We start from the raw sequence: 54,601 nt of genomic DNA on the forward strand, positions 1-54,601 counted from the left end.
GAGCGCCTCGACCGTGAGGGGGAACCCTTCCTGGTCGAGGTGGCTCGCGAACTGGGCCTGGACGCCGAGGAGTTCGACACCGCCCTGATCGACGGCCGGCACATCCTCATCGTCGACGCCGACCAGGCCGAGGGCAAGGCCATCGGCGTCACCGGCACGCCGACGTACGTGATCGGCGGCGAGCGCCTCGACGGCGGCAAGAGCCAGGAAGGGCTGCGCGAGCGCATCGAGGAGATCGCCGACCGGCTGCTGTCCGAGCGGGAGTCCTGACCCGGCACCGGACAGGACCTAGAGCAGGTTCTTGTACAGGTGGTGGAGTGTCGTCTCGTAGCCGAGCGTCTCGTAGAGCCGCTCGGCCGGGGTGTTGCCCGCGAAGACGTTGAGGCCGATGGCGCGCTTGCCGGCAGCCACCGCCTGCTCCTCGGCCAGCAGCATCAGCGTACGGCCGTGCCCCCTGCCCCGATGGGCGGCGTCGGCCTCGACTTCGAAGACGAAAGCGCGCTCGTCCTGCAGGGCGAGCCAGAGGGTGCCGACCGGCGTTCCCTCGTGCTCCAGCACGCTGAACAGCATGTTCTCGGTGTCGATCCCGCGCGGCAGCAGCTGGTCGTGGTCCCGCTGCGACTTCGCGTGCGCCTCGTCCTCGGGCACGCCGCGCTCGATCCACGTCCGGGCATAGCTCTCCCTGCCCCGCGCTTCCCAAGGGCCGTACTCCGCCTCGGTCATGGGGCGGCCCCGGCTTCCCGCGGACAGCTGCGGCGCGGTGGTGCCGAGCGGCTTCTCCATGGCGCGGTTGCGGGGGACGTAACCGAGCGCCCGGGTCAGTCTGAGCGCGGCCTCGGCGTCGGCGGGAACCGACACCTCGATCCGTCCGCACCCCCAGCCGCGCACCACTTCCTCGGCGGCGAGCGCGGCCACCGTCCCGCGGCCGCGCCCCCGGTCCGCGTCCTCGATGCGCAGGTCCTCCAGCCGGGCGACGGCCGGGCCGAAGACGGGGTGCGTACTGAGGCTTATCGCGCCGACGGGACGGCTGTTCACACACACCTGGTAGTGGCGCGAACGCGTTCCGTCGGTGTGGTGCTGAAGCGGCTCGGTCGGCCGCAGGGTCGTGGTCATCAGGGGTGTTGTACCCGCCCGACGACCCGACGTCATCCGGATTTCCGCACTGCCCGCGGTCTACGGGTCGAGGTCGTCCCCGGCGCGCTCCTCGAAGATCCGCATCGCCTTGGCGGTCACCGGGCCCGGCGCGCCCGGCAGTTCACGTCCGTCGGCCCGGTGCACGCCCTGCACATCGCGCAGCGTGGACGTCAGGAAGACCTCGTCGGCGCGCTCCAGGACGTCCAGCGGGAGGTCGGTCTCCCTGGCACCGGTCCACTCGACGGTGAGGGCACGGGTGATGCCGGCGAGACAGCCGGAGGCGAGGGGCGGGGTGTGGATCTCGCCGTCGAGGACGACGAAGACGTTGGACCCCGTGCCCTCGCAGAGCCGGCCGACCGTGTTGGCGAACAGGGCCTCCGTGGCGCCCTGTTCACGCGCGCGGGCGAGAGCGACGACGTTCTCCGCGTACGAGGTGGTCTTGAGGCCGGTGAGGGCGCCGCGTTCGTTGCGGGTCCAGGGGACCGTGATGACGGCGGTGGAGTCGGGACGCCGGGCGGACTCGCCGAGGGCGACGACCAGGGTCGGCCCGTGCTCACCGCGGTCGGAGCCGAGCGGGCCGTGGCCGCCGGTGTACGTGATCCGCAGCCGGCCCAGCGGTATCGGGTTGGCGTCGATGACGGCGGCGCACGCGCGGCGCACCTCGTCGAGGTCGGGCTCGGGCAGACCGAGGCCGTGTGCCGAGCGGGCCAGCCGGTCGAGGTGCCGGGTCAGTGCGAACGGCCGCCCGTCGACCGCCTTCACCGTCTCGAAGATGCCGTCGCCCACGGTCAGCCCGTGGTCGAAGACGGAGACGCGGGCGGACTCGATGTCCTGCAACCCGCCGTCGAGCCAGATCTTCATGTGAGAGTTCCTCCACTCGCCTCGTACGCCCCCGACGCTACCGCGAGCAGGCGCGAGGCCTTCAGCTCGGTCTCCCGCCACTCCCCCTCGGGGTCAGAACCCCAGGTGATCCCGGCCCCGGTGCCGAACCGCAGGACACCCTCGGCGCGGTCGATCCAGAAGGTGCGTATGCCGACGGCCAGCTCTCCGGTGCCGCGGTCGGCGTCGACCCAGCCGATGCCACCGCAGTACGGGCCGCGGGGCGCGGTCTCCAGCGCGTCGATGATCCGCAGCGCGCTGGACTTGGGAGCGCCGGTGACGGAACCGGGCGGGAAGGCGGCCGCGAGGAGTTCCGGCCAGCCGGCGTCCTCGCGCAGTTCGCCGCGGACCGTGGAGACGAGATGGACCAGACCGGGATGCTTCTCGACGACGCACAGGTCGGGCACGGAGACACTCCCCGTCGCGCAGACCCGGCCGATGTCGTTGCGGACCAGGTCGACGATCATCACGTTCTCGGCGTAGTCCTTCTCCAGCAGGTCCGCCTCCGTGCGTCCGGTGCCCTTGATCGGGCCCGACTCGACGGTGCGGCCGGCCCGCCGCAGGAAGAGTTCGGGGGACGCGGTGGCCGTCTCGACTCCGTGCCGGGGCAGGCGGATCGTTCCGGCATACGGCGCCGGGTTGCCGCGCGCCAGCAGCGAGGTCAGTGCGTCCACGTCGGCGTCGGCCGCCACGGGCGCGGACAGCACGCGGCAGAGGTTCGCCTGATAGACCTCGCCGGCCGCTATGTGCTCCCGGATGCGGCGCACACCCTTGGTGTACGCGTCGTGGTCGAGCGACGACGTCCAGTCACCCGTGGCCGGTCCGTGCCACGCGCCCGCCACCGGCGCGGGTACCGGCTCCGCCCGTACGTCGCTGAAGCGGGCACAGACCAGACGGCCCTCGAAGTCCGCGGAGACGGCCCAGAAGCCGGTGGACTCCAGGGCCGCGGGATCGCTGGTCACGTCACGGAGGCCGGTCGCGACGAGGTCACCGAAGCGGGCGAGAGGAGGGAGGTCGTGCACGCAGTCGAGTCTAGGGCGGGTGACCTGCGGGTGGACCCGGCCGCGTCCTGGCGCGGAACGCACCGCAGCACGCTGCACAAACGCGTTTTTGTACTGGCCCGGGAATCCGCTAGAGTTCAACACGTCGCCGGGACGCGTGAGCCGACCGGAAACGGCACGCGGACGTAGCTCAGTTGGTAGAGCGCAACCTTGCCAAGGTTGAGGTCGCCAGTTCGAACCTGGTCGTCCGCTCGCAGGAAACGGGGGATCTTCCCGAACCCCCGCACTCCTGGTGGAGTGGCCGAGAGGCGAGGCAACGGCCTGCAAAGCCGTCTACACGGGTTCAAATCCCGTCTCCACCTCCAAGGACGATTAGCTCAGCGGGAGAGCGCTTCCCTGACACGGAAGAGGTCACTGGTTCAATCCCAGTATCGTCCACTGGTCCGCAAGGATCCCCGCGCGATTAGCTCAGCGGGAGAGCGCTTCCCTGACACGGAAGAGGTCACTGGTTCAATCCCAGTATCGCGCACGCAAGCCCAGCAGTGAGCGTGGCGGAAGCCGCGTGACCTGCGCGATTAGCTCAGCGGGAGAGCGCTTCCCTGACACGGAAGAGGTCACTGGTTCAATCCCAGTATCGCGCACATCCGAAGCCCCCGGCCCTCTGCGGCCGGGGGCTTCGTCGTGCTGCCCTCGCTCCGGCGTCCCCCCGCGGAGCTCCGGACACGACGAGGGGCCCTCCACCGGGGAGGGCCCCGTCGGTCAGGACGAGAAGAGCATGTGGCCGAAGCTCTTGTGGCGCTGGTGGCCGCCGTAGTGACCGCCGTGGCCGCCATGGCCTCCCTGCGGGGCGCCCCAGGCCGGCGCCGGAGCGGAGGGGTACGCCTGCGGGGCGCCCGGCGGCGGAGCCGGCTGGGACCACTGGGACTCCACGCGGGTCAGCGACTCCAGCTCGCCGTAGTCGAGGAATATCCCGCGGCAGCCGCTGCACTGCTCGATCTGGACGCCATTGCGGTTGTACGTGTGCATGGGCGCATGGCACTTCGGACACTGCATGCTCGGCTCAACTCCTCGCCGTCGGTGCTGCTTCGCGTTACGCCAGGACAGACACCGTCCGGCGGCCGTCGGTTGCACCTTACTTCGCGAAACCTCGTGCCAACTCGGGCGGGACGGCGGCCATTCGGTCGCAGGCGTCGACGACGGCCTGCTGGACCTCGTCCAGGGGGCGGTCCGCAGTCACGGACTTGGCGATCGCCAGAGCCGCGGTCTGCACGGTGAGGGCGCGGGCCGGGACGTCCAGGGCGGGCCACGGGTCGCCGTCGGCGGGGACGGCCGGGCCGCCCGCACGCTGGTAGGCGGTCAGGAAGCGGGTCCACTCGTCGGGCGGGAGGAGACCGCAGGCGTACCAGGCGGCCGGGCGGGCCAGATCCCAGGCGGGGACGCCGAGGCCCAGGTCGTCGACGTCGATGAGCAGCCACGGCCCGGTCGCCGCCGGGTGGCGCACCAGCTGGCCGAGGTGGAGGTCACCGTGGCAGAGGGCGCCGGGTTCCGCCGGCATCGGGGCTTCGGCGCGGGCCCAGGGCGGGAGGCCGGCCCAGGCCCGCAGCACCGGGTCCGCGGCGGGGTGCGGTCCGGCTGCCCGGAGGCGCGCGATCGCGCGAGCGGCTTTGACGGGGCCGCGCATGGGCGGCAGCCCGTCCGGTGCCGGCGCCCGGTGCAGCCGGGCCAGCAGCGTGGCGGCCGCCTCCCAGGGCGCCGCCTCCGGGATCTCCGGGTCGACGGGGCTGCCGTACGGCCAGAAGGTCACCAGGCGGCCGTGCAGGTCGGCGGGGGCCGGGCGGAGCGGGGGCAGCAGGACGTCCGCGAGGGCGGGGTTCCCGGCGACGGCCACGCGGGAGGCGAGCTCCCCTGGGTCCGTGCCGGGGGCGTGGGCCTTGGCCACGGTGTCGCCGTGCCGGACGACGGTGCCGTCCTGCCGGTCGGCGAGTACGGCGTCGGAGTGCGCGCACGTGGTGTCCGCGGGGTGGGCCGCGCCCCGCGCCCTCGCGGTCAGCGCGGGCAGCACGTCTGCGGTCACCGGTCCCCCTGGAGATACGTCGTCGGCTCCCCGTGAGCGTACGCAGGCGGCGCCGCGCCGACGAACTCCCCCGTACCCCGGCCGGCTCCGGAGCGATCACGGCGACGACCGGACGTATCCGTGCGGAAGCGCCGACGGCGTCTGCGGGCAGACGTAAATGCCCGCGCAGCTCCCCAGCTGCGCGGGCATTCGTGCCGTCCGCCGCACCCCCGTCCCCACGGGGTTTCATGGCCGGATGTCCCCGCCCGGACCGCTCTTCCGGGCCCGGGGCGCCGCTCAGCGCCCCAGCATCACGCCCACGGACGACGCTTGTGTGACCACTGCTTCCCAGCCGCCGAAGACGACTACGAGCAGGGCCGCCAGGGGGAGGACCATCGCGGTCGCCACCAGTGGGTGGCGACGGCCCGTGCGGCGGGTGCCGAACGCGGCGGCGTATGCCCTGCGTCCCTGCGTGCGGATCATCGTCCGCTGTGCCGTGTGGGCCATGGTCCCTCTCCTGACCGAGCTTCTGTTGTGGTTGGCAGCGGCGAGTGTCTGACCTCGGGGGACGAGTGCTGCACCCGCCGCTTGACCTCAAATCTATGGGGGCGGCGGCGGTGGGTCGTCATGCCCTCGTACCGATTGGCGGGCCTCCCGGAGGATGAGCCGTGACCTGCGCCGTACTCCCCTGGGTGGAGACGAGGACCCGGGTCTCAGGGTCTTCCCGGAGGGGACGGCCGGTGTGCTCCTACTGTTCCGAGCTGTCCTCCCTCGGGATCGGCTGCTCGACCAGGGCGAGCACCCGGTTCGCCATGAAGCGGGCGGTGCGCACCACTGATCCGCTACGGGTGACTTCGCTCACTTCCACGACCCCTCGGCGCACCGCCGTCTCCACCCGGCGGCCCGCCCTGCTGGCCACCACCTCGTACGTACGCGTCGTGTCCCCGGCGTCCACGACTATCTCCACTCGGTCACCCTTCATGGGCCCAATCCCCCTTCTGCGACGGATGGTTGGGATCACAGACCGCTCAAAGCAGGCCTGGTCGCACGCTCCCTGACCACCTTTCAAGTTTCTCACCCGGCACTGACAATCGATCGGGTCGCGAGGGCGCGGCCTATGCGCGCACCCGGCCGCGGAAACGTAAGCTGTGGCTCGTCAAACGGACCGGGCAGCGGGGATGGACATGGCGATGATGCGCCTGAGGCGCGAGGACCCGCGTGTCGTCGGCTCGTTCAGGCTTCACCGACGGCTCGGCGCGGGCGGGATGGGCGTTGTCTATCTGGGCTCCGACCGGCGTGGCCAGCGGGTCGCGCTGAAGGTGATCCGGCCCGACCTGGCGGAGGATCAGGAGTTCAGGTCGCGGTTCGCGCGGGAGGTCTCGGCGGCGCGACGGATCAGGGGCGGTTGTACGGCGCGGCTCGTCGCGGCCGACCTGGAGGCGGACCGTCCGTGGTTCGCCACGCAGTACGTCCCCGGTCCCTCGCTGCACGACAAGGTCGCCGAGGAAGGACCGCTGAGCGCCGCCGACGTGGCCGCCGTCGGTGCCGCCCTCTCCGAGGGGCTCGTCGCGGTGCACGAGGCCGGTGTCGTCCACCGGGACCTGAAGCCGTCCAACATCCTGCTGTCCCCCAAGGGCCCCCGGATCATCGACTTCGGGATCGCCTGGGCGACCGGGGCCTCCACGCTCACCCACGTCGGCACGGCGGTCGGTTCGCCCGGCTTCCTGGCGCCCGAGCAGGTGCGGGGCGCGGCCGTCACCCCGGCCACCGACGTGTTCTCCCTGGGCGCCACGCTCGCCTACGCGGCGACATCCGACTCGCCCTTCGGACACGGCAGTTCCGAAGTGATGCTGTACCGGGTGGTGCACGAGGAGGCGCAGCTGCACGGGGTCCCCGACGCGCTGGCTCCCCTCGTACGGGCCTGTCTGGCGAAGGATCCCGAGGAGCGGCCCAGCACGCTGCAACTGTCGCTGCGGCTCAAGGAGATCGCGGCCCGTGAGGCGCAGGGCCTGGCCGACGTCCGGCCGCCTGCCCCGCGCGGTGATCCGGACCGGCCGACCGGACGGCTCGCCGAGCAGTACGCCGACCAGCGCACCCAGCGGCGGCCGGGTGGCACCCAGGGATCGCAGGGCACTCCCCCGCCACGCACGGGTGGCGGCTCGCGGTCGGGCGCGCGTCCGGCGCCCGCGCGCAACACCACCCGCTCGGGCAACCGGCCCGGACCGCGCTCGGGCACACGTCCGGGGCCTCGCACCACCGGGACCGGCCGGCGGCCGGCCAACCCGCGGCTGCTGCGCCAGCGGCTCTTCGTCTTCGTGGTGGTGACCCTGCTGGTGGCCCTGGGCATCGCGGCGGCGCAGGGATGCCAGGGGCCGGCGCGGGGGCTCGGCGGCGGGCGCGAGGGCGTCCGCCAGGAGCAGCCGTACGCGCCGCTGCCCGCCGGGGAGCGGGCCGGCCAACAGCACCGGAGTGACGTCCAGCAGGACGGTTAGGCCTGCGGGCGGCCTCCGCCGGGTGTGCGGGTGATCCGTCGCGGTCAGGCCTGTGATGTGTTGCCGTCAGCCCTGCGGGTGTCGCCCCCTGGCGGCCGGCCCTGTGATCAGTTGCCGTCAGCCCTGCGGGCGCCGCCGCTTCGCGGTCAGCCCTGCGGGTGCGGGTGATCCGCCGCCGTCAGCCCTGCGGGCGGCCCTTCGTCGTCAGCCGTGCGGGTGGCTCAGCGTTGTCAGCCCTGCGGGTGGCTCAGCGTTGTCAGCCCTGCGGGGGGCTCAGCGCTGTCAGGCCTGCGGGCGGCCCGTCGCCACCGCGTAGAAGGCGACCGCGGCCGCCGCGCCGACGTTGAGCGAGTCGACGCCGTGGGCCATCGGGATGCGGACCCATTCGTCCGCGGCCACCAGGGCCTGGGTGGACAGGCCGTCGCCCTCCGCGCCGAGCATCAGGGCGACCCGGTCCATCTTGTGGGGCGCGGCCTCGTCCAGGGTCTTGGCCTTCTCGTCGGGGGTGAGCGCGAGAAGGGTGAAGCCGGCCTCGCGGACCGACTCCAGGCCCTTGGGCCAGGTCTCCAGACGGGCGTACGGCACGGAGAAGACCGCCCCCATGGAGACCTTCACGCTGCGGCGGTACAGGGGGTCGGCGCAGTCCGGGGAGAGCAGGACGGCGTCCATGCCGAGGGCGGCGGCGGAGCGGAAGATCGCGCCGATGTTGGTGTGGTCGTTGACCGACTCCATGACGACCACCCGGCGGGCGGACTGCAGGAGTTCGTCCGCCGTCGGCAGCGGTTTGCGCTGCATGGAGGCGAGGGCGCCGCGGTGCACGTGGTAGCCGGTGACCTGTTCGGCGAGCTCCGGGCTGACCGCGTACACCGGGGCCGGGAGTTCGTCGATGACGTCGCGCATGACGTCGACCCACTTGGCGGAGAGCAGCATCGAGCGCATCTCGTAGCCGGTGTCCTTGGCCCGTCTGATGACCTTCTCGCCCTCGGCGATGAACAGGCCCTCGGCGGGTTCGCGCTTGCGGCGCAGCTCCACGTCGGTCAGGCCCGTGTAGTCACGCAGACGCGGGTCGTCGGGGTCCTCAACGGTGATGAGATCGGCCACAGGGTGATACTGCCTTGTCCTGGGTGTGGTGCCAACGGCTGGGAACGGGTTGGTTACCCGGGGTTACTCGGCGTGCTTCCCCAGGGGCGGCACGCCCACGTTCACGACCTCGCCGACGACGATGACGGCGGGGGGCTTCACGTCCTGGGTGCGGACGGTGTCGGCGACCGTATCGAGGGTGGCGTCCACGCGGCGCTGGGCGGCGGTCGTGCCTTCCTGGACCAGGGCGACGGGGGTATCGGGCGCCTTGCCGTGGTCCATGAGCGTCCGGGCGATGGCGCCGATCTTGTCGACCCCCATGAGGATCACCAGCGTGCCGGTGAGCTTCGCGAGGGACGGCCAGTCGACCAGCGAGCGCTCGTCGTCGGGGGCGACATGACCGCTGACCACCGTGAACTCGTGGGCGACTCCGCGATGCGTGACGGGGATGCCGGCGGCGCCCGGGACAGAGATCGAGCTGGAGATGCCGGGGACGACCGTGCAGGCGATGCCCACTTCGGCGAGTGCCTGGGCCTCCTCCATGCCGCGGCCGAAGACGAAGGGGTCCCCGCCCTTCAGCCGGACGACCGACTTGCCCTGCCTGGCGTGCTCGATGAGCGCGTTGTTGATGGCCTCCTGGGCCATGTAGCGGCCGTAGGGGATCTTGGCCGCGTCGATCACCTCGACGTGCGCGGGGAGTTCGGCGAGCAGGTCGCGCGGGCCCAGGCGGTCCGCGATGACCACGTCGGCCTCCGCGAGCAGACGGCGGCCGCGGACCGTGATCAGGTCCGGGTCGCCGGGGCCGCCGCCGACCAGGGCGACGCCGGGGGTGCGGGTGCGGAAGTGGGGCGCCACCAGGGTGCCGTCGCGCAGCCCCTCGACCACGGCGTCGCGGACCGCGGCGGTGTGGCGGGGGTCGCGGCCGCGGGCGTCGGTGGTGAGCACGGCGACGGTCACGCCCTCGCTGTGTCCGGTGGCCGGGGTCCAGGCGGTGGCCGCGTCGGCGTCGTCGGAGCGGACGCACCAGACGCGGTGCCGCTCGGCCTCCGCGGAGGCCGCGGTGTTCGCCGCGGGGTCGCGGGTGGCGATCAGCGCGTACCAGGCGTCGGCGAGGTCGCCGTCCTCGTACGGCCGCCTCGTCCAGGCGATCTCGCCCGCGTCCGCCATCGCCTCGACGGAGGGTGTGGCCTCGGGCGAGACGAGGCGGATGTCCGCGCCGGCCGCGATGAGCGCCGGAAGGCGGCGCTGGGCCACCTGGCCGCCGCCGAGGACGACTACGCGGCGGCCGGCGAGGCGGAGGCCTACGGGGTAGGCGGGGTGTTCGGCCATGGGGTGCGGCTCCCTCGTACGGGGTGGTGCGAGACGGGGCTCTGCGTTCTGGGTGAGCCCCTGACGTGCGGATTTTAGGGTGCGGGTGCGGGGCGTGGTCGCGGCGGGTCGGGGGTTTCCCTCCCCGGGCACACCCCTGCCCGAAACCGGTGCCCCGCCCCGGACCCGTGACCACCGCCGCGAACGCCTACTTCTCGGTGACCCCCGCGGAATCGAACGTCGCCACCTCGTGCATGGCGCGTGCCGTGCTCTGGACCATCGGCAGGGCCAGCAGAGCGCCCGTGCCCTCGCCCAGCCGCAGGTCGAGGTCGACCAGCGGGCGCAGGCCCAGCTTGTTGAGGGCGGCGACATGGCCGGGCTCCGCGCTGCGATGACCCGCGATGCAGGCGGCCAGGACCTCGGGGGCGATCGCGCGCGCCACCAGGGCGGCGGCGCCGGCGCTGACGCCGTCCAGGATCACCGGGGTGCGCAGCGACGCGCCGCCGAGCAACAGGCCGACCATCGCGGCGTGTTCGAAGCCGCCGACCGCGGCGAGGACGCCGATGGGATCGGCCGGATCCGGCTGGTGGACCTCGAGGGCGCGGCGCACGACCTCGGTCTTACGGGCCAGGGTCTCGTCGTTGATTCCCGTGCCCCGGCCGGTCACCTCGCTGGGGTCGGTCCCCGTGAAGACCGAGATCAGGGCCGCCGACGCGGTGGTGTTGGCGATGCCCATCTCGCCCGTGAGCAGGGCCCTGTTGCCGGCCGCCACGAGGTCGCGGGCCGTCTCGATGCCCACCTCGATGGCCGCCTTGGCCTCCTCGCGGGTCATCGCGGGGCCGGTGGTCATGTCGGACGTGCCCGCACGGATCTTGCGCGGCAGCAGACCCGGGGTCGCGGGCAGCTCCGAGGCGACACCCACGTCGATGACGCAGACCTCGGCGCCCACCTGGTTCGCGAACGCGTTGCAGACCGCTCCGCCGCCCAGGAAGTTGGCCACCATCTGGGCGGTGACCTCCTGCGGCCAGGGGGTGACGCCCTGGGCGTGCACACCGTGGTCACCGGCGAAGATCGCGACCGCCGCGGGCTCCGGGATCGGCGGCGGGCACTGGCGGGACAGACCGGACAGCTGGGCGGAGATGATCTCCAGCATGCCGAGCGCGCCCGCCGGCTTCGTCATCCGCTTCTGCCGGTCCCAGGCCTCACCAAGTGCCTTGGCGTCGAGCGGGCGGATGTTGGAGACAGTCTCGGCGAGCAGGTCGTGCGGCTCCTCACCGGGCAGCGCGCGACGGCCGTACGTCTCCTCGTGGACGACCCAGGACAGCGGGCGGCGCTTGGACCAGCCGGCCTGCATCAGTTCGGGCTCGTCCGGGAACTCGTCGACGTATCCGACACAGAGGTACGCCACGACCTCCAGATGGTCGGGCAGGCCCAGGGCGCGGACCATCTCCCGCTCGTCGAAGAAGCTGACCCAGCCGACACCGAGGCCCTCGGCGCGCGCGGCGAGCCAGAGGTTCTCGACTGCGAGCGCGGAGGAGTACGGGGCCATCTGCGGCTGGGTGTGGCGGCCCAGCGTGTGCCGGCCGCCGCGGGTCGGGTCGGCGGTGACCACGATGTTCACCGGGGTGTCGAGGATGGCCTCGATCTTCAGTTCCTTGAACTGCTTCGCGCGGCCCTTGGGGAGCGACTTGGCGTACGCCTCGCGCTGGCGGGCCGCCAGTTCGTGCATCGACCGCCGGGTGTCGGCGGAGCGGATCACCACGAAGTCCCAGGGCTGGGAGTGGCCGACGGACGGCGCGGTGTGGGCCGCCTCCAGGACGCGGAGCAGGACGTCGTGCGGGATCGGGTCGCTGCGGAAGCCGTTGCGGATGTCGCGGCGCTCGCGCATCACCCGCAGCACGGCCTCGCGCTCTGCCTCGTCGTACCCGGGCGCGGCGGGGCCGGTGGACTCTCGTACGTCTTCCACTGCGGCCGTGCTCTCTTCCTGGTCGGCGCCCTGAGTGTCCAGGTCGTCCGCCTGCTGTGCGACTACGGATTCCGGGTCCGCCACGGGCGGCTCCGGTACGAGGGCGGCGTCGGCCTCGCGGGGGGCGGGCACGGCGGCCACGGAGTCCTCGGGGACCGGGAACTCCGCCGGGGCCGGGGGCTCCGGGGTCTCTTCGAACGCCGGGGGCTCGGTGGCGGCCGGGGTGAGCCCGGGCGCCGGCTGCTCGTCCGGTGCGGAGTCCTCCTCCGCCGGAAGAGGCGGCACGGTCATGGCGTGCGGCGGCGTCGGGGCCAGGTGCGGCGTGGTCGGCACCGAGCCCTCGACGGGCACGAACTGGCCGATGGTGTGGTCCCCCTGACCCTCCAGGGGTGCGCCGGGCAGCCCTGCGGAGTCGGGTACGGACGCGCGGTGCGCCCTGCCCTCGGAGTCGGTCTCCTGCCCTGCGGCCGCGTGGGCGGGCGCCGCGTACGCGCCGACCCCGACGGGGACGCCGTACGAGGTCTCGGCGACGGACTCGGTGAACTGCTGGGCGTGCGGTGCCTGCGAGGCGGCCACGGCACGGCCCTGCGAGGGGTTCGCCGGCGCGTGGGCGGTGTGGGCCGCGCCGGCCGCCTGGGACACCTCGGCCGCGAGCGGCTGCGGGGCGGCGACGGCGTGGTCGGGTTCCGCGTAGGCCTCCGTGTCCGCGAACTGGACGGCAGGTTCCGGGATGTGGGCGCCGGTGTCGGCCGGATCGGTGAACGGGACCACAGCGTCGGGCGTCCCGTTCTCGGCGGCGGGCAGGGGAGCCGGGGCGGGATCGGGGACCGGCGACTGGGGGCCGTACGGGTCCTGCTCGGGTGCGTGGAACTCGCCCTCCGGGGAGGCCGGTTCCGGCGCGGCGACGTGTGCGGGCGCGTGGGGTGCGGCGAGCGCGGGCGGCTGGGTGCCGTCCGGGAGCGGGGAGTCGCCCGCCGACTGCGCTGCGTCGTGACCGGTCACGAAGTCGTCGTGCTGGGGCTCGGGCTGGGGTGCGACCTGCTGGTCCGGCGCGCCGTCCGCGGTGTGGATGCTCGTCTCGGTGACCGGGACGGCGTCCGGAGCCTGCATCTCCTGCGGGCCCCCGGCGACGGGATGGGCGTCCGGCGTCAGCGGACCGTGAGCCGCGTCCGAGCCGTCGGGGGCCGTGGGCGCGGCCTCCGGAGACCCGGCGATGCCCGCGGCGGGCGCGATCTCCGCGAGCTGTCCGGCCGGGGCGCGCTCCGGATCCGGCTGCGCTTCCGTGACCTGCGCCGATTCGTCGCCCGTACCGGCGTCGGCACTCGTGGCGTGCTCCGGGACGACCGTTTCTGCAGCCTGGCCCTCGGGACCCGGCTCGGCGATCATCGGCGTCATCGAGGGCACCGACTGCGGTGCGGCTCCCCAGGGCGCCCCCTGGGGCGGAACGTCCGCGAGCTGCGGGACGTCGAGGTATTCGGGGCCCATGGTCGGCGGCCCGGACTGCCGTACGGGCGCGGGGCCGGCCGGTGCGCCCGCGGGACCGCGGTCCGCGAGAGAGCGGACCGGGCTCGACGAGCCGTCCGGGGTCGGCGGGCCGAGGTGCAGCGGGCGGCGGGGCGGAGCCGGCTGCGGGGCGGGCGCCGCGGCCGGCATCCGGACACCGCTGAGATCGACCGAACCGCTGTCCCGGCCGGCCGTCTCGTGCGGACCCGGCTCGTCGCCGAGCTGCGGACCGGGGTCGGGGTCGGGCTGAGGGCCGGACTCGGCGGCAAGCTGCGGACCCGGCTCGGCGGCGAGCTGCGGGGCGAAGTCCTGACCGGACTCCTGACCGGGCTCCTGACCGAGCTGCGGACCCGGCTCGGGGGCCGACTGCGGGCCGGGTTCGGAGGCGAACTGCGGGTCCGGCTCGGGCGCGAACTGAGCGACCGGCTCCTGACCGAGCTGCGGGCCGGGCCCAGGGGTGAACTGCGGGGCGGACTCGTGGGTGTACTGCGAGGCGGGCTCGTGGGTGTACTGCGGGCCCGGCTCGTGGGCGAGGGGCAGCGGCGCCGGCGGCGGCACCTCGTTGCCCCAGGCGCCCTGCGCGCCCGGCATGAGGAGCAGGTCGTCGTCCTCGGCGGGGGTCTCGGAGGGGTCGAGGAAGGTGTACGCACCGGGCGAGGAGACGCCCGGCTGCTCCACCATGCCTGCGTTCTCCGGCAGTCCCTCGCCCGGGACCTGGCCGGTGTCGGTCATGCGTACCCCTCGCCCATCGGTTGATGCTCCTACGACCAGCCCGCCCGGAACGGCGCACCGACCGCTCCCCCGTCATGAAGAACGAGCGTGCGTGCCCGGCGGCACGAACGACCCGCCTGGAAAGCAGACAAAGCCACTAACTGGCATTGTCGCGGTCGTCCCGCCATCGCGACAGCTTGATCCGCAACGGCCCGCTGTGGACTGCGCCACGTTGCGCGTCCCCCGGTTGTCGCCGTACCACACCCACCCCAAAAGAGGCGCGTTTTCGGGACATTGACCGACGAAGCGCCGGGCAGCCGAGAGCGGTACAACGATCGGCCAGCCTACCGCGCGCAGTACGACAAACCGATCACGGGGCACGATCGGGGAGAAGTCCGGTGAGCAGGAACGCAACGCTCCGTTCCGTCTCCGTCCAGGCTTTCGTGTCGAGTTCGACGGACTGCAGGAGAGCGCACTCGACCTGGTAGCCGTGCTCCGTCAGTTCCCGGCCGACGAGTTCGGCCGCGTCGCGGGTCGCCGCGTGCGTCACGATGCGCTGCGGGCGGCGGTCGACGACGGCCGAGACCACCGCGGATCCCCCGCCGCCGATGCGTACGACGTCGGGTTCGGGGAGGTTCTCCAGGATGTGCGGGGCGGCGCCGTGCACGATGTGCATCTGGACGCCGAAGCGGCGGGCGGCCTCCTCGGTGCGGGCGCAGGCCCCCTGGTTCCGGTCGACCGCGATGACCGCGGCGCCGGTCCTGGCGGCCTCGGTGGCGAAGGCGCCGCTGCCCGAGCCGATGTCCCAGACGAGGTCACCGACGCGCGGGCCCAGCCGGGCGAGTTGGGCGGCCCGCAGCAGCTCGGTCTCGCCTTCGCCGAGCGCACCGCCGTACGCCTGCGCGGGCAGCGCCCAGCCGCGCGGACCCACCGCCGGTTCACGGCCGGCGATCCAGCCGCCGCCCTCGGCCGCGGCCACGAAGCCGCCGATGACGATGACGACGCTGGGGTCGCGCCAGGTGTGGTCGGCGACCTTGTCGGAGGTGAGGATCGTGACCCGCTCGCGTACGGTGCCGAGTTCCTCGCAGATGACGAAGGTGCGGTGGACCCCTTCCAGGAGCAGACCTAGTTCAGCGGGTCCGGCGCCCGGCGAGGTGAGGACGGCGACCTTGGTGTGGGCGCGGCATACATTCACCGCCCGTCGCAGGGTGCGGGGGTGTGCGACGACCACCTCTGCGTCGTCCCAGGGCATGCCGGCGCGGGCGAAGGCGGCGGCCACCGAGGAGACCGCGGGGACGACCTCGACCTCCAGGCCGAATTCGGGGGCGCGCAGGGTGCGGACGACGCCGAAGAAGCCGGGGTCCCCGTCGGCGAGCACGACGGCGGTGCCGCGATGGCCCGCGACCCGGCGGGCGGCGAGGGCGACGCTGCCGAGGCGAATGCGTTCGGCGGTCGCGGGCACCTCGGGGAGTTCGAGGTGGTGGGCCGCGCCTGCCACCAGCGTGGCGGCGCCGAGAGCGGAGCGCGCCGCGGCGGTCAGCGGCGAGCCGTCGCAGCCGATCACCGTGACCCGGTCGGCCATCGTCGTCAGTCTCCAGAGGGTTTTCGCGGCTCGTCAGGGGGACAGTTCGTGGGCGGGGGCTCCGTGAGGGTACCTGGTGAAGCTGGGTGGCGCCGCCACGGGCCGGACGGGTGTGGGAGCGATCCCACGGCTACGGTTCCGGTCGGTCGGCTGCGGGAGCCGGCCGCGGGTGTCGGCCTCCGGCGGCCGCAGGGGCCCGCGTGGTGTCAGTTCCAGTCCGAGTACGACGTGAAACCACCGGTGTCGGCCAGTTCTTCGGCGACACCGTCGAGGTCCTCCGGGAGCAGGCTCCACACGATGAAGTCGGTGCGCAGGTCGGCCCAGGTGCCGTCCTCGGTGCGGGTACGGGCTATGCAGGCGTTGCGCAGGACGCCCTCGCTGATGCAGCCGATCTTCTGGGCGACCTGCTGGGAGGCCGTGTTGTCGGCCGCCGTGCGCAGTTCGATGCGCTCGAACTTCTGGTCGCGGAAGAGCCATTGGGCGGTGGCGAGCGCCGCTTCGGAGGCGTAGCCCTCGCCGCGGGCCCAGGGGGCGATGATGTACGAGAGTTCGGTGGACCGGACGTGCCAGTTCGTCTTGCCGAGCTGGATGACGCCGACCAGGCGCTGGGTGAGGAACTCCGCGACGGCGAAGTCGAGTCCACGGCCCGCCGTGCGTTCGGCGGGCGCGTAGTCGTGGATCCAGCCGCGGGCGCCGTCCTCCGTGAAGGGCTGCGGGACCGATGTCCAGGCCGCGACCATCTCGTCGTTCATCATCTCGGCCAGGGCAGGCGCGTCGTCGTCCTCAAGCGGGCGCAGCACCAACCGCTCCGTGCTGATGGAGATGCCGGGGAAGGTGCTCGTCATGCGCCGCTCCGTAACCTTCGGAAACCTACGGGCCGTCGGAAATCGTCGGGCCTGCTGAACTGCCCAGCATGCAGCATGCAAGCCCCGGCCCGCACCACGGGGTCCACCCCCGGTGAAGAGTGGACCCCGTGCGGTGACCGGTGCGTCAGCCGGAGGTGACCGGCAGGACCGAGCCCTTGTACTTGTCCTCGATGAACTTCTTCACCTCGGGAGAAGTGAGGAGCTTCGCGAGCTTCTTCACCCGCGGGTCGTCCTCGTTGCCCTTCTTGACGGCCAGGAGGTTCGCGTAGGGGTTGTCCTTCGCGGACTCCAGGAGGACGGCGTCCTTGGTGGGGCTGAGCCCCGCGTCCTGGGCGTAGTTGTTGTTGATGACCGCGGCGCCCACGTCGTCGAGGGAGCGCGGCAGCTGGGCCGGTTCGAGCTCCTTGAACATCAGGTGCTTCGGGTTGGCCGCGATGTCCGCGGGGGACGCGTCCGTTCCGGCGCCCTTCTTGAGCGTGATGACACCCTTGGAGGCGAGGAGTTTGAGCGCGCGGCCCTCGTTGGTGGTGTCGTTGGGCACGGCGACGGTGGCTCCGTCGGCGAGCCCGGTGACGTCCTTCACCTTCTTCGAGTACACGCCCATGGGCGGCAGGTACGCCTTCACGACCGACACCAGGTCCGTGCCCTTGGACTTGTTGAACTCGTCCAGGTAGGGCTGGTTCTGGTACAGGTTCGCGTCGAGCGAGCCTTCCTGGAGCGCGGTGTTCGGCAGGACGTAGTCCGTGAACTCCTTGATCTCCAGGTCGAGCCCCGCCTTCGCGGCGAGGTCCTTCTTGATGTACGCGAGGACCTCGCCGGCCGGGACGGCGGTGGCGCCGACGACCAGGGCGTCGTCACCACCGCTGCCCGAACCGGAGTCCGAGCCCGAGCCGCAGGCGGTCAGGCCCAGGCCGAGGGCGAGTGCGGCGGACACCGCGGATATGACGTGCTTGCGCATCGCGATCGCTCCTTGGGACTACGTGCTCAGAACGACGGGATGACGGAGCCGTCGTACTTGTCCTCGATGAACTTCTTGACCTCGGGAGAGGTGAGGAGCTTGGCGAGCTTCTTCACCCGCGGGTCGTCCTCGTTGCCCTTCTTGACGGCGAGGAAGTTGCCGTACGGGTTGTTCTTCGCGGACTCCAGGACGAGGGCGTCCTTGGAGGGCTTGAGGTCGGACTCGATGGCGTAGTTGCCGTTGATCACCGCGGCGTCGACGTCGTCCAGGGAGCGCGGGGTCTGAGCCGCCTCCAGCTCCTTGAACTTGAGGTTCTTCGGGTTCTTCGCGATGTCCTTGGGGGTCGCGTCGTTGCCCGCGCCGTCCTTGAGCGTGATGATCCCGTTGGCGGCGAGGAGCTTGAGCGCGCGGGCCTCGTTGACCGTGTCGTTCGGGACGGCGACCGTCGCGCCGCTCTTGAGGTCGTCGGCCTTCTTGACCTTGTGCGAGTACAGGCCCAGCGGCTCCAGGTGCACCGTGACGACGGGCACGATGTGGGTGCCCTTCTTCTGGTTGAAGTCGTCGAGGTAGGGCTGGTTCTGGAAGTAGTTGGCACCCACGGACCCGTCTTCGGTCGCCGTGTTCGGCGTGACGTAGTCGGTGAACTCCTTGACCTGCAGGTCGAGGCCTGCCTTCTTCGCCAGGTTGTCCTTGACGAAGTCGAGGATCTCGGCGTGCGGGACCGGGCTGGCGGCGACGACCAGCGGGCCGTCGGAGCCGGCGGCGGCGGAGTCCTTGTCCGAGCCGCAGGCGGTGAGCCCGAGGGTGAGGGCTCCGGCGGCGAGGACAGCGGTGGTGATCTTGGCGGTGTTACGCACGAAAAGTGCCTTTCCTTACGGGTGGAGCGGCCCCGTCGGTGGGTGAACGGGGAGTTCTGGGTCAGTTCCTCGTGACCGCGTCGGTCGGGTCTCCCTGACCGCGTCGGTCGGTTCTTCCTGACCGCGTCGGTCAGTTCCTTGACCGCGCCGGTCAGTTCTTCTTCACGGCGTCGGTCGCGACCGTGCCCGGGAAGATGCCGCTGAAGGGGCGGAAGAGCAGCAGCGGCCCGGACTTCGCGGCCCGCCGGTGCAGTGCGCGGGCGGCGAAGTCGCCGCCGAACTGCAACAGGGAGATGGCGACGGCCAGGACGGCCACGGTGATCCACATCAGGCCGGTCTCGAAGCGCTGGTAGCCGTAGCGGATGGCGATGTCGCCGAGTCCGCCGGCGCCGACCGTGCCCGCCATGGCCGAGTAGCCGATGAGCGCGACGACCGTCGTGGTGGCCCCGGAGATCAGGGACGGCAGGGCCTCGGGCACGAGAACGCTGCGTACGGTCTTCCAGGTGCTGCCGCCCATCGACTGCACGGCCTCGACGAGTCCGTCGTCCACTTCGCGGACGGACATCTCGACCAGGCGCGCGTAGAAGGGAATCGCTCCGACGGCGAGCGGCACGATCGCCGCCTCACGGCCGATCGTCGTCCCGGTGATCGTGCGCGTGAAGGTCATCAGCGCGACCATCAGGATGATGAACGGCATCGAGCGGGCGATGTTCACGATCTGTCCGATGACCTTGTTGGCCACGACGTTCTGCAGCAGTCCGCCGCGGTCGGTGAGGACCAGCAGAAGACCGAGCGGAAGTCCGCCGACGATCGCGATGAGCGTGGACCAGCCGACCATGTAGAGCGTGTCCCAACACGCCTGGGACAGCAGCGGCTGTATCTCCGACCAGGTCACTTGGCACCTTCCTTCACCAGCACGGGCTCCTGGCCCAGGACCTCGATCCCCAGCCCCTGCTCGCGCAGGAAGCCGATCGGCACCACGTTGTCGTCGTAGCGGCCGGGCAGTTCGATGCGCATCCGGCCGACCTGGCGTCCCGCGACGGTGTCCATCGCGGCGCCGAGGATCGAGATGTCGATGTTGTACGTGCGCGAGAGCTGCGAGATGACGGGCTGCGTGGCGGCCTCGCCCTGGAAGGTGACGTCGATGACGGTGCGGTCGTCCCCGGAGGCGTCGCCACTCACCGGGAAGAGGGCGGCCGCGAGTTCGGAACCGGGCGTCGCGAGGAGTCCGCTGACGGTGCCGGACTCGACGATCTTCCCGTTCTCCATGAGGGCGGCAGAGTCGCAGATCGACTTGACGACGTCCATCTCGTGGGTGATGAGCAGGACGGTCAGGCCCAGCTGCCGGTTCAGGTCGCGCAGCAGCTGGAGGATGGAACGGGTGGTCTCGGGGTCGAGGGCGCTGGTCGCCTCGTCGGAGAGCAGCACCTTCGGGTCGCCGGCCAGGGCGCGGGCGATGCCGACCCGCTGCTTCTGGCCGCCGGAGAGCTGCGCCGGGTAGGCCTTGGCCTTGTCGGTGAGACCGACCAGGTCGAGGAGTTCGAGTGCCCTGCGCGAGCGCTCCTTGCCGGAGATGCCGAGGATCTCCAGGGGCAGCTCGACGTTGTCCTGGACGGTGCGCGAGGACAGCAGGTTGAAGTGCTGGAAGACCATGCCGATGTGACTGCGCGCCTTGCGCAGTTCCCGGCCGGCCCGAGGTCCGCGGCCGGCCAGGGCGGTGAGGTCCTGTCCGGCGACGGTCACGGTGCCGGCGGTGGGGCGTTCCAGCAGGTTGACGCAGCGGATGAGCGAGGACTTGCCGGCGCCGGACTGGCCGATGACGCCGTACACCTCGCCTTCGCGTACGTGCAGATCGACCCCGTCGAGGGCGGTCACCTCACGGCCGCGCGAGCGATAGACCTTGGTCAGGCCCGTTGTCGTGATCACTGGGTTTCCGTCACTGTCGAGTGCAGGGCGTGGGTGTGCCCGGGCACGGGTGCATTCGGTCGGGAACGCGGCACGGTTCTCGCGGAGGGCGATCGAACCGGGGAGAACGTGTGCGCGGAGGCCGGCTCAGTCACGTACCGGGTACGGACACGGCGCAGCTGTCTCGCTTCGGGGCGCGAGGCTCAGGGGTGGTGCGGGGGCCCTCAGAAGGCGCACATTCGACACATACAACGAGCACCGGGCGTCATGGTCGCCTCGGTCGCAAGGGTGCGGCTGCTCGTCGTGGTCATGGGATCAAGTAAAGCAGACGTATAGCCGGGGACCGCCACCGCTGTCCGAATAGCGGACAGCGGTGGACAGTTGTCAGAACCGGGGCGAGATCTCGACTCCCTCGCCGGTGACCAGCGCGGACAGGGCCGAGAGGTCCTTCACGACCAGATCGGCGTCCAGCTCAGCCGCCTCGTGGGTTGTGGCCAACGCCACGGTGGCCATACCGGCGGCGCGGCCCGAGCGCAGCCCGGCCGGGGCGTCCTCGAAGACCACGCAGCGGGCCGGGTCGACGCCCAGTTCGCGGGCGGCGAGGAGGTAGGGCTCCGGGTCGGGCTTGCCGCGCGTGATGTCGTCGGCGGCGATCAGTGTCTTGGGCCGGATGCCGACCTCGGCGAGCCGGGCCTCGGCCAGCCGCCTGGTGGCCGAGGTGACGACGGCCCAGCGGTGGGCGGGCAGCGCGTCCAGCAGTGCGAGCGTGCCGGGCAGCGCCACGACTGTGCCCGGTACGTCCTCGACCTCCAGCTGCTCGATGCGCGCGAGGGCCTCGGGCACCCGCTGGGCGGGGAGCAGGTCGGCGGCTATCTCCACGGCGGTGCGGCCGTGCAGTTCGACCCGGGCGAAGTCCTCTTCGGAGATGCCGTACTCCTCGGCCCAGCGCGACCAGCACCGGTGGACCGAGTCGAGGGATGAGACGAGCGTCCCGTCGTTGTCGAACAGCAGGGCATCAGCGTGGATCTTCATGTCTTCGACCCTAAGGGGGACCCCGGGGGCAAGCGCATCGGGTCTTTTGGCCCGTAATAGGGTCGCGGCATGCTTGATGCCCTGACGGTGGCGACCGCCGTCGCCGCACTCGTGCTCGCCGCCTGGTGCGGCTGGGCCGCCTATCGCGATCAGCCCACCAAGGACTGGCACTTCATCGGCATGGCCGTGGTGTCCCTGCTCGCCGTGGTCCAGCTGGTCGTCGGCATCGTCCAGCTGGCGCGCGGCGAGAAGCCGGACCAGGGCACGACGATCTTCGTGGCGTATCTGATCGGCGCCGTCGCCTGCGTTCCGGCCGCGGGCTTCATGTCGCTGGCGGAGCGCACCCGTTGGGGTTCGATCACGGTGGCGGCCGGCGGTGCCGTCCTCGCCGTTCTGGAGGTGCGGCTCTATGACATCTGGGGAGGCTGAGATGACGGCCACGGACGAGAACGGGCCCGCGCCTCAGGAGGACGGCGCACAGGCGGCGGACCCGAAGGGCGAGCAGCGGACCCGGCTGATCAGCGGTCCCGGCATGCTGCTGGTCTGGCTGTACGGCGTGATGGTCGTCGGCGCGGTGTCGCGCTCGGCCGTGCAGATCTCGACGGAGTTCGACAAGGCCCCGCTCGCCTACTCGCTGTCCGCGGTCGCCGGGATCGTCTACGGCTTCATCACGTACTCGCTCGTCCGGGGCGGCGAGCGAGCCCGCAAGGCGGCGCTGGTGTGCTGCGCCGCCGAGCTCGCCGGAGTCCTGACCGTCGGCACGTGGACACTGGTGGAGCCGTCCGCCTTCCCCGACGCGACCGTGTGGTCGGACTACGGGATGGGCTACCTCTTCATCCCGGTGCTGCTGCCGCTGTCGGCGATGTACTGGCTGCGAAAGCGCTCCGCGGGCAGGCCCTAGTACAGCGCCGCGGGCCGTTCGGCCTGTATCAGGCCGGTTCCGCGCGCCCCGCAGGGCGCGCGGCTCTCGCCCCTACGCGGTCGTCGCGTACGACCCGGCCGGGGCCTGCTTCTCCAGGACGATCATGGGGACGCCGTCGTCGCCCTTGGACGTGCCGACCGCCTGGTAGCCCACGCGCCGGTACAGACGCAGGCCGCTCTCGCTGCGGTGGCCGGTGTGCAGCCGGAAGGTCGTGGCGCCGCGCTCGCCGGCCAGGGCCCCTTCGGCGGCGCGCAGCAGCCGGGCACCGATCCCGTGGCCCTGGAGGCGCGGGTGCACACAGAGCTTGCCGATGGCGGCCGTGCCGTCGTCGTCCGTGGTGCCACGCACCGAACCGACCACTTCGTCGCCGAGGCGTGCCACGAACACGCAGTCTCCGGCGACCTCCGCGCGGACCGAGTCGAGACTCTGGACGAGCGGATCGATGCGGTAGTTGCCGTACAGCGCGGCCTCACTCTGGAAGCACAGGTACTGCAGCCTGAAGATCTGCTCGGCGTCCCGCTCGGTCGCCACGGAGATGGTCACGCTCATGCCCATGTGTGCACGCCTCCCGCTCACCTGTTCAGCCCTTGTCCCTCACTCCTATCCCCGCGGTTCGCGGGCCGCAACCTCCGGCGTGAGCAATCGACGCAGACATCCCAGACATCTGGAACGTTCCGGGCCAAGGCTGCCCTGTGACATACCCAACTCCCCCGCAATCTCCCGATAGGTCAGGTCCTTCGGGGAGAGCAGCGCGGCCAGCAGGCTCGGACAGCGGCCGGGCAGCCTGCGTACCGCGTCGTGCAGGGCGCGGTGGCGGGCGGCGGTGAGCGCCTGCTGCTCGGGGCCCGAGGTGTGGTCGTCCGCGGGCTCGGCGGCGTAAGGCCGTTCGAGACGGGCGGCGCGGCGGCTGCGGCGGGCCTCGGAGCGCACGGCGCGGCGCAACCACCCTTGCGGGTCAACGGGTGGGCCATCCGTGTCGAGGCGCTCCAGGAGGCGCAGCCAGACGGCCTGCTCCAGATCGTTCTGCTCCGCGCCTGACGCATATGCCTCCGCGGAGGCCTCGGCGGCGAGCAGCGGGCTCAGGGTGGCCACCATGTCGTGTGTCATATGCGGCACGACGCGGCCGCCCCGGCGTGAGGTTGCCGGGGCGGCCGACTGTCACCCCATCCGGGGTGGCGGGGTCATCCGTTGACGAAGTCCGCGCGGGCCAGCAGCGCGGTGTCGGCGTTGTCGGAGAAGACTCCGTCGATGCCCGTCTCGAAGTAGGCCTGGAAGGCGCCGAACACGTCGCCGTAGGCGTTCGGGTCGGTGCCCTTCCTGAAGTTGGCCGGCAGGAAGGTGTTCTCGTTGCGCATGGTGTACGGGTGCAGGACCAGGCCCGCCGCGTGCGCGTCGTCGACCAGCGTGGTCGGCGTGGTGAGGTTGCCGTTCGCGTCCTTCGGGATGATCAGGTCGAGCGTGGGGCCGATGCCCTGCGCGTACGAGGCGATCCACTTCAGGCCCTCGGGCTTGATCAGGTCCGCCACCGTGCGCGGGTCGCCCGAGTCGACGAAGTCCCAGGGACGGGTGTTGGCCGTGGACAGGAGCAGCGCGAGCGGGTTGCCGACGAGCTCGTCCATGCGCTGGAGGCTGGTCGGCTCGAAGGACTGGATGATGACCGGCGAGTTCTTCTTGTCCTTGCCGTACTTGCGCAGCAGTCTGGCGAGCCGCTCCTCGGTGCCGAGGCCGAGCTTGCGGAAGAAGGTGGGGTGCTTCAGCTCCGGGTAGATCCAGACCTGCTTGCCGCGCTTGCGGGTCTGCTCGTCCTGCCAGCGGAGCACCTCTTCGAAGGTGGGGATCTCCCAGCGGCCGTTGTAGATCGTGTTCCGCTGGCGGGTGGCCGGGATGCGCTCGATGGCGCGCAGGGTCTTCAGCTCGGCGAGCGTGAAGTCCTCGGTGAACCAGCCGGTGGTGGCGACCCCGTCGAGACTCTTGGTGGTCTTGCGGTCGGCGAACTCGGGGTGCGCCGCGACATCGGTGGTCCCGCCGATTTCCGGCTCGTGACGGCATACGAGGTGACCGTCCTTGGTGGGCACCAGGTCACCCGCCTCGATCACGTGCGCACCCAGGTCGAGGGCCAGCTGGTACGAGCCGAAGGTGTGCTCCGGCCGGTAGCCGCTGGCGCCGCGGTGCCCGATGACGGTCGGCTTCGGCAGGCTCAGGTAACCGCCGCCGCCGTGCCGTTCGTCGGCCCTCGCCGCGCCGGGCAGCCCGAGGACCGCTCCGCCCGCGCCGAGCACCGCGGCGCCGAGCAGTGCCCGCCGTGCCGTGCCGTGACCCTGCTCGTTCGACTCCTGCGTCGCCATGAACGCTCCTCCCGACGTACCGCCTTGCACCTGCCAAGCGGGATCGTAGGTGTCCACAGGTGACGCGTGGGAGACCTTGGACCGAACACGCGGGGGACACCGGATGTCGTACGGGGCCCGTGAGTTGATGAAATGCCGGATTGGGGGTCCCTGCCGCGGGTACCCGCTCAGTGGTCTCCGTGGCCGTCACGGTCGCGCAGGGCGCCGACTCCCGCAGACCCGGCGAACCGGTCATATGCATGAGCCCTGCGTCGGCCTTCGCGCACTCCGAGGGTCGCCTTCGCCTCGATCCGGGCCGAGTCGTGGCCCTGCAAGAACCGGCGCCGGTCTCTGCGGACCAGAAGGACGACGGCCCACACGGCCACCGCGAGCAGTACGGCAAGCACCGCAGTCACGAACCCCATGGCTCCCCCTGGTCACCCGACGGCACGCACTCGGCGCGACGTTCGTCACATGATCACCCCCTCCCGAGGGCCTGACAAGAGGGCGCCACCGCAGGTAAACGTGCGTCAACAGTGCGTATCGAGTGGATGAACCCGATGTGCAATCACCCTGGAGCCGCGAGTATCGTCCTCACCTGCACATACTCATATCGAATCCCTTGACACCGGAGGGCCCGTTGTCCCGCTTCGTGCTCATCAAGGCAGTGCTCGGACCGATCATGCGCCTGATGTTCCGCCCACGGGTGGAGGGTGTGGAGCACATCCCGGGCGACGGTCCCGTGATCCTGGCCGGCAACCATTTGACGTTCATCGACTCGATCATCATGCCGCTGTTCTGCGACCGCCAGGTCTTCTTCCTCGGCAAGGACGAGTACGTCACCGGCAAGGGCTTCAAGGGCCGGCTGATGGCCTGGTTCTTCACCGGAGTCGGCATGATCCCGGTGGACCGGGACGGCGGACACGGCGGGGTCGCGGCGCTGATGACCGGCCGCCGGGTGCTGGAGGAGGGCAAGGTCTTCAGCATCTATCCGGAGGGCACCCGCTCCCCCGACGGCCGGCTCTACCGGGGCCGTACGGGGATCGCCCGGCTGGCGATGATGACCGGTGCGCCGATTGTTCCGTTCGCCATCATCGGCACCGACAAGCTCCAGCCCGGCGGCGCCGGCATCCCGCGCCCCGGCCGTGTCACGGTCCGCTTCGGCGAGGCGATGGAGTTCTCCCGGTACGAGGGCATGGACCGCGACCGCTATGTGCTGCGGGCCGTGACGGACTCCGTGATGACCGAGGTCATGCGGCTTTCGGGTCAGGAGTACGTCGACATGTACGCCACCAAGGCGAAGGCCGCGTAGCCCGCGCCGGCGGAGCACCCGGGCTCCGCCGGTTCGCGGCCGGCACGCGGCGCCCCCGCTACTCGGAACCGGTTTCCAGGCGCTGGCCCTTCAGCAGGAACCATGCCGCCACCGCTGTGGCGAGCAGGACCACCGCTCCGACGCCCGACGCGAGCGCCAGCCCGTCGACGAAGGCCTCACGCGCGGCCGAGACCATCGCGCCGGCCGCGTCCGCGGGCATCCCCGCGGCCGACTCGACGGCTCCGCCGAGTGATTCACGGGCCGCGGCGGGGGTGTCCGCCGGGCCGCTGAAGTCCCGGTAGACGCCGGTCACGATCGAGCCGAGCACCGCGATGCCGAGCGCGGCACCGAGTTCGTACGCCGTCTCGGAGACCGCGGAGGCGGCACCCGCCTGCTCCTTGGGGACGCTGGAGAGGATCACGTCGGCGGTGACGGTGAACGAGAATCCCGCGCCGATCCCGACGACCAGCAGCGCGGCCCCGAGCAGCGGGTAGCCGGTGGACTGGCTCAGCAGGGTGAGAGCGGCGAGGGCGGCACCCACCGCGGCCAGGCCGCCGGTGACCACGGCGCGCACCGAGAACCGCCGGGCGACCGTGCCCGCGATCAGTCCCGCGCCCACCGCACCGGCCGCGGCGGGGATTTCGGCGAGCCCCGCCTCGAACGGCCCTCTGCCCTGCACGAGTTGCAGATACTGCGAGAGGAAGAAGACCAGCCCGGACAGGCCGAGGATGGTCAGCAGATCGGCGAGTACGGCCGCGGAGAAGCCGCGGTTGCGGAACAGCCGCATGTCCAACAGGGGCGCGGGCAGCGCGAGCTGACGCCGGACGAACCAGAAGAGGGCGGCGGCACCGAGCAGGCCGACGGCCACCGGCTCTGCGGACACACCGTGTGTGGCGGCCTCCTTCACCGCGTACACGACGCCGATCATGCCGACCAACGAGAGCAGGACGCTGGTCAGGTCCCACGGGCCCGGATTCGGGTTGCGGGACTCGGGGAGCATCCTGATCCCGACGAGGACGAGGACCACCATCACCGGCAGGTTGATGAGGAAGACCGAACCCCACCAGAAGTGTTCGAGCAGGAAGCCGCCCGCGACCGGGCCGACCGCCGTACCGGCGGAGGCGGTCGCGCCCCAGATGCCGATGGCGAGACTGCGCTCGCGCGGGTCGTGGAAGAGGTTGCGGATCAGGGCGAGGGTGGCGGGCATCAGGGTCGCGCCCGCGACGCCGAGCAGCGCCCGCGCCAGGATCATCAACTCCGGTGTCGTCGCATAGGCGTTGAGCACGGATATCAGGCCGAACGCGGTGGCGCCGACGAGCAGCAGCTTCTTGCGGCCGATGCGGTCGCCGAGGCTGCCCATGGAGACGAGCAGGCCCGCGATCACGAACGAGTAGACGTCACCGATCCACAGCAGCTGGGTGCCGGACGGCTTGAGGTCCTCACTGATGTACGGGGTCGCGAGACCGAGGACGGTCGCGTCGACGGCCACCAGCAGCACAGCGAGGACGAGGACGGAGAGGGCGAGCCAGCGCCCCGGGCGCTTCTCCACCACCTCCGCCACGGACGTCCGCTGGTCGATGCTGGTCATGGTTCCACTCTCCGTAGTGCTCCGCCGAGCAGCAGCTCGACGATCATGAATTGGAAGTCCTTGGCGGCCACCCGGCCGTCCATCACGGCCCAGGCGCCCGAGCCGATCAGCCCGTAGAGCGCCTCGGTCAGCCACGCGGGGGTGAGGTCGATCCGGAACTCGCCGCTCTGCTGGCCGCGCCGGAAGAGGCCGCCGATCCGGGCGTCGAGCCGGGACCAGCCCTCGTGCTGCGCATCCCCCTCGAACAGCTGGTTCTCGGTGACGAGGAAGGCGAGCAGTCCGGCGGCCGGTTCGATCTCCCGCACCAGCCGGCGTACGGCCTCGCTCGCGGGCCCCTCGTCCAGGCGGGCCGCGTCCAGCGCCGTCTCGCACTCCTGGATGCCCAGGACCTCGAGCGCGCGGACGAGGGCGTCGCGCCCGGCGAACTGGCGGTGCAGTGTGGCCCGGCTGATCCCGGCCGCCCGGGCGACTTCGTCCATGGTGGCGGTGGCTTTGCGGGTCAGCAGGGCTGCGGCGCTGCGCAGTACGTGGTCACGATCGACGGCCATGAGGCAACGGTAACCCATGTGAGACATTTCTGTCTCACTAGAGGCATGCGTCACTCATCGGCAAGGGTGTGAAAGTAGTCGCGGAAAGGATCAGTGCCAGGGCAGCTGCCCGCGACGCTCCCAGTACGCGCGCGGTTCCTCGGCGAGCGCGTCGAGGCGGGCCAGCTGGTCGTCGTCGAGGTCGACGACCGCGGCGTGCAGATTCGAGGCGAGCTGCTGGACGGTGGCCGCGCCGGACAGGACGACACCGGCCCACGGCCGGCGCAGGACCAGCGCGAGGGCGACCGCGTCGGTGCCCAGCCCCGTCTCCTGGGCGATGTCCCGTACCGCGCCCGGCGCCTGCGGGCCGGCCAGCCGCCCGTTGGCCATGCCCTCCTTGACGATCACCGTGAGCCCGGCGTCGTGGGCTTCGGCGAGTGCGGGCGCGGCCGAGGTCTCCAGCACGTTGTACGTGGCCTGGACGGTACGGAAGAGGGGTTTGCCGTCGACCGTCACGGCGAGCGCGGCGCGGATCGCGTCGGCCTGCGCGGGCCCGCTGGTGGAGAAGCCGACGGACAGGCCCCCGGCCGCCGCTTCGGCCAGCCTGACGTGCAGTTCCTTGTCGGTGAGGGCCGGGCTGTCCGGGGTCACCGAGTGGATCTGGTAGAGGTCGAGCCGGTCACCCAGCAGCTCGGCGGTCTCGGCGCGCTGCCGCTCGTACGTGGCGAGGCCGTGGTCCTTGACCTCGTGCGCCTCGGCGTCGGTGCGCCAGCCCGCCGTGTAGGTGTAGCCCCACTTGCTGCCGATCACGACGTCGTCGATGTCGGGCCGGCTCAGCAGCCAGTCGGCGAGGAACTCCTCGGACCGGCCGTAGGAGCGGGCCACGTCGAAGTAGCGCACGCCCTGCGCATGGGCGGCGTCCAGGAGTTCGCGGGTGCGCTCGCGCAGGGCGTCGACACTGCGGACGGCCGGGAGGTCCTCCTCGCGGCCGAGGTTGATGTAACCGGGGCGGCCGACGGCGGCGAGGCCCAGGCCGATGTGGGCGGTGGGCGTCGTCGCTGACGCGAGGCGGGCGAAGGGCATCGCGGGCTCCGTTCGGTCGGCTCCTTGCGGCTCCCGACCAACGTAACCCGCGCTGCCCTTCGCACACGCGACCCGTTACTTCTTGGCGTCCGCCCACTGATGCTGGGCCGCCACATCGGCCTTGACCTCGGCGAGCTGGACGGCGACCGCGCTGGGTGCCGTACCGCCGCGGCCGTTGCGGGAGGCGAGCGCGCCGGGCACGTTCAGCACGCCGCGCACCTCCGGCGTCAGATGCGGGGAGATCTTCGCGAACTGCTCGTCGGTGAGGCCGTCGAGCTCGATGCCGTCGGCCTCGGCGACCTTCACGCACTCGCCGGCGACCTCGTGCGCGACGCGGAACGGCACGCCCTGCCTGACCAGCCACTCGGCGATGTCGGTGGCGAGCGAGAAGCCGGCCGGGGCCAGCTCCTCCATGCGCTCGCGGTTGACGGTCAGGGTCGCCATCATGCCGGTGAAGGCGGGGAGCAGGACCTCCAGCTGGTCGCAGGAGTCGAAGACCGGCTCCTTGTCCTCCTGGAGGTCCCGGTTGTACGCGAGCGGGAGGGCCTTGAGCGTCGCCATCAAGCCGGTCAGATTCCCGATCAGGCGGCCCGACTTGCCGCGTGCCAGCTCGGCGATGTCCGGGTTCTTCTTCTGCGGCATGATCGACGAGCCGGTGGAGAACGCGTCGTGGAGGGTGACGAAGGAGAACTCCTTCGTGTTCCAGATGATGACCTCCTCGGCGATCCGGGAGAGGTTCACGCCGGTCATCGCCGTGATGAAGGCGAACTCGGCGACGAAGTCACGGGAGGCCGTGCCGTCGATGGAGTTGGCCGAGCTGCCGTGCTCGAAGCCGAGGTCCTTGGCGACGGACTCCGGGTCGAGACCGAGGCTGCTGCCCGCGAGCGCCCCCGAGCCGTACGGCGACACGGCTGTCCGCTCGTCCCACTGGCGCAGCCGCTCGCCGTCCCGGGACAGTGCCTGGACGTGCGCGAGGACGTGGTGCGCGAAGAGCACCGGCTGGGCGTGCTGGAGATGCGTACGGCCGGGCATCGCGACGTCGGGGTGGGCCTCCGCCAGACCGATCAGCGCGTCCTGGAGGTCGGCGATCAGACCGCCGAGGATCCGGGCGTGGTCGCGCAGGTACATCCGGAAGAGCGTGGCCACCTGGTCGTTGCGGGAACGGCCCGCCCGGAGCTTTCCGCCGAGGTCCGGGCCGAGGCGCTCCAGCAGACCGCGCTCCAGGGCCGTGTGGACGTCCTCGTCGGCGACGGTGCCCACGAACTCCCCGGAGGCGACGTCCGTTGCGAGCTGGTCGAGGCCCGCGTGCATACGCGTCAGCTCGTCCTCGGTGAGCAGGCCCGCCTTGTGCAGCGCGCGCGCGTGGGCTCGCGAACCGGCGATGTCGTACGGCGCGAGACGCCAGTCGAAGTGGACCGACGCGGACAATTTGGCCAGGGCCTCGGCGGGACCGTCGGCGAACCGGCCGCCCCAGAGCCGGACGTCACCGCTGTTGCTGCTCACTGCACTTGCTCCTCGGAGGGTGGTGATGTGCGACCGCCTCCCCGCCCGTACGGAGGGGAGGCGGCTGTCACGCTGGCGCGTCCCGGGGTCAGGCCTGGTCCCGCTTCGCGGCGATCTTCGACGACAGGCTGTAGATGTCGATGAAGCCCTTGGCCGCGGCCTGGTCGAAGCTGTCGCCCGTGTCGTACGTGGCGAGGTTGAAGTCGTAGAGCGACGTGTCGGAGCGCCGGCCGGTGACGACCGCGCGGCCGCCGTGCAGGGTCATCCGGATGTCGCCGTTGACGTGCTGGCTGGCCTCGTCGATGAAGCCGTCCAGGGCGCGCTTGAGGGGGGAGAACCACTGGCCGTCGTAGACCAGTTCGCCCCAGCGCTGCTCGACCTGCCGCTTGTAGCGGGCGAGTTCCCGCTCGACCGTGACGTTCTCCAGCTCCTGGTGGGCGGTGATCAGGGCGATCGCGCCCGGAGCCTCGTAGACCTCACGGGACTTGATGCCCACCAGCCGGTCCTCGACCATGTCGATCCGGCCGATGCCCTGGGCGCCGGCGCGCTCGTTCAGCTGCTGGATGGCCTGGAGCACCGAGACGGGCTTGCCGTCGATGGCGACCGGGACGCCCTGCTTGAAGGAGATGACGACCTCGTCGGCCTCGCGGGCCTCGGCGGGGTTCGAGGTGTACTCGTAGATGTCCTCGATCGGCGCGTTCCAGATGTCCTCCAGGAAGCCCGTCTCGACGGCACGCCCGAAGACGTTCTGGTCGATGGAGTACGGGGACTTCTTGGTGGTGGCGATCGGGAGCTGCTTGTCCTCGCAGAAGGCGATCGCCTTGTCGCGGGTCATCGCGTAGTCACGGACCGGGGCGATGCACTTGAGGTCGGGGGCGAGGGCGACGATGCCGGCCTCGAACCGCACCTGGTCGTTGCCCTTGCCGGTGCAACCGTGGGCGACCGTGGTGGCGCCGTGCTTCTGGGCGGCGGCGACGAGGTGCTTGACGATCGTCGGCCGGGAGAGGGCGGAGACCAGCGGGTAGCGGTCCATGTAGAGGGCGTTGGCCTTGATCGCCGGGAGGCAGTACTCGTCGGCGAACTCATCCTTGGCGTCCGCGACCTCGGCCTCGACCGCACCGCACGCGAGCGCGCGCTTGCGGATGACGTCCAGGTCCTCGCCGCCCTGGCCGACGTCGACCGCAACGGCGATGACCTCGGCGCCCGTCTCCTCGGCGATCCAGCCGATGGCGACGGAGGTGTCCAGACCGCCTGAGTAGGCGAGTACGACGCGCTCGGTCACGGGTTTCTCCTCACAGTGCATTCGCTGACATGCATGAGTATGCAGGAGTCCGCATGGTTCGTCAATCCAGGGTCGCCGACGGCGCGGATGCGGGCCCTGGAAGGAACCGGAAGAACACGGAACCTGTAATTCCTTAGACAAACGAAAGACATTGCCCGATAATCGTCGGACATGGGAAAGACCTACGAGCGCATAGACGGCAGACTGCGTACGTTCATCGAGGCGCAGCCCCTCTTCTTCACCGCGACCGCACCCTTGTCGCCGGACGGCACGGTGAACCTCTCCCCCAAGGGACTCACCGGCTCCTTCGCCGTGATCGACGAACTGACCGTCGCCTACCTCGACTTCGCCGGGAGCAACGCGGAGACCATCGCGCATCTGCGCGAGAACGGCCGGATCACCCTGATGTGGTGCGCCTTCCAGGGCCCCCCGAACATCGTGCGGGTGCACGGCCGCGGTGAACCGGTCTTCCGGGACGACCCGCGTTTCAGGGAACTGCTCACCCATTTCCCGGACATCGACCCGACCCCGCACGGCCTGCGCGCGGTCATCGTCGTGACGGCCGAGCTCATCCGGGACACCTGCGGCTACGCGGTGCCCTACATGTCGTACGACGAGGACCGCGAGCTGCACGCCAAGCGGTTCGCGCGCGAGGACGACGTCTCGCTGGACGCGTACTTCCACAAGAAGGACCACGTGGCCACCAGCCTGGATGGCCTACCTGGGCTGCCGTTGCCGTTGCCCCCCAGTACGGTCTGAGCCATGCGCCTCGCTGCCGCCGTCCTCGCGTCCGCGTCCCTGCTCACGCTGGCCCCGAGCAGCTGCCCGCCGACTCTCCCGGAGCGGATGGCGGACACCGGCGGCGGCAGCCAGCTGATCACCGCTCAGGCCTCGCGCACGTCCTCGACGACGGGCACGCTCACCTGGTGGAACCGGCGCGACGGGCGCTGGGTCAAGGCCGGTTCGGCGGCGGCGCGCTTCGGGGCCAGGGGTCTCACCGAGGGCCGCGCACGCAAACAGGGCACCAACACGACCCCCACCGGCCTGTACGGCCTCCCCTTCGCGTTCGGGATCAAGACCGCGCCCAAGGGGACCAGGGCGCCGTACCGCCGGGTGCACAAGAGCTCCTGGTGGTGCCAGGACAACCGCTCCAGCGCCTACAACCGCTGGACCGAGCCCCGCCCGGCCGACTGCCGCGCCAAGGAGTCCGAGCACCTGGTCTCGTACCGGACGCAGTACGCGTACGCCTTCGTCATCGGCTTCAACTACCACCGGCCCGTGCGCGGCCGGGGCGCGGGCATCTTCCTGCATGTCAACGGGAAGGGGGCGACGGCCGGTTGCGTGTCCGTGCCGGCGCCCGCGATGCGGCGGATCCTGGCGTGGGCGGACCCGGCACGCAAGCCGCACCTGGCGATCGGGACGCGGGGCGGGGCGACGGCGATCGTCCGCTACTGACCTGCTGATCTGCCGGCAAACCGGCTGAGGGCGGCTGCGTGCCGACAGCGGGGTGGCCCGGTCCCTCAGGCGCCGTCCGCGTCCGCCGGCGTGGCCGGCAGGCTCACGGTGAACGCCGTGGATCCCGGGCGGCTCTCCAGTCCCACACTGCCGGCGTGCGCGTCGACCACCGCCGCCACGATCGACAGGCCGAGCCCGGCGCCGCCGCCCGGGCCCTCGGCGCGCCGGCGGTCCGCGCGGGTGAAGCGTTCGAAGACGCCGGGCCGGACGTCCTCGGGCACACCGGGGCCGTCGTCCGCCACGGTCAGCACGGCGGTGGTCCCCGCCGTCCGCAGGGAGACCGTGACCTTGGTGCCCACGGGCGTGTGCAAACGGGCGTTGGCCAACAGGTTGGCCGCCACCTGGGCGAGCCGGTGGGCGTCGCCCGTCACGGTCACCGGTTCCTCGGGCAGCTCCAGCGTCCAGCGATGGCCCGGGCCGGCGGCACGGGCGTCCGCGACCGAGTCGAGGACGAGCCGGGTGAGGTCGACGGGGAGCCGTTCCAGCGGGCGGCCCGCGTCGAGGCGGGCCAGCAGCAGCAGGTCGTCGACCATCTCGCCCATGCGTGCCGACTCCGCGGCGATCCGCTCCAGGGCGTGGGTCACCTTCGGCGGCACCGGTTCCGGGTGCAGCAGGGCGAGTTCGGCGTGTCCGCGGACGGAGGCGACGGGGGTACGCAGCTCGTGGCTGGCGTCGGCCGCGAAACTGCGCAGCCGTTCCTCACTCGCGTGCCGTTTGGTCAGAGCGTCCTCGACATGGCGGAGCATGCGGTCGAAGGCGGCGGCCACCCGGCCCACCTCGCTGCGCGGATCGGATTCGGGTGCCCGGGGCGGCAGCGCCACCTCGCCGCTGGCGAGCGGGAGTTCACTCACCCTGGTGGCCGTCGCGGCGACCCGGCTCAGCGGACGCAGCGACCAGCGCACCCACAGCGCGCCGGCCACGCCGGTGACGGCGAGGGCGGCACCGAAGACACAGCCGGCGACGAGTTCCAGGCGGTGGACGGCGGCCTCCACCGGCTCCAGTGGCAGCCCGGTGATCAGGACGTCGCCGTCCTGACCGTCGCACGCGATGACGCGGTAGCCGCCCAGCGAGGCGAGGTGCACGCTGCGCGGGCTGTCGTCGACCGGCAGAGCGGCCAGAGTCTTCTTGTCGCCGGCCGTCAGCGCAACGTTCAGGTCGGCGGCGGCGCTGCCGGAGCGGACGACGGCCGCGTTGGTGACCGTGCTGCCGACCAGCCGGGCCCCGAAGGTGCCGGTGGGCTGCCGGCGGGTGTCGCCGTACTCGTCGCCGTCGTGGTCCGAGGGCCGGCGGTCGTGCTCCAGGCTCGCCGGGAACATGGAGCCCGCGTCGTGCAGTTGCTGGTCCAGGCGCCCGGTGAGGAATCCGTCCAGTTCCAGTACGGCCGCCACCCCGACGGCAGCGCAGCTGATGGCGAGGAGGACCACGAGTCCGGCGGTGAGGCGGGCCCGCAGGGTGTGCAGACGGGGCAGCCGGGGGCGGCGCGAGCGGCCCGCGGGTGCGGCGTGCGTGCCTTGTGCGGGCTGTGTTCCCGGCGCGGCTCGGCCGTGGCGTACGTCCTGGTCGGCCGGACCGCCCTGCCCGCTGGGGTCGGCGTGCGTGCCCGGCGCCGGCCGCGCTCCCGGGTTCTCCGGGGCCCCCGGCGCGCCCGGCGTCCCCGACACGGCGTGTGACCCCTGAGCGCCTTCTGGCCCCTGAGCCTCTTCTGGCCCCGAGGCCCCTTCTGATCCCCGCGCCCCACGCCACCGGCGGCTCATCGGCCTGCCCCCGGTTTGAGCACGTACCCCGCGCCCCGCACCGTGTGGATCATGGGCTCGCGGCCCGCGTCCACCTTCTTGCGCAGATACGAGATGTACAGCTCCACCACATGGGCCTGGCCGCCGAAGTCGTAGGACCAGACGCGGTCGAGGATCTGCGCCTTGCTGAGCACCCGCCGGGGGTTGCGCATGAGGAAGCGGAGCAGTTCGAACTCGGTCGGCGACAGCTCGATCAGCTCGCCGCCGCGGGTGACCTCGCGGGCCTCCTCGTCGATGACGAGGTCACCGACGGTCAGGCGGGGTCCCTCGTCCAGCTGACGCGCCATCCCGGCCCGGCGCAGCAGTCCGCGCAGCCGGGCCACGACCTCCTCCAGGCTGAACGGCTTGGTGACGTAGTCGTCGCCGCCCGCCGTGATGCCCGCGATGCGGTCCTCGACGGCGTCGCGCGCGGTGAGGAACAGCACGCACACCGACGGCTGGACCGTGTGCAGATCTCGCAGGACGCCGAAGCCGTCGGTGTCCGGGAGCATGACGTCGAGGATGACCGCGTCCGGCAGCAGTTCGCGTGCCGCGGCGGCGGCCGACGCTCCGTCGCCCGCCGTCCGCACCTCCCAGCCCTCGTACCGCAGGGCACCGGAGAGGACCTCGGCCAGATCGGGGTCGTCGTCGACCACGAGGACGCGGACGGGCGTGCCGTCGGGACGGGTGAGCGCGGGCAGCCCGGTGCCGCGGGAGCGGGGAGTGTTCATCTCGTCTACCAGGATCACCCCTCACGAAGGCCGCGCCCGCGCGTCCTGCCTCTGAGTTTCCTCTGAGTCCTCCGGACGGACCGCCGCTCGGTTCCGCCGGCCGTGTCCGCCGGTCCGCTCCCGGATGCCCTGGGCAGGCGGTGCCGGCCGGCGTCGGCGCCGCCCGACCGGGCAGTGGCGGCTGACTCTCAGTCTGCTGTGAGTCCGTCCGGAACGCCCCCGCTCAGAGCGTCCTCAGAGGTTCGCGACGGACAGTTTCCTCCAGGACAGCCGGAAAGGCGGACAGATGACCACGATGTACGACGAGCGGGCCACGGCGCCCCGCCCGACACACGGCCGCAAGCGGCCCCGGCCCTCGCCGGCCGGGCCGTTGCTGGCCCTGCTGTGGGCCGGAGCCGCCGCCGTCGTGGCCCTGTGGTGGTTCGACACCCGGTCGGTGGTGGGCCTCGCCGGCTGGCTCACCGACGCGGGGCGGATCGCGGGGCTGCTGTGCGGCTACAGCTGCGCGGTGCTCGTGGCGCTGATGGCCCGGGTCCCGCTCCTGGAGCGGCGTGTCGGATCCGACCGGGTGGCCCGCTGGCACGCGATGGCCGGCCGGTACACGGTCTGTCTGCTGGTCGCGCACGTCACCCTGATCCTCTTCGGGTACGCGGCCCAGGACGGGTCCGGCATCGTGCGCGAGACGCTCAGCATCGTCCTCGACTATCCGGACATGCTCAAGGCCACGGCGGGCACGGTCATCCTCTTCGCCGTCGGGATCGTGTCGGCGCGGGCGGTGCGCCGCCGGGTCAGTCACGAGTTCTGGTACTACCTGCACCTGCTCACCTACGCGGCCGTCTTCCTCGCCTTCTTCCACCAGCTCTCCCTCGGCTCCGACTTCGTGGGCAACCCGCTCGCCCAGGCCGCCTGGTACGTGCTCTACCTGGGCACCGCCGCCCTCGTCGTCTGGTACCGGCTGCTCGCGCCGGTGCGGCTCAATCTGCGCCACAAGCTGCGGGTGGAGTCCGTGCACCGCGAGGCACCGGGAGTGTTCTCGGTGGTGGTACGCGGGGATCACCTCGAGGAGATGGGCGCGCAGTCCGGCCAGTTCTTCCGCTGGCGGTTCCTCGCGGACGGGATGCGCTGGACGTCCACGCCGTACTCGCTGTCGGCGCCGCCGCGCCCCGACCTGCTGCGGATCACCGTGAAGGCGCTCGGCGACCACAGCGCCTCCGTGGGACTGCTGCGGCCGGGCACCCGGGTGTGGGCCGAGGGCCCCTACGGCTCGATGACCGCCGAGCGGCGCACCTCCCGCAAGGTGCTGATGATCGCGGGCGGCGTCGGGATCACTCCACTGCGGGCCCTTTTCGAGTCGATACCCGGCGGGCCCGGCGAGGTGACGCTGCTCTACCGCGCGCGGACCCCGGAGGACCTCGCGCTGGGCGCCGAACTGGAGTCGATAGCGCAGTGGCGCGGGGCGCGCGTCCTGTACGCGGTCAACGGCGCCGACGGGAGTCGTCCGCAGTTCACCGCCGAGGCGCTGCGGGCGTCCGTGCCCGATGTCGCCGGGCACGACGTCTATCTGTGCGGCCCGCCCGCGATGGCCCGGGACCTGTACGCGGCGCTGCGCACGGCCGGGGTCCCCGACCGCCGTATCCACCACGAGTCGTTCGAGCTGTGAGGCCGCCTTGCACGCCCTGAAGAAACACCGTCCGCTGCGCCGCGTGACCCTGGCGGCCGTCACCACCGTCACCGGTGTCGTCCTGCTCCTGTCGCTGAAGCCGCACACCCCGCCGTCGCTCGCCCAGGCGTCCTCGCCCAGCAGCCAGTCCGCGTCCTCCGGGAGTTCGTCGGGCTCGTCGGGGACCTCGAAGAGCACCGGCACGAAGACGGTCACCGGTGACTCGGTCCAGACCCGCTACGGGCCGGTCCAGGTGCGCGTCACGGTGAAGAACGGCAGGATCACCGATGTGACCGCGGTCGCCTACCCCCAGGACAATCCGCGCGACCAGGAGATCAACAGCTACGCGATTCCCCAGCTCAAGCGTGAGGTACTGGCCGCACAGAGCGCCCAGATCGACTCCGTCTCCGGGGCCACCTACACGAGCGGCGGTTACACCCAGTCCCTCCAGTCGGCACTGGACTCGGCAGGCGTCTGAACGCACGGCCTTCGTGGACCGTATCTCTGTGCCAGGGGGCCACTCCCCTTGCCCCGTCCCCACGGAGGAACACGGAGGAACCGTGTCCACGATCGCCGGTGGTCGCGCCGCGCGGCGCCAGACCATGCGCCGTATCCGCCCTCGACGCTCGCCCGCCGTCCCGCTGCTGCTCGCCGTCTGGGCGGGCGCGGCCGGGGTGATCTGGCTGTGGTGGAGCAACACCCCGTCCATCGCGGACGACAACAGCAAGATCCTCAACGCCGGACGCATCACCGGGCTGCTCGCCGGCTATCTGATGGCACTCGTGGTGCTCCAGATGGCCCGGGTGCCCGCCCTGGAGCGCCGGGTCGGCTCGGACCGGGTCGCGCGCTGGCACGCCATGAGCGGCCGCTACACCCTGTGTCTGGTCCTCGCCCATCTGGTGCTGATCATGTACGGGTACGCCCTGCAGGCCGGCAACGGCTTCGGCGCGATCGTCCAGCAGACGGTGGACTCCGTCCAGCAGCTCCCGGACATGGGCAAGGCCGCGATCGGCACCGGTCTGCTGCTGTTCATCGGGTTCATCTCGATCGGCGCGCTGCGGCGCAGGATCCCGTACGACCTCTGGTACCACGTGCATCTGCTCACCTACGCCGCCGTGTTCCTGACGTTCTGGCACCAGATCTCCACCGGCAACGACTTCGCCGTCGAACCCACCGCGAAGACGGTCTGGTACGGGCTGTACGGGTCGGTGACCGCGCTGGCGCTCTGGTACCGCGTGCTGGTGCCGGTCCGGCTGAACCTGCGGCACCGGATGCGGGTCGAGGCGGTGATCGAGGAGACGCCGGGGATCGTGTCGGTGCTGATCAGCGGGCGGAAGCTGCACCGGATGGGCGCCGAGGCAGGGCAGTTCTTCCGCTGGCGGTTCCTGGCACCGGGGATGCGGCTCAGTTCCCACCCGTACTCGCTGTCGGCGGCGCCCCGCCCCACCATGCTGCGGATCACGGTGAAGGCGATCGGCGACCACAGCGCCGCGCTGCGCGACCTGGAGCCCGGCACCCGGGTGTGGGCCGAGGGGCCGTACGGGGCGCTGACGGCGGCCCGGCGCAGCCGCGGCAAGGTCCTGCTGGTGGCGGGCGGCGTGGGCATCACGCCGATGCGGGCGCTGTTCGAGACGCTGCCCGGCGCGTCCGGCGACCTGACGCTGCTCTACCGGGCCAACAGCACCCAGGACCTGGCCCTGTGGGACGAGCTCGCCGGTATCGCCGAGGAGCGCGGCGCCCGGCTGATGTACGCGGTGAACAGCCCCGACGGGGAGCGCCCCGACATCTCGGCGGAGACCCTGCGCCGGAAGCTGCCGGACATCGATTCCCACGACGTCTTCCTGTGCGGGCCGCCCGGCTTCGCGCAGCAGGTCTACGAAGCACTGCGCGGCGCGGGAGTCCCCGCCCGGCGGATCCATCACGAGTCGTTCGAGATGTGAGCGACGGGAGTCAGGAGCGATGAAGAAGAGCCACCCCATCCGGCGTGCCGTGCTCGCAGGCGCCGCCACCGTGTCCGGGATCGTCCTGTTGCTGACGCTGAAGCCCGCGTCCGATCCGGCCGCGGCGTCGGCGCAGGGCGCGCCGGCACCCCGGCCGACGGCGGCCGGGCAGGAGTCGCCCCAGGGCGGCGGCTCGCAGCAATCGTCCTCGCAGGCCCGTACGGTCACCGGCGATGTCGCCCGGACCCAGTACGGCCCCGTCCAGGTCCGCCTCACCCTCAGCGGCACCAAGGTCACCCGGGCCGAGGCCGTCCAGGCGCCCAGCGGCGGCCAGAGCACACAGGTCACCGGCAACGCCGTACCGAAACTCAACCAGGAGGCCGTCACCACCGGCACCGCTGACATCGACGCCGTCTCCGGAGCCACCTACACCAGCGGCGGCTACAAGGAGTCCCTGCAGTCCGCCCTGGACAAGGCCGGTGGCTGAGCCGGCGCAGACGCGGGCGCCGGCCGTCCTGCGTCACGCGGAGGAGGTCATGGGCACGGTCTTCTCCTTCGACGTACGCGGCGGCGAGCCGGACGCCGTGCGGGCCGCGCTCGACGAGGCGGTCGCCCAGCTCCACCGCGTGGACGAGGTGTTCAGCACCTATCGCGAGGACAGCCAGCTCTCGCGCCTGGCCCGGGGTGAGCTGAGCGTCGAGGAGTGCGATCCGGAGGTCGCCGAGGTACTCGGCCTGGGCGCCGAGGCCGAGCGGCTGAGCGACGGCTGGTTCAGCACGACCTACCGGGGGCAGCTCGACCCGACCGGGATCGTGAAGGGCTGGGCGGGCGAGCGCGCGGCCCGGCAGCTCGCCGCGGCCGGGGCGAGCGGGGTGAGCGTGAATGCCGGCGGCGATGTGCAATTGTACGGCGTACCCGGCGCGCAGCGGCCCTGGCGGGTCGGCGTGTCGGACCCGCTGCGGCCCGGTGCGCTCGCGGCGGTCGTCTCCGCGGCCGGCGCGGACGAGCTGGCCGTGGCCACCTCCGGCACCGCCGAGCGCGGCGCCCACATCGTCGATCCCCGTACGGGTGAGCCCGCGGTCACCGACCTGCTGTCCGTGACCGTGGTGAGTCCCCGGCTGACCTGGGCGGACGCCTGGGCGACCGCCGCTTTCGCGATGGGGTCGCAGCAGGCGCCGGCGTGGCTCGAGTCGCTGCCGGACGTGGAGGCGCTGCTCATCACGGCGGGCAACGAGGTGCGGGGCACCGGGGGCCTGGCCGAGTACCTGGGCTGAGTGTTCGCGGCGCACCGCGGATACGTGAGCGGAGGGGCGCCCCCCGACCGGGGGCGGGGGCGCCCCTCCACTCACGTACGCCTCAATGGTTGTTCTGAGCCAGCCGCAGCAAGTGATCGGCGAGCGCCTGGCCCCCCGCGGGCTCGCGGCTGATCAGCAGCAGGGTGTCGTCCCCGGCGATCGTGCCGAGGATGTCGTGCAGCTCCGCCTGGTCGATCGCCGAGGCGAGGAACTGCGCGGCGCCCGGCGGCGTCCGCAGGACCACGAGGTTCGCGGACGCCTCCGCGGAGATCAGCAGCTCCGCCGAGAGCCGCCGCATCCGCTCCTCCTTGGCCGACTCCCCCAGCGGCGCGCGCGGGGTGCGGAAGCCGCCCTCGCTCGGTACCGCGTAGATCAGGTCGCCGTCGTTGTTGCGGATCTTGACCGCGTTCAGCTCGTCCAGGTCCCGGGAGAGCGTCGCCTGCGTGACGGTCAGCCCGTCGTCGGCGAGGAGCTTCGCCAACTGACTCTGGGAGCGCACCGGTTGCCGGTTGAGGATGTCCACGATCCGGCGGTGGCGTGCGGTGCGGGTCTGCGGCACGGCAGGCCCCGCGTGCTCGTGATCCTGCGCCTGACTCATCGTCGTCTCATTCCCCGGATCGTCCTTCCCCGTGCACTGCGTCGAGGACGCCGGGAAGGGCCCGGAGGAACGCGTCCACCTCGTCGTCGCCGAGGTTCAGCGGCGGCATCAGCCGTACGACATCGGGGGCGGGCGCGTTGACCAGGAGGCCGGCGTCCTGAGCCGCCTGCTGCGCCTGGGGCGCGAGCGGCTCGGTGAGCACGATACCCAGCAGCAGGCCCGCACCCCGGACATGGTCGATCAACGGGTGCCCGAGTGACTCGATTCCGTCCCGCAGCTTCTCGCTGGTGCGCTTGACGTTCTCCAGCAGGCCCTCGGACGCGATCGTGTCGAGCACGGCGAGTCCGGCGGCGCACACGACGGGGTTGCCGCCGAAGGTCGTGCCGTGGTGGCCCGGCTTCAGGAGTTCCGCCGCCCGGCCGAAGGCGACGGTCGCGCCGAGCGGCAGTCCGCCGCCGAGGCCCTTGGCGAGCGTGACGACGTCCGGCAGGACGCCTTCGTGCGCCTGGTACTCGAACCAGTGTCCGGTACGGCCGATTCCGGTCTGCACCTCGTCGAGGACCAGCAGGGCGCCGGTGGCGGCGGTGATCGCGCGGGCGGCCTTGAGATAGCCCGGCGGCGGCACGACCACGCCGTTCTCGCCCTGGATCGGCTCGATGATCACCAGCGCGGTGTCCTCGGTGACCGCCTCGGCCAGCGCCTGCGCGTCGCCGTACGGGACATGCGTGACGTCACCGGGCAGCGGCAGGAACGGGTCCCGCTTGCCGGGCTGGCCGGTGAGCGCGAGGGCGCCCATGGTCCGGCCGTGGAAGCCGCCCTCGGTCGCCACCATGTGCGTGCGGCCGGTGAGCCGTCCGATCTTGAAGGCGCCCTCACTGGCCTCGGCGCCCGAGTTGCAGAAGTACACCCGGCCGTCCCGCCCGAAGAGCTGGAGCAGCCGTTCGGCGAGCGCGACGGGCGGCTCGGCGACGAAGAGGTTGGAGACATGGCCGAGGGCGGCGATCTGCCGGCTGACGGCCTCGACGATGGCGGGATGGCCGTGCCCGAGCGCGTTGACCGCGATCCCGCCGACGAAGTCGAGGTACTCGTTGCCGTCCGCGTCCCACAACCGGGTGCCCTCGCCGCGGACGAGCGGCAGGCGCGGGGTGCCGTAGTTGTTCATCAGCGAGCCCTGCCAGCGCTCGGTGAGCTCTGCGTTGGTCGCGGTCCCGGTCACGCGTCCCCCTCGGTCGTCTCGTCTGTCGTCTCGTCCGGCACGACCATCGTGCCGATCCCCTCGTCGGTGAAGATCTCCAGCAGGATCGAGTGCTGGACCCGGCCGTCGATGACGCGGGCGGTGGTGACGCCGTTGCGTACCGCGTGCAGACAGCCCTCCATCTTCGGCACCATGCCGCTGGCCAGGTCGGGCAGCAGCTTCTCCAGCTGGCTCGCGGTGAGCCGGCTGATGACCTCGTCGGAGTTCGGCCAGTCCTCGTAGAGGCCCTCGACGTCCGTGAGGACCATCAGGGTTTCGGCACCCAGCGCCGCAGCGAGTGCCGCAGCCGCCGTATCAGCATTGACGTTGTAGACATGTCCGTCGTCCTGGGAGCGGGCGATCGAGGAGACGACCGGGATACGGCCGTCGGAGAGCAGGGCCTCGATGGCACCCGTGTCGATTGCGGTGATCTCGCCGACCCGGCCGATGTCGACCAACTCGCCGTCGATCTCGGGCTGGTGCTTGGTGGCGGTGATGGTGTGCGCGTCCTCGCCGGTCATGCCGACAGCGAGCGGCCCGTGCTGGTTGAGCAGTCCGACCAGCTCGCGCTGCACCTGCCCGGCGAGGACCATGCGTACGACGTCCATGGCGTCCTCGGTGGTGACCCTGAGGCCCGCCTTGAACTCACTGACGATGCCGTGCCGGTCGAGGGCGGCGCTGATCTGCGGTCCCCCGCCGTGCACGACGACGGGCTTCAGGCCGGCGTGGTGCAGAAAGACGATGTCCTGGGCGAACGCGGCCTTCAGCCCCTCGTCGACCATGGCGTTCCCGCCGAACTTGACGACGACGGTCTTGCCGCGGTGCCGGGTCAGCCAGGGCAGCGCCTCGATGAGGATCTGCGCCTTGGGGAGCGCGGTGTGCTTACGAGTAGTGCTCATGACGAGTACGCGCTGTTCTCGTGGACGTAGTCGGCGGTGAGGTCGTTGGTCCAGATCGTGGCGGTCTCGGACCCGGCGGCGAGGTCGGCGACGATGTGGACCTCGCGGTAGCGCATGTCGACCTTCTCGCGGTCCTCGCCGACACCGCCGTTCTTGCAGACCCACACACCGTTGATGGCGACGTTGAGCTCGTCGGGCTCGAAGGCGGCCTTCGTCGTGCCGATCGCGGACAACACCCGGCCCCAGTTGGGGTCTTCGCCGTGGATCGCGCACTTGAGGAGGTTGTTGCGGGCGATGGACCGGCCCACCTCGACGGCGTCGTCCTCGCTCGCGGCGTTGATCACCTCGACCTTGATGTCCTTGCTTGCGCCCTCGGCGTCCCGGATCAGCTGCTGACCGAGGTCGTCACAGACAGCACGGACGGCCTCGGCGAACTCCCCGTACTCCGGGGTGACTTGGGCGGCACCGGAGGCGAGCAGCAGCACGGTGTCGTTGGTGGACATACAGCCGTCGGAGTCGACCCGGTCGAAGGTCGTGCGCGTGGCGGCCCGAAGTGCCTTGTCCAGTACGTCGGTCTCGACGTCGGCGTCGGTGGTGAGGACGACGAGCATGGTGGCGAGGCCGGGGGCGAGCATGCCGGCGCCCTTGGCCATGCCGCCGACGGTCCAGCCGGCCTTCGTCACTACGGCCGTCTTGTGGACCGAGTCCGTGGTCTTGATGGCGATGGCGGCCTTCTCACCTCCGTGCTCGGAGAGTTGACCGGCGGCAGCCTCAACTCCAGCCAGCATCCTGTCCATTGGCAGCAGCAGCCCGATGAGCCCGGTGGAGGCGACGGCGACCTCGGCGGCGTTCAGACCGAGCGTGTCGGCGACCTTCTCGGCGGTGGCGTGCGTGTCCTGGAAGCCCTTCGGCCCCGTACAGGCGTTGGCGCCACCGGAGTTGAGGATCACGGCGGAGACCTGCCCGCCCTTCAGCACCTGCTCGGACCAGAGCACCGGCGCGGCTTTGACGCGGTTGGAGGTGAAGACGCCCGCGGCGGCGAGGCGGGGCCCGTTGTTGACCACCAGGGCCAGGTCCGGGTTGCCGTTCTCCTTGATCCCGGCGGCGATGCCCGCGGCCGTGAATCCCTGTGCTGCCGTCACACTCACGGCGCGACTCCGATCGTCGTCAGCCCGGTGGACTCGTCGAGCCCGAGGGCGAGGTTCATGCTCTGGACGGCACCGCCCGCGGTGCCCTTGGTCAGGTTGTCGATGGCGCTGATCGCGATGATGCGGCCCGCGGCCTCGTCGTACGCGACCTGCACCTGAACGGCGTTGGAACCGTAGACGGACGCCGTCGCCGGCCACTGCCCCTCGGGCAGCAGGTACACGAACGGTTCGTCCGCGAACGCCTTCTCGTACACGGCCCGTACGGACTCGGTGGTAACCCCGTCCCTGGCCTTCGCGCTGCAGGTGGCGAGGATGCCGCGCGGCATCGGCGCCAGCGTCGGGGTGAAGGAGACGGTGACGGGCTCGCCGGCTGCCGCGCCGAGGTTCTGGATCATCTCGGGGGTGTGCCGGTGGCCGCCGCCGACGCCGTACGGGGACATGGAGCCCATGACCTCGCTGCCGAGCAGATGTGCCTTGGGCGCCTTGCCCGCGCCCGAGGTACCGGACGCGGCGACAATCACGGCTTCGGGCTCGGCGAGCCCGGCCGCGTACGCGGGGAAGAGCGCGAGGGAGGCGGCCGTCGGGTAGCAACCGGGCACCGCGACACGCTTGGACCCCTCCAGCGCGGCACGGGCACCCGGCAGTTCGGGAAGGCCGTACGGCCAGGTCCCGGCGTGCGCGGAGCCGTAGAACTTCTCCCAGTCGGCCGGGTCCTTCAGCCGGAAGTCGGCGCCCATGTCGACGACGAGGACCTCGGGGCCCAGCTGCTCGGCGACGGCGGCGGACTGCCCGTGGGGCAGCGCGAGGAACACGACGTCGTGCCCGGCGAGCACCTCGGCGGTGGTCTCCCGCAGGACGCGGCCGGCGAGCGGCAGCAGATGCGGCTGCAGTGCGCCCAGGCGCTGACCCGCGTTCGAGTTGCCCGTCAGGGCGCCGATCTCGACCTCGGGATGCACCAGAAGCAGCCGCAACAGCTCCCCGCCCGCATACCCACTCGCCCCGGCCACCGCCACACGTACCGCCATGGAACCCTCCTCTTGATGGCATGACTATACGTATTGCTGCACGTTTATGCAATGCGGGTATCGGTGGGCGGACGCCATCTGTCGACGTCGTTCCCGTCCTGCGGGGCCCCGTCACCGCACCGGACGCAGCGGGCCCGGGTCCGTCGGATGACGGCCGGCTGTGGTGGGCGTTGCGCACAGCCGGCCGGGGGTCAGGCGTCGAGTACCGCGAGGTCGAGGCGGCGGAGGTGGTGGGGTTCGGCGATGACCTCGATCTCGGTGATGTGGCCGTCGGTGAGGGTGAAGGCGAGGACCAGGACGAGTCGGCCGTGGCGGGCCATGGCGAGGCCGACGGCTCCGTCGACCAGGGCCACGCCGGTGAACTGGGCGCGTTCCACGGCGGCCATCGCACCCTTGGCGACGGCGTGCGCGCCGCTGACGCGGATGGGTTCGGGGGTGGGGATGACGGCCTTGTCGGCCCGGAGCACCACACCGGGGTGGAGCAGGGCGACCAGCGCGTCGAAGTTCCCGCCGCGGGTGGCGGCCAGGAAGGCGTCGACGACCTCGCGCTGCCGGGCGAGATCGGCGGCGGGCACCGCGCCGCCGCCCTTGACCCGGCGGCGGGCCCGGCTGGCGAGCTGGCGCGTCGCGGCGGCGGAACGCTCGATCATCGGGGCGATGTCGTCGAAGGGCACCGCGAACATGTCGTGCAGCACGAAGGCGAGACGTTCGGCGGGGGCCAGGGTGTCGAGGACCACCAGCATCGCGTGCCCGACCGAGTCGGCCAGCTCCGCTTCCTGGACCGGGTCGCTCCCCGGCTCCGGGCCCATGACCGGGTCCGACACCTGTGCGTCGAGCGGGTCCTCCCGCCGGTGATCGCGCGAGCGCAGCATGTTCAGGCACACGCGCGCCACGACCGTGGTCAGCCAGCCGGCGAGGTTCTCCACGCCCGCGGTGCCGGCCCGGCTCGCGCGCAGCCAGGCTTCCTGAAGGGCGTCGTCGGCCTCGCTGAGGGAGCCGAGCATCCGGTACGCGACGGCCCGCAGATGAGGTCGCTGTTCCTCGAACCCCTCCGTCAGCGACGTCAGCGACGTCAGCGATTCGTTTTCGTCCACGTGTCACATTCCTTCGTCGCCGGGTGTCAGAACAGTAGATCGACACAACGCGGCCGAAGAAGCCGGGAGCACGACTCCCGGACCTGACGAAACGAGGAACTGCCATGACGACGACCTCCCCCATCCTGGTCACCGGCGGCACGGGCAACCTGGGCCGCCACGTCCTCCCCCTGCTGCGGGCGGCCGGGTGCCAGGTCCGGGTCCTGAGCCGGAAGGGCGGCACGCAGGCCGACGGCATCGAGCACGTCGCCGTCGACCTGCTCCAGGGCGAGGGCCTCGAGGCCGCCCTGGCAGGAGTCGAGACGGTGCTGCACCTGGCGGGCGGCACCAAGGGCGACGACAAGGTGACGCAGAACCTGGTGCGGGCCGCCCGGCAGGCCGGGGTGAAGCACTTGGTGTACATCTCCGTGATCGGGGCGGACAGGATGCCGATCGGCTGGTTCAGGACGCAGCTGGCGGCGGAGCGGGCGGTGACGGAATCCGGTATCCCGTGGACGATGCTGCGGGCTGCCCAGTTCCACGACATCGTGCTGATGATGGCCGAGAAGATGACCAGGATGCCCGTCATCCCCGTACCCGGCGGTCTGCAGTTCCAGCCGGTCGACTCGCGTGAAGTGGCCGCCCGTCTGGTGGAGTTGACGCTGGAGGGGCCGACCGGTCTCGTGCCCGACCTGACCGGGCCCAAGGTGTACCCGATGGGCGACCTCCTCCGCAGCTACCTGGGCGCGCGCGGCAAGCGCCGTCCGCTGATGCCGGTGCGGATGCCCGGAAAAGCCGGCAAGGCCTACCGCGCCGGTGAGAACCTCGCCCTGACGGGCACCGACACGGGCCACCGGACCTGGGAGGAGTTCCTCACCGAGAAGGTGAGCTGACGGAGACGCGGACGGTGGGCCGACGGAGGGCGAGCGCCGGAACACCTCGCCTTGGAGCGCACTCCACGTTCTACGGTTTTGTAGTGGCGACTCCGGTGATGGCGACCGGCGTCACCGCACGGCCGGCCCGGCGGACCACATCCGGAAACGCGTCCGGAAGCCGGTCAGCCGTGATGCCACCCGCCCTGGACAGCACGACCGACCCCTGTACGGCTGCTCGCCCCGGCGCGGGCAGCCGGGAACGGACGACTCCACATGAGCGAGCCCACCACCCGCGAAGAGCGCTTCGAGCAAGGCCTGGAGGTCCTCAGGCAGATAGACAACCAGGCCGGACAGCGGGTCCTCGACTCGCTGGCCGACATCAACCCCGAACTGGCCCACCAGATAGTCGCCTGGGGCTTCGGCGAGATCTACTCGCGGCCCGGACTGGCCCCGCGCGACCGCCAGTTGATGACCCTCGGCATGCTGACCGCACTCGGCGGCTGCGAGCCCCAGCTCGACGTGCACATCAACGTCTCCCTCAATGTGGGCCTCACACCCCAGGAGATCGTCGAGGCCCTGCTGCACTCCGCGGGGTACTGCGGTATGCCGAAGGCGCTCAACGCGACCCTGGTCGCGAAGAAGGTGTTCGCCGAGCGCGGTCTGCTGCCGGTGTCCACCGCGCCCTGATCCTCGGGAACGGAACCGAGTTGGCCGGGAAGGTGTACGCGAACCGGCCGGCGCCCCCGTCGAAGGCCGAGGTGACCGGCGAGACGACCGTGCCCGTCTCGCTGTTCACCGCGTCGGGCCCAGGCACGACGGCCGAGGCCACCAGGAGCGCGGCGGCGGTGAGACCGAGTCTCCAGCGGGTGCGGTGGGTGACATGGATACTCCGCGACTCTGTGGTGCTTCGAAATAGGCTGTTCGAAATATCGGACGTCGATCTGCACTTCGCACGCCAAGATGGGGAGGGGACCGGAGCGCGTCAACGCGTCGCGCGGTATCCGGCGTCATGACCGGCCAAGAGCGGAGAGCGGACGAAGTGCGAGACGGGACGGGCGGGTTCAGGCCGGTGGCCGATGTGCTCGGTTATCTGGCCGGAAGCTGGCGGGTGGAGCGCGAGGTGCGGGACCTGGCGTCCGGCGCCGCGGGCCGCTTCACGGGCACGACGGTCTTCTCGCCGCTCGAGGACGGCGGCGACGGCCTCCTGCACCAGGAGTCCGGCACGTTCGACTGGCAGGGCACGTCCCGGCCCGCGGAGCGGACGCTGTGGTTCCTGCCGGGGGAACGTCCGGGCACCGCGGCCGTACGGTTCGCCGACGGCCGCCCCTTCCACGACCTGGACCTCACGAGCGGGCGTCACGTCGCCGACCATCCGTGCGTGGCGGACCTCTACCGGGGCGAGTTCACCGTCCGGGACGCCGACCACTGGCGCACGGTGTGGCGCGTGGGCGGCCCCGCCAAGGACCTGGTCCTGACGACCGAGTACGCACGCGTGCGCATCGCCGCTCCGGCAAGTCGGCCCCAGGGGCCGCCGGACAGGGCCTAGACGCGCCCCGACCCGGCCTCCAGACGCAGGTTCCAGCGCCCGTTGTGCCCGGTGAGGGTGGCCGTCGACAGGGGGCGCACGTCGATGTTCCAGTACGAGGTCGGCTGGGCCTGCAGGGCGTAGACGAGCGCGGCCCGCACCACGGAGGGTTCGGCGACGGCGACGATGCGGCTGCCGTCGTCGGCGGGCCGGGTGTCGAGCCAGGCGCCCACCCGGGAGATGAACGACATCAGGGACTCGCCGCCGTGCGGAGCGGAGCGCGGATCGGACAGCCAGGCGTCCACGGCCTCGGGTTCGCGCGCCATCGCCTCGCCGAGCGTGAAGCCGCGCCAGCGGCCCATGTCGCAGTCGCGCAGCGCGAGCTGGACGAGCGGCGCGTAGCCGAGCCCGTCCCCGGTGGCCCTGCTGCGCGGGGTCGGCGAGCAGTAGCGCAGTTCGGCTGCCGACAGCGGCACCAGTTCATGTGCGACGCGCTGCACCTCGTGCCAGCCGGCCTGATCCAGCGGCCGGTCGTCCTCGAAGCGCTCCGCGAGCAACGAGGAGCTGCGCGCGGCAGCGACGAAGGTGACCCGAAGATGCATGCGGCGATGGTGATCCGCGAAACAGCGCAGGTCAAGAGGGGTAACTCAGGGTACCCAACGAGTCACGCACACCGCGCGAGGCCAACGGTCCCACGGGTCGTCGAGGCCCGGCGCACGGCGATCGCCCTCCTCTGCGGGCGGGCAAGCAGGCGCGTACGACTCCCCTGACCGGACCGGGCCCCCGCGGCAGTCACCGGAGACGGAGACGAGCGGCCTCCCCTGGTCCGGCCACCGCGATACCGGCACGCGCCCTTCCGGTGCCGTCAGCCCAGCACCTCGTCGCAGGCGACCCGCAACCGCCGTACCCCCTCCGTGATCTCGCTCGTCCCTGCGACCGCCGCGAAGCTCAACCGGACGTGACCGGCGGGTGGTTCGGCACTGAAGTACGGGCGGCCGGGAGCGACGGCCACCCCCGCGCGCAGGGCGGCAGCGACCAGCGCCGACTCGTCCGTGCCGTCGGGCAGCCGCAGCCAGAGGAGGTAGCCGCCGGACGGGACGTGAGGCAGGGCGAGTTCGGGCAGGTGGCGGCGGAGAGCGGCCGTCATCGTGTCACGGCGGTTCTTCAACTCGGTCGCGATGGACCGGAGATGGCGCGGCCACGCCGGTGAGCCGACGAGTTCGAGTGCGGCTTCCTGCAAGGGGCGCGGCACGAAGAAGGTGTCGACGACCTGGATGGCGCGCAGCCGCTCGAGCACCGGGCCGCGGGCGGCGAGCGCCCCCACCCGGAAGCTGGGCGAGGTCGCCTTGGTCAGCGAGCCGACGTGCACGACGACTCCGTCGGGATCGTCCGCGGCGAGCGGACGCGGCAGCGGCCCGGCGTCCTCGTGCACGAGCCGCCGTACGAAGTCGTCCTCCACGACGAACGCTCCCGCGGCCTGGGCGATCGCGAGCACCTCGCCCCGGCGCTCGGGCGTGAGCACGGCACCGGTCGGGTTCTGGAACAGGGGCTGGCAGACGAAGACCCGGGCGCCGGTCGCCTTGAAGGCGTCGGCGAGCAGGGCGGGCTTCACCCCGTCCGGGTCCACCGGCACCGGCACCGGACGCAGACCGGCCGACCGGGCGATCGCCAGCATGCCGGGGTAGGTGGGTGACTCGACGAGGACCGGCGCACCGGGCGGCGCAAGCGCCCGCAGGGCGGTGGTCAGCGCGGACTGACCGCCCGCGGTGACCAGGATCTCGGCCGCGGAGATCGCGCCGCCGATGCCCCGGGCGAACCACTCCCGCAGCTCGGCGAGTCCCTCCATCGGCGGCCGCCCCCAGACGCCGGGCCGGCGCCCCGCGCGGGACAGGGCGGCGCCCATCGCACGCTCGGGCTGCAACGAGGGGTGCAGATAACCGCCGTTGAACTCGATGACGCCCGGCGCGGGTGCGGCCAGCGAGACGAGCACGCCGGACGCGTCGACCGTGCGCGGCACGCCCTCGGCCGTGGCGTCCGCGCTCAGCGCCACCTCCTGCCAGGCGGTGTCCCCGATGGCGGGGGAGGCCGTGCGGGCCTCGGCCCGGAAGGCCCCGGATCCGGGCCGCGTCACCACCAGCCCCTCGGCGACCAGTTGCGCGAGGGCCCGCGACACCGTCACGGGACTCACCCGAAACCGCTCGACGAGGGCCCGGCTCGAGGGCAGTTTTCCACCAGCCGAGTAGCGGTTGAGCTCGTCCCGCAGCCGATACGCCAGTTCATCGACACTGCTACGCTCTTGCATGAGAGCACAGGATAGCGCTACTGCCTCGACCGGGATAGCGGTCAACGCCTCGGGCGACACCACCCGCACCGCCGAGCGCCTCCCCCTCCGCGCGGACGCCGGGCCAGAGGTCCGCACACCGGCCGGCACCGGCCGCCGCCCGAAGCGGGCCGTCGCGGCCGGCACCGCCGGCACCCTCCAGGCCGCCCTCGGTGTCGCCGCGTTCTCACTCACCTTCCCCGCCACCGCCTGGGGCCTGCAGGGCTTCGGTCCCTGGTCGCTGGTGGCCGTGCGCAGTGTGCTGGCGGCGGTGATCGCGGGTGGCTGTCTGCTGGCGCTGCGCGTACGGCTGCCCGCCCGCGAGCACTGGGCGGGGCTCGCCGTGGTGGCCGCGGGGGTCGTCCTCGGCTTCCCGCTGCTGACCACGCTCGCGCTGGAGACGGCCACCACCTCCCACGCGGCCGTGGTCGTGGGGCTGTTGCCGCTGACGACCGCGCTGCTGTCGGCGCTGCGCACCGGGGTGCGGCCCTCCCGTACCTTCTGGGCCGCCGCGTCCGCGGGCGCCGCGGCGGTCATCGCGTTCACCGTGCAGCAGAGCGGCGGCGCCCTGACCGGCGCGGACGCGTATCTCTTCGGGGCGCTGCTGGTCTGCGCCGCCGGTTACACCGAGGGCGGCCGGCTGGCCCGGGTCATGCCCGGCTGGCAGGTCATCGGCTGGGCGCTGGTCCTGTGCCTGCCGCTGTCGCTGCCCGGCGCGCTGGCCGCGCTGTCGTACGAGCCGGCGCGGCTGACGGCACACAGCGTGACGGGACTGCTGTGGGTGGCGGCCGGTTCGCAGTTCCTCGGACTGGTCGTCTGGTATCGCGGCATGGCGGCGATCGGCGTCCCGAAGGCCAGCCAGTTGCAGCTGGCGCAGCCGCTGCTCACACTGGTGTGGTCGGTACTGCTCCTCGGTGAGCACCTCACACCGGCCGCGCCCCTGACGGCCGCCGCCGTGCTGGTCTGCATCGCCGTCACCCAGCGAACGCGCGGCTGAGGGGGCCGGTACGGACCGGGCCAACCGGCGTCTCCAGCCGTAGAATCGTGGCCACCGACCGCTGTTCCCGCACGTGATGAGGAGGCCCTCCAGATGCGTGCAACCGTGGGCGACCAGCTAGTCCAGCACGGCAGGATTGTCGGACAGCACGACAAGGTCGCAGAGATCACCGAAGTCATGGGGGCGGAGGGCACACCCCCCTACCGCGTGCGCTTCGAGGACGGGCACGAGGCCGTGATGTCCCCGGGCCCCGACTCGGAAATCCGCCACCGGGAAAACCTGGGCTAGGAGCCGGCCGGCGGATCAGCCGTAACCGCCGGGCCCCGCGACCGGACGGCGGCCGCGGGGTGCGGGCGTCCCGCCGGCACCCGACGCGCGGGCTCAGCGCGGCGGCTTCGCCGGCTTCCCGTAGTGGTCGGCGACCACGCGCGCCATCGCGCCGATCCGGTCCACGCCCACTTCCTTGGCCGAGAAGAAGACATGCCCGCGCACCTGCGGGAAGTCGGCGGCGAAGGTGAGGTGCCGGGACAGCTCGGCCGGATCCTGCCAGGCCGCGGGCTGCGCGGGATCGCCGGCCTTGTAGAGCGCCTCCCCCACGTAGAGCCGTACACCGGTGCCCTCGGCCACCTTCGCCCACCAGGGCACCAGCTTGGCGTAGTCCGCCGCGGCGAAGCCGATGTTCCAGTACGCCTGCGGGCAGATGTAGTCGATCCACCCCTCCCGCACCCACTTCCGGGTGTCCGCGTGCAGATCGTCGTACGTCTGCACACCGGCGCGGGTGTCGGAACCGAGCGGGTCGGTCGCCGCGTTGCGCCACACCCCGAACGGGCTGATGCCGAAGCGGACCGAGGGGCGGACCTTCTTGATGCGGGCGGCCGTCTCCAGCACCAGCCGGTCGATGTTGTACCGGCGCCAGGCGGCCCGGTCCGGGAAGCCGTCGCCGTGGGCCGCGTACGCCGCGTCGTCGTCGAAGACCTGGCCCGCGACGGGATACGGGTAGAAGTAGTCGTCCCAGTGCACGGCGTCGATCCGGTATGTGCGCACCGCGTCGAGCATCGCGTCCTGCACGAAGGCGCGGACCTCGGGCAGCCCCGGGTTGTAGTAGAGCTTGCCGCCGTACGGCACGACCCAGTCGGGGTGCAGCCGCGCCGGATGGGAGGCGACGAGCCTGGTGGGGTCGGTGTGGTTGGCGATCCGGTAGGGGTTGAACCAGGCGTGCAGCTCCAGCCCCCGCGCGTGGGCCTCCCTGACCGCCGTACCGAGCGGATCCCAGCCGGGGTCCTGGCCCTGGACGCCGGTGAGGTACTGCGACCACGGTTCGTACGGCGAGGGCCACAGCGCGTCGGCCGTGGGGCGCACCTGGAAAACCACGGCGTTGAGGCGACGGCGGACCGCCGTGTCGAGATGGGCGAGGAGTTCGGCGCGCTGCTCGGCGGCGGTCAGTCCGGGCCGCGAGGGCCAGTCCCGGTTGGCGACGGTCGCGAGCCACATGCCGCGCATCGCGCGCTTCGCCCGGTGCCGGCCCGCCGCACCGGCGGCTCCCTCCGCGCCGGGTGCCGCCAGCGCGTCCCCCGCCATCGTGAGCCCCGACAGCGTCGCCACAGCGGCCACCGCGAACGCCCGACGTGACACCCGCCCCATCTGCACACCCCCATACGCTGCGGATCCGCGCCGTCACGGATCGTCTCCCCGCACAGCATGCCCGACCCGCACGATCGATCACCGGGACTTCGGAGGTAACGTGCTCGATCGGAGCAGGCACCGGATAACGGGGATCCTGCCAAGCCCGATGATCAGCGAAAGGGACGATGTGACCGACATCGAACGCGTCGGAGTGGTGGGCTGCGGCCAGATGGGAGCGGGCATCGCCGAGGTGTGCGCCCGTGCCGGCCTTGACGTCAAGGTCGCCGAGACCACCGGCGAGGCGTTGGAGATTGGCCGTACCCGCCTTTTCAACTCCCTCTCGAAGGCGGCCGAGCGCGGAAAGATCTCCGCGGACGAGCTCCAGGCCACCCAGGACCGGCTCAGCTTCACCACCGACCTCGGCGAGTTCGCCGACCGTGATCTGGTGATCGAGGCCGTCGTCGAGAACGAGCAGGTCAAGACCGAGATCTTCCAGGTCCTCG

General features: G+C 71.7%; 54 protein-coding genes, 5 tRNA genes and 1 pseudogene (2 of these 60 cut by a window edge). 23 read left to right on the forward strand and 37 right to left on the reverse strand.

All coding sequences use genetic code 11. The features are described from left to right. Positions 1-270, forward strand: the 3' portion of a protein-coding gene (locus ACFVYF_RS22280) for a DsbA family protein (RefSeq protein WP_389457776.1). It extends 255 nt beyond the left edge of the window; the window shows 270 of its 525 coding nt (coding positions 256-525); its start codon lies off the left edge, out of view; it ends in the stop codon at positions 268-270. A gap of 18 nt (positions 271-288) precedes the next feature. Here the strand turns inward: ACFVYF_RS22280 and ACFVYF_RS22285 are convergent, their stop codons facing one another. The 3 genes from ACFVYF_RS22285 to ACFVYF_RS22295 are packed head-to-tail and all read right to left on the reverse strand — an operon-like array spanning position 289 to position 3,035. Beyond that, on the reverse strand, positions 289-1,113 hold the full coding sequence (locus ACFVYF_RS22285; RefSeq protein ID WP_389457778.1) for a GNAT family N-acetyltransferase: 825 nt from the start codon (positions 1,111-1,113) through the stop codon (positions 289-291). A gap of 60 nt (positions 1,114-1,173) precedes the next feature. Further along, complete coding sequence (locus tag ACFVYF_RS22290; RefSeq protein WP_389457780.1) at positions 1,174-1,995, reverse strand: aminotransferase class IV; 822 nt, start codon at positions 1,993-1,995, stop codon at positions 1,174-1,176. After that, the gene (locus ACFVYF_RS22295) at positions 1,992-3,035 is read right to left on the reverse strand and encodes a chorismate-binding protein (protein ID WP_389457781.1); all 1,044 of its coding nucleotides are present in this window, start codon (positions 3,033-3,035) and stop codon (positions 1,992-1,994) included. The genes ACFVYF_RS22290 and ACFVYF_RS22295 overlap by 4 nt, the downstream gene beginning before the upstream one ends. A 158-nt stretch (positions 3,036-3,193) precedes the next feature. On the opposite strand from ACFVYF_RS22295, the gene ACFVYF_RS22300 reads away from it, so the two are divergent. The 5 genes from ACFVYF_RS22300 to ACFVYF_RS22320 all read left to right on the forward strand — a co-directional run bounded on the left by ACFVYF_RS22300 (position 3,194) and on the right by ACFVYF_RS22320 (position 3,655). Further along, a tRNA-Gly gene (locus tag ACFVYF_RS22300) sits at positions 3,194-3,266 on the forward strand. A 39-nt stretch (positions 3,267-3,305) separates the two neighbouring features. Next, positions 3,306-3,379 (forward strand) — tRNA-Cys (locus ACFVYF_RS22305). A gap of 1 nt (position 3,380) precedes the next feature. After that, a tRNA-Val gene (locus ACFVYF_RS22310) sits at positions 3,381-3,452 on the forward strand. Between the two features lie 19 nt (positions 3,453-3,471). Next, positions 3,472-3,543: transfer RNA gene (locus tag ACFVYF_RS22315), tRNA-Val, on the forward strand. Positions 3,544-3,583: 40 nt separating this feature from the next. Then, positions 3,584-3,655: transfer RNA gene (locus tag ACFVYF_RS22320), tRNA-Val, on the forward strand. A 118-nt stretch (positions 3,656-3,773) separates the two neighbouring features. Here the strand turns inward: ACFVYF_RS22320 and ACFVYF_RS22325 are convergent. From ACFVYF_RS22325 to ACFVYF_RS22340, 4 genes are all read right to left on the reverse strand, one after another. Beyond that, positions 3,774-4,067, reverse strand: a complete 294-nt coding sequence (locus tag ACFVYF_RS22325; protein ID WP_389457783.1) for a zf-TFIIB domain-containing protein — start codon at positions 4,065-4,067, stop codon at positions 3,774-3,776. A 79-nt stretch (positions 4,068-4,146) separates the two neighbouring features. Continuing rightward, positions 4,147-5,088, reverse strand: coding sequence for a phosphotransferase family protein (locus tag ACFVYF_RS22330; RefSeq protein ID WP_389457785.1), 942 nt, complete (start codon positions 5,086-5,088; stop codon positions 4,147-4,149). A 276-nt stretch (positions 5,089-5,364) separates the two neighbouring features. Then, positions 5,365-5,574, reverse strand: coding sequence for a hypothetical protein (locus ACFVYF_RS22335; protein WP_389457787.1), 210 nt, complete (start codon positions 5,572-5,574; stop codon positions 5,365-5,367). Between the two features lie 241 nt (positions 5,575-5,815). Then, entirely contained in the window at positions 5,816-6,049 is a 234-nt protein-coding gene (locus tag ACFVYF_RS22340; RefSeq protein ID WP_121404330.1) for a hypothetical protein, read from the reverse strand. A gap of 196 nt (positions 6,050-6,245) precedes the next feature. Here ACFVYF_RS22340 and ACFVYF_RS22345 point away from each other — a divergent pair, with 196 nt between their 5' ends. Next, positions 6,246-7,559 carry a serine/threonine-protein kinase gene (locus ACFVYF_RS22345; protein ID WP_389457789.1) on the forward strand — a complete coding sequence of 438 codons (1,314 nt, stop codon included), beginning with the start codon at positions 6,246-6,248 and terminating at the stop codon, positions 7,557-7,559. A gap of 282 nt (positions 7,560-7,841) precedes the next feature. On the opposite strand, the gene ACFVYF_RS22350 is transcribed toward ACFVYF_RS22345, so the two are convergent. From ACFVYF_RS22350 to ACFVYF_RS22395, 10 genes are all read right to left on the reverse strand, one after another. Then, the gene (locus ACFVYF_RS22350) at positions 7,842-8,660 is read right to left on the reverse strand and encodes a TrmH family RNA methyltransferase (protein ID WP_383286618.1); all 819 of its coding nucleotides are present in this window, start codon (positions 8,658-8,660) and stop codon (positions 7,842-7,844) included. 63 nt (positions 8,661-8,723) lie between these two features. Continuing rightward, positions 8,724-9,968 carry a uroporphyrinogen-III C-methyltransferase gene (gene cobA / locus ACFVYF_RS22355; RefSeq protein WP_389457791.1) on the reverse strand — a complete coding sequence of 415 codons (1,245 nt, stop codon included), beginning with the start codon at positions 9,966-9,968 and terminating at the stop codon, positions 8,724-8,726. Between the two features lie 187 nt (positions 9,969-10,155). Continuing rightward, complete coding sequence (cobT, locus tag ACFVYF_RS22360; RefSeq protein WP_389457793.1) at positions 10,156-14,148, reverse strand: nicotinate-nucleotide--dimethylbenzimidazole phosphoribosyltransferase; 3,993 nt, start codon at positions 14,146-14,148, stop codon at positions 10,156-10,158. Between the two features lie 349 nt (positions 14,149-14,497). Beyond that, the gene (gene cbiE / locus ACFVYF_RS22365; protein ID WP_389457795.1) at positions 14,498-15,709 is read right to left on the reverse strand and encodes a precorrin-6y C5,15-methyltransferase (decarboxylating) subunit CbiE; all 1,212 of its coding nucleotides are present in this window, start codon (positions 15,707-15,709) and stop codon (positions 14,498-14,500) included. Between the two features lie 206 nt (positions 15,710-15,915). Next, positions 15,916-16,554, reverse strand: a complete 639-nt coding sequence (locus tag ACFVYF_RS22370; RefSeq protein WP_389457798.1) for a GNAT family N-acetyltransferase — start codon at positions 16,552-16,554, stop codon at positions 15,916-15,918. A 145-nt stretch (positions 16,555-16,699) separates the two neighbouring features. After that, the gene (locus ACFVYF_RS22375; protein WP_389457800.1) at positions 16,700-17,533 is read right to left on the reverse strand and encodes a MetQ/NlpA family ABC transporter substrate-binding protein; all 834 of its coding nucleotides are present in this window, start codon (positions 17,531-17,533) and stop codon (positions 16,700-16,702) included. A 26-nt stretch (positions 17,534-17,559) separates the two neighbouring features. After that, positions 17,560-18,390: a MetQ/NlpA family ABC transporter substrate-binding protein gene (locus ACFVYF_RS22380; RefSeq protein WP_389457802.1), complete on the reverse strand. Its 831-nt coding sequence runs from the start codon at positions 18,388-18,390 to the stop codon at positions 17,560-17,562. Positions 18,391-18,541: 151 nt separating this feature from the next. After that, complete coding sequence (locus tag ACFVYF_RS22385) at positions 18,542-19,285, reverse strand: methionine ABC transporter permease (protein ID WP_389457804.1); 744 nt, start codon at positions 19,283-19,285, stop codon at positions 18,542-18,544. Then, positions 19,282-20,316 carry a methionine ABC transporter ATP-binding protein gene (locus ACFVYF_RS22390; RefSeq protein ID WP_389457806.1) on the reverse strand — a complete coding sequence of 345 codons (1,035 nt, stop codon included), beginning with the start codon at positions 20,314-20,316 and terminating at the stop codon, positions 19,282-19,284. Before ACFVYF_RS22390 ends, ACFVYF_RS22385 begins: the two co-directional genes overlap by 4 nt. A 363-nt stretch (positions 20,317-20,679) precedes the next feature. Then, on the reverse strand, positions 20,680-21,327 hold the full coding sequence (locus ACFVYF_RS22395) for an HAD family hydrolase (RefSeq protein ID WP_389457808.1): 648 nt from the start codon (positions 21,325-21,327) through the stop codon (positions 20,680-20,682). 69 nt (positions 21,328-21,396) lie between these two features. On the opposite strand from ACFVYF_RS22395, the gene ACFVYF_RS22400 reads away from it, so the two are divergent. Together ACFVYF_RS22400 and ACFVYF_RS22405 are read left to right on the forward strand one after the other, a co-directional pair. Next, positions 21,397-21,756, forward strand: a complete 360-nt coding sequence (locus ACFVYF_RS22400) for a hypothetical protein (RefSeq protein WP_389457811.1) — start codon at positions 21,397-21,399, stop codon at positions 21,754-21,756. 103 nt (positions 21,757-21,859) lie between these two features. Beyond that, a complete protein-coding gene (locus ACFVYF_RS22405; protein WP_389458035.1) occupies positions 21,860-22,228 on the forward strand; it encodes a hypothetical protein in 369 nt (122 codons plus the stop codon). Between the two features lie 72 nt (positions 22,229-22,300). Here the strand turns inward: ACFVYF_RS22405 and ACFVYF_RS22410 are convergent, their stop codons facing one another. From ACFVYF_RS22410 to ACFVYF_RS22425, 4 genes are all read right to left on the reverse strand, one after another. Beyond that, the gene (locus ACFVYF_RS22410; RefSeq protein ID WP_389457813.1) at positions 22,301-22,804 is read right to left on the reverse strand and encodes a GNAT family N-acetyltransferase; all 504 of its coding nucleotides are present in this window, start codon (positions 22,802-22,804) and stop codon (positions 22,301-22,303) included. 45 nt (positions 22,805-22,849) lie between these two features. Next, positions 22,850-23,356: a sigma-70 family RNA polymerase sigma factor gene (locus ACFVYF_RS22415; RefSeq protein ID WP_389457815.1), complete on the reverse strand. Its 507-nt coding sequence runs from the start codon at positions 23,354-23,356 to the stop codon at positions 22,850-22,852. A gap of 74 nt (positions 23,357-23,430) precedes the next feature. After that, complete coding sequence (locus tag ACFVYF_RS22420) at positions 23,431-24,594, reverse strand: glycerophosphodiester phosphodiesterase (protein ID WP_389457817.1); 1,164 nt, start codon at positions 24,592-24,594, stop codon at positions 23,431-23,433. 167 nt (positions 24,595-24,761) lie between these two features. Next, the gene (locus ACFVYF_RS22425; RefSeq protein WP_389457819.1) at positions 24,762-24,998 is read right to left on the reverse strand and encodes a hypothetical protein; all 237 of its coding nucleotides are present in this window, start codon (positions 24,996-24,998) and stop codon (positions 24,762-24,764) included. Positions 24,999-25,213: 215 nt separating this feature from the next. Here ACFVYF_RS22425 and ACFVYF_RS22430 point away from each other — a divergent pair, with 215 nt between their 5' ends. Beyond that, positions 25,214-25,885, forward strand: a complete 672-nt coding sequence (locus ACFVYF_RS22430; RefSeq protein WP_389457821.1) for a lysophospholipid acyltransferase family protein — start codon at positions 25,214-25,216, stop codon at positions 25,883-25,885. A gap of 58 nt (positions 25,886-25,943) precedes the next feature. Here ACFVYF_RS22430 and ACFVYF_RS22435 read toward each other — a convergent pair whose 3' ends face one another. From ACFVYF_RS22435 to ACFVYF_RS22455, 5 genes are all read right to left on the reverse strand, one after another. Further along, entirely contained in the window at positions 25,944-27,473 is a 1,530-nt protein-coding gene (locus ACFVYF_RS22435; protein WP_389457823.1) for an MFS transporter, read from the reverse strand. Further along, the gene (locus ACFVYF_RS22440) at positions 27,470-28,021 is read right to left on the reverse strand and encodes a TetR/AcrR family transcriptional regulator (protein ID WP_389457825.1); all 552 of its coding nucleotides are present in this window, start codon (positions 28,019-28,021) and stop codon (positions 27,470-27,472) included. Before ACFVYF_RS22440 ends, ACFVYF_RS22435 begins: the two co-directional genes overlap by 4 nt. 90 nt (positions 28,022-28,111) lie before the next feature. Then, positions 28,112-29,083, reverse strand: coding sequence for an aldo/keto reductase (locus tag ACFVYF_RS22445; protein WP_389457827.1), 972 nt, complete (start codon positions 29,081-29,083; stop codon positions 28,112-28,114). A 75-nt stretch (positions 29,084-29,158) separates the two neighbouring features. Then, the gene (gene argH / locus ACFVYF_RS22450; RefSeq protein ID WP_389457829.1) at positions 29,159-30,586 is read right to left on the reverse strand and encodes an argininosuccinate lyase; all 1,428 of its coding nucleotides are present in this window, start codon (positions 30,584-30,586) and stop codon (positions 29,159-29,161) included. A gap of 88 nt (positions 30,587-30,674) precedes the next feature. Then, positions 30,675-31,868, reverse strand: coding sequence for an argininosuccinate synthase (locus tag ACFVYF_RS22455; RefSeq protein ID WP_389457831.1), 1,194 nt, complete (start codon positions 31,866-31,868; stop codon positions 30,675-30,677). Between the two features lie 171 nt (positions 31,869-32,039). On the opposite strand from ACFVYF_RS22455, the gene ACFVYF_RS22460 reads away from it, so the two are divergent. Next, positions 32,040-32,627, forward strand: a complete 588-nt coding sequence (locus tag ACFVYF_RS22460; protein ID WP_389457833.1) for a pyridoxamine 5'-phosphate oxidase family protein — start codon at positions 32,040-32,042, stop codon at positions 32,625-32,627. Between the two features lie 3 nt (positions 32,628-32,630). Beyond that, positions 32,631-33,323, forward strand: a complete 693-nt coding sequence (locus tag ACFVYF_RS22465; protein ID WP_389457835.1) for a L,D-transpeptidase — start codon at positions 32,631-32,633, stop codon at positions 33,321-33,323. 65 nt (positions 33,324-33,388) lie between these two features. On the opposite strand, the gene ACFVYF_RS22470 is transcribed toward ACFVYF_RS22465, so the two are convergent. Together ACFVYF_RS22470 and ACFVYF_RS22475 are read right to left on the reverse strand one after the other, a co-directional pair. Further along, on the reverse strand, positions 33,389-34,852 hold the full coding sequence (locus tag ACFVYF_RS22470) for an ATP-binding protein (protein WP_389458037.1): 1,464 nt from the start codon (positions 34,850-34,852) through the stop codon (positions 33,389-33,391). 281 nt (positions 34,853-35,133) lie between these two features. Next, the gene (locus ACFVYF_RS22475; protein ID WP_389457837.1) at positions 35,134-35,886 is read right to left on the reverse strand and encodes a response regulator transcription factor; all 753 of its coding nucleotides are present in this window, start codon (positions 35,884-35,886) and stop codon (positions 35,134-35,136) included. 286 nt (positions 35,887-36,172) lie between these two features. On the opposite strand from ACFVYF_RS22475, the gene ACFVYF_RS22480 reads away from it, so the two are divergent. From ACFVYF_RS22480 to ACFVYF_RS22500, 5 genes and pseudogenes are all read left to right on the forward strand, one after another. Next, positions 36,173-37,546 carry a ferric reductase-like transmembrane domain-containing protein gene (locus ACFVYF_RS22480; RefSeq protein ID WP_389457839.1) on the forward strand — a complete coding sequence of 458 codons (1,374 nt, stop codon included), beginning with the start codon at positions 36,173-36,175 and terminating at the stop codon, positions 37,544-37,546. Positions 37,547-37,553: 7 nt separating this feature from the next. Next, complete coding sequence (locus ACFVYF_RS22485) at positions 37,554-38,024, forward strand: FMN-binding protein (protein ID WP_389457841.1); 471 nt, start codon at positions 37,554-37,556, stop codon at positions 38,022-38,024. A gap of 124 nt (positions 38,025-38,148) precedes the next feature. Continuing rightward, entirely contained in the window at positions 38,149-39,486 is a 1,338-nt protein-coding gene (locus ACFVYF_RS22490; RefSeq protein WP_389458039.1) for a ferric reductase-like transmembrane domain-containing protein, read from the forward strand. Positions 39,487-39,505: 19 nt separating this feature from the next. Beyond that, positions 39,506-39,961 (forward strand): annotated as a pseudogene (locus ACFVYF_RS22495) (FMN-binding protein); the annotation flags it as partial. A 61-nt stretch (positions 39,962-40,022) separates the two neighbouring features. Continuing rightward, the gene (locus ACFVYF_RS22500) at positions 40,023-40,760 is read left to right on the forward strand and encodes an FAD:protein FMN transferase (protein WP_389458041.1); all 738 of its coding nucleotides are present in this window, start codon (positions 40,023-40,025) and stop codon (positions 40,758-40,760) included. An 82-nt stretch (positions 40,761-40,842) separates the two neighbouring features. On the opposite strand, the gene ACFVYF_RS22505 is transcribed toward ACFVYF_RS22500, so the two are convergent. The 6 genes from ACFVYF_RS22505 to ACFVYF_RS22530 all read right to left on the reverse strand — a co-directional run bounded on the left by ACFVYF_RS22505 (position 40,843) and on the right by ACFVYF_RS22530 (position 46,689). Beyond that, the gene (locus ACFVYF_RS22505) at positions 40,843-41,379 is read right to left on the reverse strand and encodes an arginine repressor (RefSeq protein WP_389457843.1); all 537 of its coding nucleotides are present in this window, start codon (positions 41,377-41,379) and stop codon (positions 40,843-40,845) included. 7 nt (positions 41,380-41,386) lie between these two features. Then, the gene (locus tag ACFVYF_RS22510; RefSeq protein WP_389457845.1) at positions 41,387-42,595 is read right to left on the reverse strand and encodes an acetylornithine transaminase; all 1,209 of its coding nucleotides are present in this window, start codon (positions 42,593-42,595) and stop codon (positions 41,387-41,389) included. Further along, positions 42,592-43,512 carry an acetylglutamate kinase gene (gene argB / locus ACFVYF_RS22515; protein ID WP_389457846.1) on the reverse strand — a complete coding sequence of 307 codons (921 nt, stop codon included), beginning with the start codon at positions 43,510-43,512 and terminating at the stop codon, positions 42,592-42,594. The genes ACFVYF_RS22510 and argB overlap by 4 nt, the downstream gene beginning before the upstream one ends. Further along, positions 43,509-44,660: a bifunctional glutamate N-acetyltransferase/amino-acid acetyltransferase ArgJ gene (argJ, locus tag ACFVYF_RS22520; protein WP_389457848.1), complete on the reverse strand. Its 1,152-nt coding sequence runs from the start codon at positions 44,658-44,660 to the stop codon at positions 43,509-43,511. The genes argB and argJ overlap by 4 nt, the downstream gene beginning before the upstream one ends. After that, on the reverse strand, positions 44,657-45,685 hold the full coding sequence (gene argC / locus ACFVYF_RS22525) for an N-acetyl-gamma-glutamyl-phosphate reductase (RefSeq protein WP_389457850.1): 1,029 nt from the start codon (positions 45,683-45,685) through the stop codon (positions 44,657-44,659). Before argC ends, argJ begins: the two co-directional genes overlap by 4 nt. 191 nt (positions 45,686-45,876) lie before the next feature. Continuing rightward, positions 45,877-46,689, reverse strand: coding sequence for a sigma factor (locus ACFVYF_RS22530; RefSeq protein ID WP_389458043.1), 813 nt, complete (start codon positions 46,687-46,689; stop codon positions 45,877-45,879). Positions 46,690-46,883: 194 nt separating this feature from the next. On the opposite strand from ACFVYF_RS22530, the gene ACFVYF_RS22535 reads away from it, so the two are divergent. The 3 genes from ACFVYF_RS22535 to ACFVYF_RS22545 all read left to right on the forward strand — a co-directional run bounded on the left by ACFVYF_RS22535 (position 46,884) and on the right by ACFVYF_RS22545 (position 49,179). Beyond that, positions 46,884-47,651, forward strand: coding sequence for an SDR family oxidoreductase (locus ACFVYF_RS22535; RefSeq protein WP_389457852.1), 768 nt, complete (start codon positions 46,884-46,886; stop codon positions 47,649-47,651). A 255-nt stretch (positions 47,652-47,906) separates the two neighbouring features. Continuing rightward, the gene (locus ACFVYF_RS22540; protein WP_389457854.1) at positions 47,907-48,320 is read left to right on the forward strand and encodes a carboxymuconolactone decarboxylase family protein; all 414 of its coding nucleotides are present in this window, start codon (positions 47,907-47,909) and stop codon (positions 48,318-48,320) included. 322 nt (positions 48,321-48,642) lie between these two features. Continuing rightward, positions 48,643-49,179: a DUF6314 family protein gene (locus ACFVYF_RS22545; protein WP_389457856.1), complete on the forward strand. Its 537-nt coding sequence runs from the start codon at positions 48,643-48,645 to the stop codon at positions 49,177-49,179. Here ACFVYF_RS22545 and ACFVYF_RS22550 read toward each other — a convergent pair. Further along, positions 49,176-49,760, reverse strand: a complete 585-nt coding sequence (locus tag ACFVYF_RS22550) for a histidine phosphatase family protein (protein WP_389457858.1) — start codon at positions 49,758-49,760, stop codon at positions 49,176-49,178. The two genes, ACFVYF_RS22545 and ACFVYF_RS22550, sit on opposite strands and share 4 nt — an antisense overlap. Positions 49,761-50,023: 263 nt before the next feature. Next, entirely contained in the window at positions 50,024-51,460 is a 1,437-nt protein-coding gene (locus ACFVYF_RS22555; RefSeq protein ID WP_389457860.1) for a PLP-dependent aminotransferase family protein, read from the reverse strand. Here ACFVYF_RS22555 and ACFVYF_RS22560 point away from each other — a divergent pair. After that, entirely contained in the window at positions 51,459-52,475 is a 1,017-nt protein-coding gene (locus tag ACFVYF_RS22560) for a DMT family transporter (protein WP_389457862.1), read from the forward strand. The genes ACFVYF_RS22555 and ACFVYF_RS22560 overlap by 2 nt on opposite strands. Before the next feature lie 93 nt (positions 52,476-52,568). Beyond that, positions 52,569-52,763 carry a DUF1918 domain-containing protein gene (locus tag ACFVYF_RS22565; protein WP_389457864.1) on the forward strand — a complete coding sequence of 65 codons (195 nt, stop codon included), beginning with the start codon at positions 52,569-52,571 and terminating at the stop codon, positions 52,761-52,763. A gap of 93 nt (positions 52,764-52,856) precedes the next feature. Here ACFVYF_RS22565 and ACFVYF_RS22570 read toward each other — a convergent pair whose 3' ends face one another. Next, positions 52,857-54,116, reverse strand: a complete 1,260-nt coding sequence (locus ACFVYF_RS22570; protein WP_389457866.1) for a glycoside hydrolase family 10 protein — start codon at positions 54,114-54,116, stop codon at positions 52,857-52,859. 148 nt (positions 54,117-54,264) lie between these two features. Here ACFVYF_RS22570 and ACFVYF_RS22575 point away from each other — a divergent pair, with 148 nt between their 5' ends. Further along, positions 54,265-54,601 carry the 5' end (the start) of a 3-hydroxybutyryl-CoA dehydrogenase gene (locus tag ACFVYF_RS22575; protein WP_383286708.1) on the forward strand. Its footprint extends 542 nt past the window's final position, so 337 of the gene's 879 nt are visible here — the first part of the coding sequence; the start codon lies at positions 54,265-54,267; the stop codon falls past the right edge of the window.

The sequence above is a fragment of the Streptomyces sp. NPDC058274 genome (genome assembly GCF_042881375.1).
Taxonomy (GTDB): domain Bacteria; phylum Actinomycetota; class Actinomycetes; order Streptomycetales; family Streptomycetaceae; genus Streptomyces.

Bases quoted from the DNA above. Each gene is read 5' to 3' on its own strand.
- ACFVYF_RS22555 (WP_389457860.1), bottom strand. From the start codon at position 51,460: ATGCAAGAGCGTAGCAGTGTCGATGAACTGGCGTATCGGCTGCGGGAC.
- ACFVYF_RS22400 (WP_389457811.1), top strand. From the start codon at position 21,397: ATGCTTGATGCCCTGACGGTGGCGACCGCCGTCGCCGCACTCGTGCTC.
- ACFVYF_RS22345 (WP_389457789.1), top strand. From the start codon at position 6,246: ATGGACATGGCGATGATGCGCCTGAGGCGCGAGGACCCGCGTGTCGTC.
- ACFVYF_RS22570 (WP_389457866.1), bottom strand. From the start codon at position 54,116: ATGGGGCGGGTGTCACGTCGGGCGTTCGCGGTGGCCGCTGTGGCGACG.
- ACFVYF_RS22425 (WP_389457819.1), bottom strand. From the start codon at position 24,998: ATGGGGTTCGTGACTGCGGTGCTTGCCGTACTGCTCGCGGTGGCCGTG.
- ACFVYF_RS22565 (WP_389457864.1), top strand. From the start codon at position 52,569: ATGCGTGCAACCGTGGGCGACCAGCTAGTCCAGCACGGCAGGATTGTC.
- ACFVYF_RS22370 (WP_389457798.1), bottom strand. From the start codon at position 16,554: ATGACGAGCACCTTCCCCGGCATCTCCATCAGCACGGAGCGGTTGGTG.
- argB (WP_389457846.1), bottom strand. From the start codon at position 43,512: ATGAGCACTACTCGTAAGCACACCGCGCTCCCCAAGGCGCAGATCCTC.
- ACFVYF_RS22545 (WP_389457856.1), top strand. From the start codon at position 48,643: ATGACCGGCCAAGAGCGGAGAGCGGACGAAGTGCGAGACGGGACGGGC.
- ACFVYF_RS22540 (WP_389457854.1), top strand. From the start codon at position 47,907: ATGAGCGAGCCCACCACCCGCGAAGAGCGCTTCGAGCAAGGCCTGGAG.
- ACFVYF_RS22395 (WP_389457808.1), bottom strand. From the start codon at position 21,327: ATGAAGATCCACGCTGATGCCCTGCTGTTCGACAACGACGGGACGCTC.
- ACFVYF_RS22465 (WP_389457835.1), top strand. From the start codon at position 32,631: ATGCGCCTCGCTGCCGCCGTCCTCGCGTCCGCGTCCCTGCTCACGCTG.
- ACFVYF_RS22530 (WP_389458043.1), bottom strand. From the start codon at position 46,689: ATGCTCGGCTCCCTCAGCGAGGCCGACGACGCCCTTCAGGAAGCCTGG.
- ACFVYF_RS22560 (WP_389457862.1), top strand. From the start codon at position 51,459: ATGAGAGCACAGGATAGCGCTACTGCCTCGACCGGGATAGCGGTCAAC.
- ACFVYF_RS22460 (WP_389457833.1), top strand. From the start codon at position 32,040: ATGGGAAAGACCTACGAGCGCATAGACGGCAGACTGCGTACGTTCATC.
- ACFVYF_RS22475 (WP_389457837.1), bottom strand. From the start codon at position 35,886: ATGAACACTCCCCGCTCCCGCGGCACCGGGCTGCCCGCGCTCACCCGT.
- ACFVYF_RS22480 (WP_389457839.1), top strand. From the start codon at position 36,173: ATGACCACGATGTACGACGAGCGGGCCACGGCGCCCCGCCCGACACAC.
- ACFVYF_RS22325 (WP_389457783.1), bottom strand. From the start codon at position 4,067: ATGCAGTGTCCGAAGTGCCATGCGCCCATGCACACGTACAACCGCAAT.
- ACFVYF_RS22375 (WP_389457800.1), bottom strand. From the start codon at position 17,533: ATGCGCAAGCACGTCATATCCGCGGTGTCCGCCGCACTCGCCCTCGGC.
- ACFVYF_RS22290 (WP_389457780.1), bottom strand. From the start codon at position 1,995: ATGAAGATCTGGCTCGACGGCGGGTTGCAGGACATCGAGTCCGCCCGC.
- ACFVYF_RS22405 (WP_389458035.1), top strand. From the start codon at position 21,860: ATGCTGCTGGTCTGGCTGTACGGCGTGATGGTCGTCGGCGCGGTGTCG.
- ACFVYF_RS22505 (WP_389457843.1), bottom strand. From the start codon at position 41,379: ATGAGTCAGGCGCAGGATCACGAGCACGCGGGGCCTGCCGTGCCGCAG.
- ACFVYF_RS22440 (WP_389457825.1), bottom strand. From the start codon at position 28,021: ATGGCCGTCGATCGTGACCACGTACTGCGCAGCGCCGCAGCCCTGCTG.
- ACFVYF_RS22500 (WP_389458041.1), top strand. From the start codon at position 40,023: ATGGGCACGGTCTTCTCCTTCGACGTACGCGGCGGCGAGCCGGACGCC.
- cobT (WP_389457793.1), bottom strand. From the start codon at position 14,148: ATGACCGACACCGGCCAGGTCCCGGGCGAGGGACTGCCGGAGAACGCA.
- argC (WP_389457850.1), bottom strand. From the start codon at position 45,685: ATGGCGGTACGTGTGGCGGTGGCCGGGGCGAGTGGGTATGCGGGCGGG.
- ACFVYF_RS22535 (WP_389457852.1), top strand. From the start codon at position 46,884: ATGACGACGACCTCCCCCATCCTGGTCACCGGCGGCACGGGCAACCTG.
- ACFVYF_RS22285 (WP_389457778.1), bottom strand. From the start codon at position 1,113: ATGACCACGACCCTGCGGCCGACCGAGCCGCTTCAGCACCACACCGAC.
- ACFVYF_RS22410 (WP_389457813.1), bottom strand. From the start codon at position 22,804: ATGGGCATGAGCGTGACCATCTCCGTGGCGACCGAGCGGGACGCCGAG.
- ACFVYF_RS22435 (WP_389457823.1), bottom strand. From the start codon at position 27,473: ATGACCAGCATCGACCAGCGGACGTCCGTGGCGGAGGTGGTGGAGAAG.
- ACFVYF_RS22420 (WP_389457817.1), bottom strand. From the start codon at position 24,594: ATGGCGACGCAGGAGTCGAACGAGCAGGGTCACGGCACGGCACGGCGG.
- ACFVYF_RS22490 (WP_389458039.1), top strand. From the start codon at position 38,149: ATGCGCCGTATCCGCCCTCGACGCTCGCCCGCCGTCCCGCTGCTGCTC.
- ACFVYF_RS22340 (WP_121404330.1), bottom strand. From the start codon at position 6,049: ATGAAGGGTGACCGAGTGGAGATAGTCGTGGACGCCGGGGACACGACG.
- cbiE (WP_389457795.1), bottom strand. From the start codon at position 15,709: ATGGCCGACCGGGTCACGGTGATCGGCTGCGACGGCTCGCCGCTGACC.
- ACFVYF_RS22335 (WP_389457787.1), bottom strand. From the start codon at position 5,574: ATGGCCCACACGGCACAGCGGACGATGATCCGCACGCAGGGACGCAGG.
- ACFVYF_RS22445 (WP_389457827.1), bottom strand. From the start codon at position 29,083: ATGCCCTTCGCCCGCCTCGCGTCAGCGACGACGCCCACCGCCCACATC.
- ACFVYF_RS22550 (WP_389457858.1), bottom strand. From the start codon at position 49,760: ATGCATCTTCGGGTCACCTTCGTCGCTGCCGCGCGCAGCTCCTCGTTG.
- cobA (WP_389457791.1), bottom strand. From the start codon at position 9,968: ATGGCCGAACACCCCGCCTACCCCGTAGGCCTCCGCCTCGCCGGCCGC.
- ACFVYF_RS22415 (WP_389457815.1), bottom strand. From the start codon at position 23,356: ATGACACACGACATGGTGGCCACCCTGAGCCCGCTGCTCGCCGCCGAG.